We start from the raw sequence: 57252 nt of genomic DNA, 5'->3' as shown, positions 1-57252 counted from the left end.
AAAATTATAGCCATGAATATCGAATCAGTGGGTGAACACACTAGGCGATGTATTTTTTGCAATACCTTCTATGGGTAGTTCGCCGTTTTTCAGATATATTTTTATTCGTTGATTCTCTGATTTTATCTATGCTTAACTTAATACCCCTAATACCAACATGCCGGAAAATACAGCTAAAACCGCCCACCCTATGACTTTGTTGACCGTGCTTGTCGCCTGCCACAAGCCAGAAATCTTCTCGCACCTGCGATGATAACTATTGCAAATCCTATATTTAATAAAGTAATACCCTGTCGGTATCAAGGTAATCAGTATATAGGAGGCAAGTCCCGCAATAATCAGTATGAGGTAAAAACTGATTATCTGTGTAGTACGGGCATCGGTATGAAAAATATGTTCTACTAAGTGATCCAGAGTCGACTCCAGTATTTCAAATAAAATATGAAGAAGCTCAAGCGACAAATGTATAATCGTATCTATTTGGCCATAAACTATAATTACCAGGATTATCCACGCAATAGCTTTATGTGTTGTTGAAAATTTATTTTCATTGAAGACATTCCGATTCATTGGAGCTTGCCTCGCTAGCCATGATTCAGCAATTTCTGAGTTTTTTCTCCAGTAAAATCTTTAACCCAAGCCATTCTTTTAAAAACCATCACGATTACCGTAATCCAGCTGTCTCGAAACGGTTATCTGGTAGCATTTTTTATTTATTAACGCTTCGTTTTGGAATTGCTAGGGGATTTACGAAGCAATCGAATATCAAAATAGGAATAAATAATAATTAGAAGTGCCATAACAAAGATTTTAAATTTTGTTATGAGTTTTTTCTCATTAAAAAGTTTCCAATTCATTGCATATTTACTCTGTAACCATGATTTAGGGGCTTCTTTATTTAAGCTGTTTAAAATGAATCTCCGATTAATATGATCCAGCTATTGCGAAACGATCCGCAACGAACAAAGAATTATTCAAGTACATGATGGATAATGGTAATCTAAGTATTATATTTGACAAGCGAAATTTATTTACATTTAATATCGAAGAATCGAATGTTATTTTTGAAATAGAGAAAATTCAGGCGCTTATCATTTCAGTAAGCGGCGGGGAAGATTTCGGCGCCATAATTGATTCAGGATTCGGCGAGATGGTCGACAGCTTGTTTTCAAAAGAAATCTCTGGGGCAAATAGGGGATGCCCGCGATATTCCGAATCGCTTTCCGTCATTTTGGGTCCGAGAAAGACCCGGCAAGAGCCGCCCGGAGCGGCAAGCCGCAAAAACGGCGCGCGCCGGTACGACAGTCCGATTTCTTGATGTGTGTTCACAATTTTAAGGAGAAAAACGATGACAACTTCCATTTATGATTTTAAGGTAACTTCTCTGAACGGCACCGAGGCCTCTCTCGATCAATACCGCGGCAAGGTGCTGCTGATCGTCAATACGGCCAGCCGCTGCGGCTTTACGCCGCAATACCAGGGGCTGGAGGAGCTGTACCGGCGCTACCGCGACCGGGGACTGGCGGTATTGGGATTTCCCTGCAACCAGTTCGGCGCACAGGAGCCGGGCAATGCGGAAGATATCCGGTCGTTCTGCACCGTCAATTATGGGGTCAGTTTCCCGATGTTTTCGAAAATCGAGGTCAACGGCGAACAGGCCGATCCGCTGTTCAGGTATCTCAAGGCGCAGGCGAAGGGCATTCTCGGCTCGACCGCGATCAAATGGAATTTCACAAAGTTTCTGGTGAACCGGCAAGGAGACGTCGTGGGGCGTTACGGTTCTGCGACCAAACCCGAGCAACTGGCCGCTGCCATAGAAGGTTTGCTGCCGCCGGTTTGAACGGGCGCAAGATCGAGCCGGCAATACGGTTGGCGGTATTGCCGCGCCGGAGCCGGCCATCGACCTTGAAGGGTGGCTCGATCATCCCGTAACATCCGCAGGCGGATTCGCCATGACTGGCAGTCCGCGTAGTATGTTGCAGGTTAAAGAATGGGTGTTTAATTATTCATGAGATAATTTATTCAGCTTGCGCAAACGCTTCTTCTTCGCCTTTTGCTCCCGGATCACAGTCACTTCGGCCAGTTCCTGTTCCATCATCGGCGGCGTTTCGAGGGTAACTCGTCCCACTGTACCGGCGCGGAATTCTGCAAGCAGGATTTTGGCCGCCTTGTCCAGATCCATCTGCCCGCCGGCGCGCAAGCAGCCGCGTTTGCGGCTGATCGCTTCCAGCACCGCTTCGTCGGATTCCGGAATCCGCTCCAGCCGGAAACGCTCGCGCAGGTAGTCGGGATACTGTCGGTTCAGGTAGCCGGCCACGAAGGCGGCGACCGCCTCATGATGCAGCGCGGTGTCCTTGATCGCGCCGGTGGCGGCGAGCCGGAGGCCGCTGTGCCTGTTTTCGATGTTCGGCCAGAGCATGCCGGGAGTGTCGAGCAGCACGACGTTGCTGCCGATGGCGATGCGCTGCTGGGTCTTGGTCACGGCCGGCTCGTTGCCGGTCTTGGCGACCGTGCGGCCGGCCAGGATGTTGATCAGGGTCGATTTGCCGACGTTCGGGATGCCCATGATCAGCGCGTGCACGATCCGGTCGTTCTGCATCTGCCCGGCCAGCATGTTCCGGCAAAGCGCCGGAATTTTGCGTATCTTTTCGGGTTCGCGGCTGGTCAGGGCGAGCGTTTTGACGCCTTGCTCCCGTTCCAGGTAATCCTGCCAGACGGCGGTCAGTTCCGGGTCGGCCAGATCGCTCTTGCTCAGTACTTTCAGGCAAGGCTTGTCGCCGCGCAGCGAAGCGAGCAGCGGATTGGCGCTGCTGAACGGAATGCGCGCGTCGAGCACCTCGATCACGATGTCGGTTTTCGGCAGGATTTCCTTTATTTCCTTGCCGGCCTTGTGCATATGGCCGGGATACCACTGAATCTGCATGATGTGTCGGGAAGGGCAAAATGCTATATTTAACCATCAAAATTCCCATCGTCACGCCAAATTGATCGAAGACCTCATGAAAAAATTGATTTCCTTTGTCCCGTTCGCCCTGTTGACGGGATGTTCGCAGGACTGGTTTAACCGGATGTCGCGCAAGGTGGTCGAATATAGGGGCGGCAACACCGAAAAGACCCGGATCGTCAGAAACGACAAGGCGACTTCGACCGACAAGGGTTACTATTATTTCTGGGAGGAACACAGGCATTACGTGCAGACGCCGCTGGACAACACCTTTGTGGAAGAATTCTGATGGTTGATGCGGCAAAAATCTCGGTTTCGACCCCTTTCTACGCCTATCTGTCGCGGCTTCGGTGGATCAAGCGCTGGGGGCTGAAGCGCAACGCGCACGACGAAAACGTGATGGAACACAGCTGGGAAGTGGCGGTGATCGCGCATACGCTGGCGTTGATCAAGAACCGCTACTACGGCGGCAATCTCGACGCGAACGCGGTCGCGGCCGCGGCGCTCTATCACGACATTACCGAGGTGATCACCGGCGACCTGCCGACGCCGATCAAATACCATTCCGAAGCGATCAACGTCGCCTACAAGCAGATTGAAAAGCAGGCCGAGAAGGAACTCTTGAAACTCTTGCCGTCCGAGCTGCAGGCCGATTTCGAGACGCTGATCCTGCATGACGCGATGCCCGAAGAGCATGTCCGGATCATCAAGGCGGCGGACAAGATCTCCGCTTATCTGAAATGCCAGGCGGAGATGAAGGCTGGCAATACCGAATTCGAAACCGCCGCGCAGGAACTGGCCGAAACGATAGCCGGCTACCGGCAGCCGGAAGTGGTGTTTTTCATGCAGGCGTTCGCGCCGAGCTGCGGGTTGACGCTGGACGGGTTGATGAGGACGTAATCGATGGGCGCCGCCTCGATGAAGCGCAGCGAAATCGAGGAATGCCGTCTCCGATTTAGGTTCCCCCCTCGGCTTCGTTGCACTGCATCGAGGCTACGGCACTCTGGAACGGGTCTTACCGCTTCAGATTGTCGATGCTGAAATTATCCAGATACAGGATCGCGGCGCCGAGGCCGATGCAGACCAGATAGCTCAAGGTCGGCGAGCCGGGGAACAGGTAGGTGTCGAGCAATCCCCACGCGCCTCGCCATAACATCACGATCGCGAAAACGATGACGACCACATTGGCGTTCGGATGGCGGGCTTTGAACTGTTCGAGTTTGGGTGAATCTTTGACTTGTTTTAACATGGCTTGCGGCGGTCTCATGGATTCGGGGGATGGATCGGTTATTCTATATAATGTGTCCCAGCTTCATCAATATGCTTTTCTTGGAAGTCGAGCGTTCGGCTCCTGATCCGATTGCTTTTATAACTCGATTTTTTTATGGATATATTGACCCACGTTCTCGACTTCTTCTTGCACATCAATGCGCATCTGGCCGACATTTTCGCCCGATACGGCGTGCTGACCTATACGATTTTGTTCCTGATCGTGTTCTGCGAAACCGGTCTGGTCGTGATGCCCTGGCTGCCGGGCGACTCGCTGTTGTTCGCGGCCGGCGCGCTGACCGCCAGCACCGGGCAACTGGACATTTACGTGCTGATCGTGCTGTTGATCGCGGCCGCGTTGACCGGCGACAATGTGAATTACGTGGTGGGCCGGTTTCTCGGCCAAAAAATCAAGGCCAGGGAAAAAATCGGTTTCTTCAAGCGCGAGTACATCGAGCGCACCGAGGCCTACTACGAACAATACGGCGGCCGCACCGTGATCATTGCGCGCTTCGTGCCGCTGGTCCGGACTGTCGCGCCTTTCGTGGCCGGCGCAGGCAACATGTGCTATGTGCGTTATCTCGGCTTTTGCATCGGCGGCGCGATGCTCTGGGTCGGCGGCCTGACGATGCTGGGCTACCAGTTCGGCAATCTGGAAATCGTGCAGAAGAATTTCGAACTGGTGATTTTAAGCATCGTGGCGATTTCGCTGCTGCCGATCGTGCATCAGATCTGGAAGAATTTCCGTAGTAAAACCTCAGAAACCGCATCGGTTTAACGGCCATTGTCTAGGCAGGGCGGATAACGCATGCTGGCAGCGCTCGTCCGTTTTTCGATTCGTTTCCACGGCGTCGTGATTGCGATCGCCATGATGATACTCGGCTACGGCGGCTACCGCTTCGCGACCGCCGGGCTCGACATCTTTCCCGAATTTTCGCCGAAGCGGGTGATCATTCAAACCGAAGCGCCGGGCCTGTCGGCCGAGCAGGTCGAAATCCTGGTCACGCAGCCGGTCGAGATGGCGGTCAGCGGCTTGATCGGACTCGAAACGGTCCGTTCCGAGTCGATCCAGGGGCTGTCGATCGTGACGGTCAATTTCGCCGAAGAGACCGATATCTACCGCAACCGGCAACTGGTCGGGGAACGTCTGGCCGAATTGCCTTCCCGCTTGCCGCCTGGCGTGATTCCGGTTGCGGTGCCCTTGTCCTCCTCCTCGGCGACCGTGCTGACGCTGGGCCTGACGTCGGACAGCAAGGACCTGATGGCGCTGCGCAGCCTGGTCGACTGGACGATCGTGCCGCGCCTGCTCGCGGTGCCCGGCGTCGCGGACGTGAATGTGTTCGGCGGCGACGTCAAGCAATTGCAGGTTCAGGTCGACCCGGTTCGGCTGCGCAAATTCAATCTGGCGCTCCAAGACATCACGCAGGCGGCTTCCCAGGCGGGGGTGATCCAGGGCGGCGGCTTCATCGAAAACCACAACCAGCGTTTCACTCTGCAAACGGCGGGAAGTGCCGCCACGCCCGAACAGCTGGCGAAAATCATCGTCAAGCGCGACAAGGGCATGAACGTCACGCTCGGCGATGCGGCGGCGATCGCCTATGCGCCGGAGCCGCCGATCGGCGCGGCGCAGATCGGCGGCAAGGCCGGCATCGTGATGATGGTGATCGGGCAGTACGGCGCGAATACGCTGTCGGTGTCCCGCCAGGTCGAACAGGCGTTGACCGGATTCGACCGCCTGTTCGAACAGCAAGGCATTACTTTTTATCCGCACCTGTTCCGGCCTGCCGATTATATCGAACGCTCGGTGTCGAATCTGTCCGGCCATCTGTTGATCGGCGGGCTGTTCGTGGCGCTCATTTTGTACCTGTTTCTGTATAGTCTCCGCACCGCCTTCATTGCGGCGCTGGCGATTCCGGTGTCTCTGGTCGGTGCGGTGATCGTGCTGCTCGAAGCGGGCATGAGCCTGAATATCATGGTGCTCGGCGGGCTCGCGATCGTGCTCGGCGAAGTCGTCGACGACGCGATCATCGACACCGAAAACATCTTCCGCCGTCTGCGCGAAAACCGCCTGTCGCCTGTGCCGATGCCTGTGTCGGAGATCGTTTATAACGCCTCGCTGGAAGTACGCGGCTCGGTCGTGTACGCGAGCTTCATCGTGGCGCTGGTGTTCGTGCCGCTGTTGACCCTGCCGGGGGTGGCCGGCCGTCTGTTCGCGCCGCTCGGCTATGCCTACATTTTGGCGATTCTTGTCTCGCTGCTGGTCGCGCTGACGCTGACGCCGGCGCTCTGTTATCTGCTGCTGGGCCGTTCGACCTATACAGCGGACGATCCTCCGTTGATCAAACGCCTGAAGCCCCGGTATCGGGCGCTGCTCGACGCGGTTTACCACCGCTTCAACCTCGTGATCGGCGGCAGCCTGGGCATCTGTCTGGCGGGGCTCCTGGCATTTACGGCGCTGAAAAGCGAGTTTCTGCCGGAACTGCGCGAAGGCCATTTCATCGTGCATACCAGCAGTCTGCCGGGCACGTCCCTGAAGGAGTCGATTCGGATCGGCACGCAGCTGACTCGGCAAATGCTGCAAATTCCGGGCGTCGAATCGGTGTCGCAGTGGGCAGGGCGCGCCGAGCGCGGTGCCGATACCTACGGCAGCCATTACAGCGAGTATGAAGTCCGTCTGAAGCCGATGTCCGGCTCCGGGCAGGGCGCAGTGCTGGAACGCATCCGCGGCGTCCTGGACGATTTTCCGGGTATTTCGTACGAAGCGAACACCTTCCTGACCGAGCGGATCGACGAGACAATTTCCGGCTACACCGCGCCGGTCGCGGTAAACATCTACGGCAACGACCTGAACGCGCTGGACGAGAAAGCCCGGCGACTGGCCGCCTTGCTGCAGGAGATCGAAGGGGCCTCCGACGTGCAGGTGCGTTCGCCGCCCGGTGCGCCGCAGATCCGGATTGAGATGAATCCCGACCGGCTCACCTTTTGGGGCGTCACGCCGAAGACCGTGCTGGATACGTTAAGGATTGCCTACGAGACGCAGATCACCGGACGCAAGCTCGAAGGCAACCGGATTTTCAATATTGCGGTGGCGCTGTCGCCGAAACTGCGCGAACGGCCCGAAGCGCTCGCGGAACTACCGATCCGAACCCTGGACGGCAAGCTGATCATGCTGGCTCAGGTCGCGGATATCCACTATGGGCTGACCCGGTACAATATTCTGCACGAGGGCGCGCAACGGCGGCAGACGGTCACCTGCAACGTCCAGGACAGGGACCTGGATGCGTTCATGGCCGACCTGAAAGCCAGGATTGCGAAAGATCTGCCTGAAACCGGCGACAGCTATATCGAGTTCGCCGGCTCGGCAGTCGAACAGGCGAAGGCGCGCGCGGATTTGATCGTGCATTCGGCGCTGGCCGGCATGGGCGTGCTGATCTTCATCTATCTGGCGATCGGCAATCTCCGGCATGTCCTGCTGACCCTGTGCAATCTGCCGTTCGCACTGATCGGCGGCATTGCGGCCGTGCTGGTTACCGGCGCGACGCTGTCGATCGGCTCGCTGGTCGGTTTCGTGACCCTGTTCGGGATTACCGTGCGCAACAGCATCATGCTGCTTTCGCATTACCGGCATTTGATCGAGATCGAGCGAAAGGCCTGGAATTTCGACACGGCCGTGCAGGGCGCCCAGGAACGATTGCCGTCGATCCTGATGACTGCACTGGTCACCGCGCTGGCGATGTTTCCGATCGCGTTCGACAACGACAATCCCGGCCGCGAAATCATGGGGCCGATGGCGGCGATCATCATCGGCGGGCTGGTGTCTTCGACCGCGCTGAATTTGCTGTTATTGCCGGGGATGCTGCTGAGGTACGGGCGCTTCGGAAAATAATTTTTCGGATGTATTCACCGGTGTCATGCGAAACCTAGAGTGGGCTGAGACGGAAGGGATTTACTGGCTTATCGGACAAAAAAGCAGGGCGATCTGACCAAAGCCCGTCTGCCGTCCGCTGTAGGGAAGGCAGGCGCTAACCGTCGGTCACCCCTGCTTCGAAAAGAGCCGCTAAGACAGGCTGAAGCCGTCCTGATCTTCGTTGTAAGGTACGGAAGCGCGTTTGAAAGCATACAGCATCAGGAACAGCGTCGTGATTAAAAACAGGATGGGCAGCGAGGCGTTATAGCTCAATCTGAACGGGACGAGATTGGCCGACAATATCGCATCATAGAGGCCGTGAACGAGTCCGGCGAACAGCACGCTGTCCGTATGAATGAAAATACTGCCGAAGATGATCCCGGCGAAGGCGATCAGCGCCAGTTCCCGGAACTGGCCTTGGTAGAGGTATTGCAGATGCGAAAGCGTGTAGCCGTATTTCATCTGCAGGGTTTTCTGGATCATGCCCCGGTAAAACAGCTCTTCTCTCAGGCCGGCCGCAAGGCCCGAAATAAAGAAGACGAGTTGCCAGAGCGCGGTTTCATTTTCTGTATTGGTATAAACGATCGCAAATAAAAAGAATAATTGGATTGCCGCGGCGAAAGGCGGCGTTAACGTTTCCTTTTGGTCCGAATCAGTTCTCCCGGAATGGACCAGTGTCCGTAAGTTTGCGATAGGGAAAAAGAAAAGGCGAGATACAGGATTTCGGAAACCGCCGCGAATAAAATTATTTTTTCATTTTATTTCTCGTAAGTCAGGATATTGATTATGAAGGCGCCATCAATTGAATTTGCCGTGCGCATTCACGGGTCGATACAGCCGAGTTACAACAAATAACCCCGGTCAAGGAATGACCGGCGATAATTTACCCGAGCTTCCGGATAATTTCCAGCCTTAGAAAACCATATAAATTAGTAAGATAAGGAGGGTTTTGCCCGGAAATCCAGCAGGTGCCGAGCTATAGGCCGGGCGGGTAGGGCGAGAGGTGAAACATCGGTTTGCAAAGAGGCTGAGTTTTCGCCGAGGCGAATGGATGGACGTCAGGAAAAGAAGAAGCATCCATCATCCGGGCGGGCGGCAGGGTTTCAGGACTGGGCGGAGGCTACGGATTCGGTTTGTTTGTGCTCGAAGCGTGATCGGCCGCGTTGACGATTTTGCCGTCGACGATCCGTATTTTGCGCGCCGCCCGGCCGCCGATAGACGGGTCGTGCGTGATGATCACCAGTGTAACGCCTTGATGGTTGAGGCTTTCCAGGAGTTCGATGATTTCCTTGCCGGACTGGCTGTCGAGGTTGCCGGTCGGTTCGTCCGCGAGCAGGATTTCGGGGGCCATGATCATCGCGCGGGCGATCGCGACGCGCTGGAGCTGCCCGCCCGAGAGCTGGTCTGGCTTGTGGTGGGCGCGGTTTTCCAGGCCGACATTGGCGAGGGCCGTGGCTACCTTTTGTCGGCGTTTTTTGGGGGCGACGCCCGCCAGGATCAGCGGCATTTCGATGTTTTCGGCGGCGGTCAGGCGCGGGATCAAATGGAAAAACTGGAACACGAAGCCGATGTTTTCGCGGCGGACCTTGGCGAGTTCGTCGTCGCTGAGCTGGGTAACCGGGCGGCCGTTCAATAGGTAACGGCCTTCGGAAGGCTGATCGAGCAGCGCGATCACGTTTAATAAGGTCGATTTTCCCGATCCGGACGGTCCCATCACGGAGACATATTCGCCTTTGGCGATGGAAAGGCTGACACCGTCCAGCGCCTGGACGGTTTGTTCGCCGACTTGGAAGGTGCGGCGAATGTGCGCGAGCTCGATCACGGTTTTGCCTGTGCCCGCGCGCCTGCGGTCACGCCCTCCTGGCCGACCGACAGCACGACCTTGTCGCCGGGCTTGAGGCCTTCCAGCACCTCGACATAATTCCAGTTGGCGAGGCCGGGTTTGAACGTGCGTTCTACCAGCACGCCGTTTTCATTCAGCAAAAGGACTTTATGATTTTCGATCACCGCTTCGGCGGGTACGCGCAACGCCTTCGGCTTGCCGGCCAACAAGACTTCGATATCGGCGCTGTAGCCGGGCAGCAATTCCTGCAAGTCTTTCGGATCGGTCAGCTTGACCTCGACTTCGACCGTGCGCGCCTGTTTTTCCTTTTCCAGCACATAGGGGGCGATGCGCGAGACGGTGCCCAGCGAGCGCCTGCCGGGAAAGGCATCCAGCGATACATAGGCCGTCATGCCGGTCTTGATTTGCGGGGCATCGACTTCGTCGATCGGCGCGGACACGTACAGACAACTGACGTCGAGCAGATCGATGGCGGGGAGAGTGGGGATGCCGGGCGGCGAAGGCGTCACATATTCGCCGAGTTCGACGTTGATTTCAGCGACCGTGCCGTCGAACGGCGCCTCGACATAGGTCCGTTCGATGGCGGCCTTGGCCGCATCCCGGCTGGCCTGGCTGACATCGACGGCCGCTTTGGCCGAAAGGCAGGCGGCGCTTTGGGCCTTGGCGTTGGTGACTTTCGTGTCGACCTGCTCTTCCGAAACGATGTGGTTGTACTTTTGCAGGCGGGAAATGCGCTCGGCTTCCCGGATCGCGCCGCCTTTCAACTGGCAGGCCTGTTCGGCGGCGGCATGGTTCGCGCGTATTTGCGCTTCCTGCAGCGCGAGTTGCGCTTTCAGATCATGGTTCCAGACTTCCATCAATAATTCGTTTTTCCGGACTTTATCGCCTTCCTTGACATTCAGTTGGGCAACCTGGCCGCCGGCTGCCGGCGCCAGATAGGCGCGCCGGCAGGCTTTGACGGTACCGACGCGGGTATTGGAAACGGTGGACCGGACTTCGCCCTCTTCAATGCTGACGATTTTCACCTCCACCGGCTCGGGGCGTTTATAATAGACTGCCAGCGCGAAGGCGATGGCGAGGATTGCCAAAGTGGTCAGCGTTTTTTTGCGCATCGAAGCTTCAGTGGGATGACGAGACAAGAGAGAAAAGGCTGCAAGTCTGCCGGCGCGGCTATTTTACGCTATTAAGTTTACATTCTTTAGCGATCTCAACTTATAATCTTGTCCGAATACGCCGACAGGCATTTTTTATCATGATTTCATGAAATACAGCGAAGCATTTTTGAACGCCGCCGCCGATCTTTGCGAAGCGGGGCGGTTTATCGACGGCAAAGGCTGGGTTCCGGCAACCAGCGGCAATTTTTCGGTTCGGCTGCCGGACGGCACGATTGCAATCACCGTTTCGGGCAAGCACAAAGGCCGCCTGCAAATCGAGGACATCATGCTGATCGATGCGGACGCCAATCCGCTCGACGGCAAAAAACCGTCCGCGGAAACTCTGCTGCATACTTCCCTGTATAAGCGTTTTCCCGCCGTCAATTGCGTATTGCATCCGCATACGATGCATTCGGTACTGGTTTCCAGAATTTTCAAGAGCGAGATCGTGCTCGAAAATTATGAACTGCTGAAGGCTTTCAGAGGAATTGGCACTCACGAAGCCCGTCTGGTCATACCGGTCTTTGCCAATGACCAGGATATTCCGCGCCTTGCCGTGGAAGCCGAACGCTACCTGGACCGGCATCGGGACTGTTACGGCTACGTGATTGCCGGGCATGGGGTTTATACCTGGGGGGAGTCGATCGACGAAACCTTACGGCATCTTGAAGCCCTCGATTATTTGTTTGATTGTGAATTACGCCTGCACGGAGCGAACAGATCATGAGCGCATTAACCGTTTATCCCGATAATCAGCCGCAATCGGGAGCCTTGTACACCGACTATTCCGATATTGCGGCCGAGTTGAGCCGGATCGGCGTGCAGTTCGAGCGCTGGACCGCGAACCGTGTACTGGCGGACGATGCCGATCAGGAAACCGTCATCGAAGCCTACCGGGATTCGGTCGAGCGGCTGATGCTGCAGTACGGCTTCCAGTCCGCCGATGTGGTCAGCCTACAGCCCGATCATCCGCAAAAGGCGGCGTTTCGGGAAAAATTTCTGGCCGAGCATATTCATGAAGATTTCGAGGTCCGATTTTTTGTGGACGGCAAAGGGCTGTTTTATCTGCATGCCGGTGATAAGGTCTATGCAATACTTTGCGAAAAAGGCGATTTGATTAGCGTGCCGGCCAACACGACGCATTGGTTTGATATGGGGGAGAATCCCTGTTTCAAATGTATCCGGCTATTCACTACGCCGGAAGGCTGGGTGGCCACGTTTACCGGCAGCGACATTGCCCGATCGTTTCCGACTTTCGATCAATACGTTGCCGCTTTATCATGATCAAAGCGATCGTTACCGATATCGAGGGCACGACGTCGTCGCTGTCTTTCGTTAAAGACGTGCTGTTTCCCTATGCGCGGGTCCATATTGCCGAGTTTGTGCGGGATCATGCGGACGATCCCGAAGTGCGGCAATTACTGCGCGATGTTTCCTGGGAGGCAGGAAAAGAGTTGGACCTCGGGCAGACAATCGCGCAATTGATCGAATGGATCGATCAGGATAAGAAAATCACGCCGCTGAAGGCGCTGCAGGGGCTGATTTGGGAAGAAGGCTACCGGAAAGGCGCCTTCGCCGGTCATATTTATGAAGATGCCGAAAGAAATCTGAAGGCGTGGAAGGCTTGCGGGCTGGGCCTTTACATTTATTCTTCGGGTTCGGTGCATGCACAAAAACTGCTGTTCTCGCATACGGATTACGGCGATTTGACGCCCTGGTTTTCGGGCTATTTCGACACCCGGATCGGCGGCAAGCGGGAGGTCGATTCGTACCGGCGCATTGCGGACGAGCTGCGGCTGTTGCCCGAGTCTTTGCTGTTTTTGTCCGATATCAAAGAAGAGCTCGATGCGGCGAGGCAGGCCGGATTCCACACCGTCTGGCTGGTCCGCGATGGCAAACCGGATTCCGATGCGGAGCATCGCCAGGCGCAGGATTTCGATCAGATCGAGATCGTTTTTTCAAACGATCGGTGATTTTAGGGTTATTTGTTACAATGCGCCCTTTATGTTTGTATCTTTATTTAAGGTTTTAAAACTGCGATGAGCATTAAATCGGATAAATGGATTCGCCGCATGGCGGCCGAATACGGCATGATTACGCCGTTTGAAAGCGGCCAAGTCAGAGATTCCGAAAAGGGGCGGGTCATCTCGTTCGGGACGTCGAGCTACGGTTACGATGTGCGCTGTTCGGACGAGTTCAAGATATTCACCAATATCAATTCCGCGATCGTCGATCCGAAGGATTTCGATTCGAACAGTTTCGTCGACGTGAAGTCCGATGTTTGCATCATTCCGCCGAATTCGTTTGCCCTGGCGCGGACGGTGGAGTATTTCCGTATTCCGCGGGATGTGCTGACGGTTTGCCTGGGCAAATCGACTTATGCGCGTTGCGGGATTATCGTGAATGTGACGCCGCTCGAACCCGAATGGGAAGGGCATGTGACGCTGGAGTTTTCGAATACGACGAATCTGCCTGCGAAAATCTACGCGAATGAAGGTGTCGCGCAGATGCTGTTTTTCGGCAGCGACGAGGTTTGCGAAACGTCTTATAAAGACCGCGGCGGCAAATACCAGGGGCAAATCGGAGTGACTCTGCCGCGCGCGTGACAGGTGGTCATTGTAAAGTTGCGGGCTTGGTCAGCACGGGCGGCAATTGCAGGAAATAGCCCCGCTCATTTAAATTGTTGATCACCGAAACCGGATCGGCGCTTGCAAGTTTCCGTTCCGGCGTGACTTCGAGGCTGAAAACGAATTCCATTCTGCCCAGAGAGGCCTTTAAGGCTTCCGGCAGGCAGGAGAAATCGTCCTGGTTTCGGAGAAATAAATAAAGGTCTTGTTTTTGGAGGCTTTTATAAATAAAACAGTGCATGTTTAAAGTAAGGATACGAAACGTATGCAGCGAAGTTTACGGTCCGGCCGTGCGGGTTTGCAGCAAGCCATAACGGGGAGTTGTCACACTATTATTCCTTCTCTCCCTCGATGAATCAATCCACTTTCAAATCTCGGGATTTTTTTCTCAAGGCCTGCTGTTTCGAGGCCTCGCTGATCCTGGTCGCTCTCATCCTGGGTGGGATAGCGGGCATCAACCCGTTTGCAAAGCTGTTTTTCTCCGAGGCCGCGATTTTATACGGAATTATCGGCACGGCGCCGATGATCGTGTTGTTTCATCTGGCGGAACTGCGGCAGCAAGAGGCGTTTCAGAAAATCAGACGGTTATTGCTCGAAACGCTGGGTCCCAGCCTGCATCGGCGGCACTGGGCCGATTTGCTGATGCTCGCCGCGATAGCGGGATTGTCGGAGGAAATTCTTTTCCGGGGTCTGATTCAGCCGTGGCTGGAGGCTGTTTTGGGAATGCGTGCGGGTTTGGTCGGTTGCAACGTTCTGTTCGGCCTGGCGCACGCGGTTACGCCGCTTTATACCTTTCTCGCGTTTTTGATAGGGATCTATTTGAGTTTGTCGATGGATTACGGGGTGGAGCGGAATCTGCTCACGCCGGTAGTGATCCATGCGCTGTATGATTTCTGGGCTTTTTGGGCTTTGATAAAGACTTACAGGCTGAATCGGACGAAGCGGGAGTTCGGCGATAAGCCGTAAAGGAGTCTATGGGGATGGCTAGTTGAGCCGCCTTCCCTGGGGCTCAATTGACCGGCATTCGTTTCTTTTTACGCCCGGTAGCTGGACCGGCTCCGGGCGGCAGCCCATACAGCCAATTGCCGATTCAATCGGCAACCGCCGCTAAAAAACATGAATGGCTGTTCCGCTAGATCTCATCAATGCCGGAGACGCCTACCATCGTCCAGTTGTCAAAATCGAGGACGCCTTCCTGGTCGTCTCCCTTGTCATAAGTGATTCGGCAAACATATCTTTTCGTGGTCATGTTGCCGGATTCGTCAGTGATATTGATGTCGGCGTTAATCAGAAATTGGTAATTGCCCAAGCTCCAAGCTTTGACCGGCTTGTTCGTGAATGTTACGGAAATATCGGAATCGAGTTCCGACTTGATGTAATTATTGCAATCGTTGAATGCAATCGCCGTCATCTCCGTGGAGATGGGAAGCTGGCTGCCTTGGTCTTTGCTGTCGACTAAAAAGGCATCGGACTTGATAACTTCGGTTACGAGAGGCATGACCGCTTCTCTTTGAAATACAATCAATAAGCCAAGACCGCCCACGAGTAGAAGAAAAGGATGTTTTTTAAAAAAATTGTTCATGAATGAAAGCGCCAATGGTTAGTTTTATCATCACAATTGTATCAGAAATCAATACATTAATCGTACGCTAGTATACCGGCCTGTTTGAGTGCTGAGCGATTTTTTTGACGAAAATATTTTTTGTCTTGACAAGGTGCTTCGAGCTGGTAAACTGACCGCTCACCAAACTGGACTCGGTGCGGTTCCTGGCCAAAAGCCAGTGAATGTGGAAATGGAGTTGAACAAGAAACTCCCAGCCAAATAGCTGGGGATTGTTAAATTTTTAGGAGGTAGAAATGGCAGCTACAACTGAATCAGTGAAAGCTGATGCTGCGGAAGCACCGCTGTTAAATAAAAGAAATCTGTTCCTGGGCATCGCGTTGTACAACGTATTCTATGCTTGGGTTCGTTGGTACGAAGGTGTTTATGGCTGGTCCGCCGGTCTTGACTCTTTCGCACCAGAATTCGAAACCTACTGGATGAATTTCCTGTACATCGAGTTCGTACTGGAAGTATCAACCGCAGGTATTCTGTGGGGCTACATCTGGAAAACCCGTGACCGTAAAGTCATGTCTATCACTCCAAGAGAAGAACTGAGAAGACACTTTACTCACTGGATCTGGCTGTGCTGCTACGCGACTGCAATTTACTTTGGCGCTAGCTACTTCACCGAACAAGATGGCACGTGGCATCAAACGATCGTTCGTGATACTGACTTCACTCCAAGCCATATCATCGAATTCTATTTGAGCTACCCAATCTACATCATCACCGGTGGCGCTTCCTTGCTGTATGCAAAAACCAGACTGCCTACTTATGCGAATGGTTTCTCCATTCAATATATGGTATCTGTTGTCGGCCCATTCATGATTCTGCCAAATGTTGGTTTGAACGAGTGGGGTCACACTTTCTGGTTTATGGAAGAGTTGTTCGTTGCTCCTCTGCACTATGGCTTCGTATTCTTCGGATGGGCGGCTCTGGGTGCATTGGGTGTTCTGAGCATCGAAGTTCAAGCACTTGCGAAATTGCTGAAAAAAGACTTGGCTTAATTCTTTAAGCTGTAGCCTGTAAAATAACTATCTCCTGGCCGTTTCGCTCAAGTTCCAATAGGCGAAACGGCATAGAGAAAGATAGTATAAAAATAATTTTAAACCCTTTAGGAGGTAAGCTAATGAGCGCATCTCAATCAGCTGTACGTTCACGTGCCGAAGCTGTCAAAGTTTCACGCACGTTTGACTGGTTAATTTGCTTTACTTTGTTCTTCATTATTCTCGGTGGCTATCACGTTCACTTCATGTTGACGGGTGGTGACTGGGACTTCTGGACCGATTGGAAAGACCGTCGTCTGTGGGTAACCGTATTGCCAATCGTTGGTATTACTTTCCCAGCCGCTGTTCAAGCAGTTGTGTGGTATCGTTGGCGTCTGCCATTCGGCGCAATGCTGGCTGTTCTGGGCCTGCTGTTCGGCGAATGGGTTAACAGATATTTCAACTTCTGGGGATGGACTTACTTCCCAGTTAACTTCGTGTTCCCATCACAATTCGTTCCAGGCGCAATCGTTCTGGACGTAATTCTGATGCTGTCTAACAGCATGCAGTTGACTGCGGTTCTGGGCGGCTTGGCTTATGGCCTGTTGTTCTATCCTGGCAACTGGCCGGTCATCGCTCCATTGCACGTGCCAGTTGAATACAACGGCATGGTAATGACCCTGGCTGACTTGCAAGGTTACCACTATGTAAGAACCGGTACTCCAGAATATATCCGGATGGTTGAAAAAGGTACTCTGAGAACTTTCGGTAAGGACGTTGCTCCAGTATCTGCATTCTTCTCTGGTTTCGTGAGTATCATCATCTACTTCTTGTGGCACTTCTTCGGTAAATGGTTCGGCAGCACCGCATTTACCCAAGCCACCTAATTCTTATTAGGTTCTGAGGCTAGTAACACAATAAATAAATGGCTAGTGGATAAATGAACAATTTATCAACTAGATACTCAAGAATAAATAGATTCTCTATTATTAGAGGAGGATATATGAAGTTAATTAAAGACAAGGTAGCAAAGTTGTCCTTTGTCGCACTGTTGCTGACAGTTGCAGCAGCGATGTTCTATACACCAGCTGCATCCGCACACGGTGAAAAGTCTCAGGCGGCTTTCATGCGTATGCGTACTATTCACTGGTACGATCTGAACTGGTCGAAAGAAGTTGTTAAAGTCAATGATACAATGACAATTTCTGGTAAGTTCCTGGTATTCTCAGGCTGGCCAGAAACTGTGGACAAACCGGAAAGCGCTTTCTTGAACATCGGTATTCCAGGCCCAGTATTTATCCGTGCTGGATCTTGGATTGGTGGCCAATTGGTTCCTCGTTCCGTTTCTCTGGAACTGGGCGAAACCTATGAGTTTAAAGTTCTTTTGAAAGCACGCCGTCCAGGTGACTGGCACGTTCACACCATGATGAACGTAGAAGGCGGTGGCCCAATCATCGGTCCTGGCAAATGGGTAACGGTTGAAGGTTCTATGAGCCAGTTCACCAACCCAATCACCACTTTGACTGGCCAAACTGTTGATCTGGAAACTTACAACCTGAGCAACACCTACTTCTGGCATGCTTTCTGGTATGCTTTCGGTGTGGCTTGGATGGTTTACTGGATGCGTAAGCCAATGTTCATTCCACGTCAACTCGCAGTGGAAGCTGGTAAAGCTGACACTCTGATCACTGCAACTGACAGAAAAGTCGCTTTGGCTTTCGGTGCTGGCGCGATTGGTATCGTTGCTTTCACGATGGCACAAACCAACTCTGAATACCCAATCACCACTCCTCTGCAAGCAGGTTTGTTGCGTGGTATGAAGCCTCTTGATCTGCCTACACCAACTGTTAGCGTTAAAATTGACGACGCTACCTACCGTGTACCAGGTCGTTCAATGAACATGACTCTGACTGTGACCAACAATGGTGACTCTGCGGTCCGTTTGGGTGAATTCAACACCGCTGGCGTTCGTTTCTTGGATGCTAACGTAACTGAAGACACCACCGGCTATCCAGATGACTTGTTGGCTCCAGAAGGTCTGACTGTTAGCGACAACAGCCCACTGGCTCCAGGCCAAACCAGAACTATCCAAGTCACTGCGTCTGACGCAGCTTGGGAAGTATATCGTCTGGCTGACTTGATCTATGACCCAGATAGCCGTTTCGCTGGCTTGCTGTTCTTCCACGACGAAAACGGCAACAAGCAACTGGTCCAAATCGACGGTCCTCTGATCCCAACCTTCATCTAATCGAAGATTGCTGATCTAATAACAATAATAAATCATTAAAAAATTGGAACCCCCGCAATTCAAGTAGTTGCGGGGGTTTTTTTATGGGAGAGAATTCAGAATTGGGTTGTAGGAAAGGCTAAAGCATTTTCAAATCGTATAAACGGAAACTTTAATCGATTGGAAGCGTCGCCCATGTTTTGTTAAAAGAGGTCCTGATGTCGAAAGCTTATCCGATGGATTTAAGGACGCGGGTGATCGAAGCCTGCGACGAAGAGCAGGTCATTGCCCAGGCGGTCAGTGGCTCAAGGTAAGCCCTTTGTTTGTGGGTTTGTGGAGTAGTTGCAGAGCAGCAGTGGCGGTGTGGAGAGTGGCACGTTGGAAACCAAAGCTTACGCGAGAGCCAACCTTTGTTATTGCCGATGCATGACGAGACTCTGCGTGCGCTGTTGATTCAAAAAAGCGCTGGCGGCCGAGCAAGCACGTGAAGACGTGCGTCCTCGGATTTTCGAAAGGATATGTCAGCCAAGAGGACAGCAATGCGAAAGCTTAAAGAAATCCTTAGAGCATTTTCGCTTTGGGTATATGGCCTTCGAAAGGAAAGCACGTCATTCCGGTAGAGCCTGCCCCGGTCAGGGATTGCCAGACGACTGCACCCGTAGGGTACGTGTGCGTACCCTCAATGTCGAAAGGTACGCACAGCGTACCCTACGGGGCTGGACTTAACGGCTGGGCACCTTTCAGAAGGTGAGGACTTCCCTTACGCGATATGAAAATGCTCTAGACTACGAGAGGGACCAGGTCCTCACCACACTGATCTTGGTGCTGGCACTGATTTGCCGAATACTTAAATCGGTACTGTAACGCAATTGGGTTGGCGAAGCGGTAGAAGTTCATGCGCCGACGCTTGCCGGACGTTTATTTTCGTCACCAGCGCGTCGCGCGTATCATGCCCGTAAATTTTACCCCGTCGTCCCATCCATCCTTCACCCATGCCAGAGAAACATAATCGGACACCCGGGCGATTAATGAACTGGATGCAGACCTTGAGGTTCTTGGGTCAAGGCTCAATTACAGCGTCAACTGCTGCATCTGGAACAGATGTCATGCGCCACGGTACAGTCGGTCGAGCGACTCGCAAGCCGGCAATGAAGGTCAAAGTTTTCCAATGGCTCCGGTGCAGTCTATACGCAGCCGGCACCATCTAAAGCCCCTCCATAACGGCTGCGCAGGTTCGTGGTGCTCCCGATTTCATCCAGAAACACCGCTAGGACACAGCGCGTTGCGATTGCCAGGCTTCTCATTGATCCTGTTTGGCAGCCACATTCTCATACTGATGCTCACTGGCGAACCGTTTTTTTATAGTGGTAGCCCAGCTTTTGACGTAGAAATTGATCGATAGCGAGAATTGAAACGGTCAGAACCATTGGATGTGCTGAACGCAGTGAACGCATCATTCGCAACCGATGCGGCTCCTGCGTCGGCGCGTCCTACAAACCATAATTCTAAGTTTGAAGGGTGTTGCGATCCGACTTCGCGGGCCGCTTTGCCGCTTACGCGATCCGTAAACATAACGCTTCCGAATAAGGAGGATCTTGGATAATCTTTACGGCAACAAGAATTTCATTTGATTAAACCCGGATGATCATGGCAAGTGGATCGGGAAGAGGCAGTAAGCAGGATTCAAAGAGAATCTTATAACTTGCCGAGGTTGAAGGCATGTCTGCGGGATTGGTAACGATGAATGACTTTATTCACATAATTCTGCGTTTCGGGATAGGGCGGTATGCCTTTGTATTTGTCTACTGCGCCTTCCCCGGCATTATAAGCCGCAGCCACCAGTTCGATGTCGCCGTTATATCGATCGAGAAGCCAGCGTAAATAACGAACACCGCCTTTGACATTTTGACTTGCATCGAAGGCATCCCGTACACTGAAACGCGTGGCCGTTGACGGTATCAGCTGCATAAGCCCCATGGCATTGGCTTTGGAACGGGCGTTGACCTGGAAAGCCGATTCGACACTGACGATGGACAAAGCCAGCCTGGGGTCGACTTGATGCCAGGAGGCGATTTGCTTGACCATATTGATAATCCAGTGACGATCCTTTCTCAGTGAAGAGAGAACTGCATCCAAAGTAGCGTCGTTGAACCCTCGTGAATAAAGCTGACCGCGTGGCGGCTTAGTATTCGAAAGAACGCAATCGGGCAACTTGTCGGAGCTATAAAGAATGGTTTCAAGCATTTTGCCGGCTTCCGAATGCCCTTGTTGAGCGGCGGTGGCAAATAAAGAGGCGGCGACTTCCCTATTTTCAGGAACGCCTTGGCCGAAGGCAAACAGCATGCCCAGCCGGTAATAAGCTTCAAGAGAGCCGTTTCGGGCAGCTTTGCAATAAAGTACCGCCGACTCCCAGGGATTAAGAGGTTCGAGCTTTCCAGCCTTCGTCAATAATTTTTGCTGGCCCTCTTCAATGTCTGTATAGGCGTAAGATGCAGAGCAATATAAAAACGTTAAAAAAATCAAAGAAGTTAATCTGGACATGTAAGGCCCCCATTTTTAATCGTAATTAAATCATAGATGAGGAAAGTAATAAATCCAGATTTCAAAATAAAATCTTAATAAAATGTCAATTAGCCGTTATATGAAATAGCCTAATAATAAAATGCTTGTATATTAAATAATTGCGGAATAATTAAAATTTATTAATAAATAGAATATAGTAACTATATGATTATTGTGGTGCATCAATGAAAGTGCGGTATTTTGAGATAAAACCTGAGCAAATTTGTGCTGTGGTCGAGAGACGATGGCAAAACGATCCTCGATTTTTTATAAGCCCAGCATCAGCACTTGACCGTGCTGCTTAAGCCATAGCTGTGCGCAGCGATAATTTGGAAGATGTTGGGCGACGAGTGACCAAAAATGCTTCGAATGATTTTTTTCTTTGATGTGGCATAGTTCGTGGACAACGACATATTCCAGAATCTCAAGCGGAGCCAGCGCCAGAAGCCAGTTAATGGTGATATCGTTATGAATGCCGCAGCTGCCCCAGCGCGATCTTTGAGATTTGATGGTAATCGATTTCGGGAAAAGCTGATGTTTGGGACCGTGTTGAAGCACCAGCTGTTCTACGGTGATTTTGACGTTGTGCTTCATCCACCGGATAATGGCGGAGCGAATCTCCTCGCTGTTGACCGTCTCCCATTGCGTATGAGGGATGTGTGCCTTGAATACATCGGTATGCTCGATCTTGATTCTTTTCAATCTTGTCGGTGCCAAAGACAAAGGATAGGTTTTTCCCCGATAAGGAACGGGAGCGCCGTGATGATAAGTTTTGGGCGCGAGGCTTTGACTATGTACTTTACGGGCTTTTAGTCTTTGCATCGTGGCAGTAATCCAAGGCCACTTTTCCTTGACGAACTGGTGCAGTACGTCGTCCGAAACATCAGGCGGTGCGATCACTTCAATTTTTTCGGCGGTGACGACGATTCGGGTTCTAGACGCTCTCGACGTACGCTTGATTTGGTACGACAGGGGTTTCATCGGGCTAAAAAGGATTTTTAAGCATTCTGAGCTTGAGATCGTTCCACAAACTTAGCCGATCCGAATTGCCTACCTGTTTGCCGGCATTTCGGGATTTGGCAATCCATAAACCGGTACCGTTAAGGAAACTCTGAATAAGTCCTACGCCTGGGATAAAATATCCGCAGCTTGCCATTTTCGATAGGTGCCCGCCATGAAGCAACTCGGACTCAGTGCCCCGCTGTTCGTGAAGAAACCGAAACAGACTCGGCGGCAGCAATTTCTCCAAGAGATGGAGCAGGTAGTGCCTTGGAGTTTGTGGGCGAGCCGGATAGCGCCGCACTACCCGACAGCGGGCCGAGGCCGCCGCCCCTTTCCCTTGGCGACGATGTTGCGCATTCACCTGATGCAGCAGTGGTTCGGCTATTCCGATCCGGCGATGGAGGAAGTATTGCACGACATGCCGCTGCTGCGCGAGTTTGCCGGGCTCGATGCGGGCGAGGACGCCCTGCCGGATGAAACCACGATCCTCAAGTTCCGGCATCTGCTGGAACGCCATCAGTTAGCACAAACCCTATTTGATGAAACGGCGGCGCTGTTGGCCGAAAAAGGCCTGTTGCTACGGCAAGGCACGATCGTCGATGCGACATTAATCGCTGCCCCGCCGTCCACCAAGAACCGGGCGCGCAAACGGGATGCCGAGATGAGTTCGACCAAGAAAGGGAACAATTACCACTTTGGGATGAAGGCGCACATTGGGGTCGATGCCGAGTCGGGGTTGGTGCATACTGTGGAGATGACCACCGCCAAGGTGGCGGATGGGGTCATGACGGAGGCGTTGCTGCACGGCGAGGAACGGGTCGTGCTGGGCGATCGGGCCTATACCCGCAAGGACCGGAATCTAGCGGCGGATCGCCTGGAAGGCGAGCCGGTTTGGGCCTTTCCGTTCAAGCGGGGGAAGGGTGAAGAGTTGCCGGTAGAGCAAGCCCTTCACAACCACATGCTGGCGCCGTTACGCGCCATGGTCGAACATCCGTTCCGGATCGTCAAGCGCCAGTTCGGCTATACCAAAGTGCGTTACCGGGGGCTGTTCAAGAATGCCCAACAACTCTACTTGCTGTTTGCCCTGGGCAATCTTTATCACGTTCGGCAGGCGCTGCAGCCGACCTAGGGAGACCTTTGTCCTTCGCCCTGGAAAACCGAGAACACTGAGTGAAATCACCCCGATAGCGGGCGCTGCCGGGAAGGATTTGCCCATTTTCGGCGAGGTGCCACGGATGTCGCACGGTGTCGCTTATAAAAACCACTTATTCAGAGCTTCCTTAAAGCTGTAAACCGGCAATAAGTCGGTGCGCTGCGTAGCCGGTTTGATGTCGGGGATCAAGTTATCGAGCACTTCTGGAACCGCCTTGGGCGTTTTGAAATAAGTCAAGACCATATGCGCCTGATTCAATCGTAACGCTTTAACATAGGTGATGCGCATTTTATTTTCATCGACGCCCAGTTCTTTCAGTGTAAAGTATTTAGCGATCGCGAAATCCTCGCAATCGCCAGCGCCCGTTGCGAGAAATTCCAAAGGAGTCGCCCAATAATCTTCCACTTTCCAATGTATTATATCGTCAACGAATAACGAATTCAGGTTAAAAAAATCATTAACTTTGTCAAGTTTGTCTTTTTCGGGCAGATTTTTAGCGGAACGGAGCAGGTTTTGCCATTCGATCAGGCGGCGTTCGGCTCGGTCACCATACTTAGCTTTTACCTGAAGCAGTATTTCGCTGGTCAGTTCAATCCAGCCTAATGCATTGCACGCTATCGCAAGGCTGAGGAAAAAAATGGCCAGCTTGACGGGAAGAGGACGTAAAAGGCTCGGCATGGCGTTTGTTTATTGAGGCCTCTTCTGTAGCGCATCATCAGCGGCTTGCGCCGTCGAGCCCGATACTCTTGACGATATCGAAATCGACATCCGCGCGGACGTTTTCGGCAAGGATGGAAATGTCCAGCAATTCGCCGATTTCTTTGACGGTCTGTAAGAACGAGATTTTTTCCTCATTGCCTTGTAAGCCGTTGCTCAACTCCTGGCTGAGGCGGACGAAATCCGGCTTTAACATTTTGAGCTGATTGAGCGACAGCGAATGGCTGTCGAAGCGTTTAAGGATGACGCGTACGCCGGAAGCATGTAAAAAATCAATGAATTCATGATAGGCTTCGAAATTCTTGGCTACCGCATAGGCAGAAGAGCAAATGATCAATCGGGCGGCGGCAGAAGTATTCTGTTTCAGGAGATTTGAGAACCATGTCCTGAAACCGCTGTTTTTGATCGTTCGTGTCGAAATATTGATGGCGATATGCTGCGCGGAAGAGGTATTGTTTAAATGCGCGACGACTTTCTCGATCATGCCGCAATCCAGGGCGACGATCTTTTCATATTTTTCGGCAATCGAAACGAATACCCCGACCGGCAGAGGGACGCCTTGCTTGTCGAAGACCTGAATAAAAGCTTCCTCCATTAAAATCCGGTTATCGGCGATATGAATTATCGGGCCGATAAACTGAATTTTATAGAAATTCCGATCGACGATGTCGAATACCAGCGCTTTCCATTCGGTGACATCCTTTGCCTGTTCGCCGCCTGTTCTGATGTAATAGCTGTTAGGGCCGATCACGACAGCCTGTTCATAGGCCTCGTGGGCGGCGGGCAATATTGTTTCGGGAGAGCTTAACGGGTCGACAGCCACTACGCCGATATGGCCGATGTCGTTTTTCTGATGGACGCGGCCTAATTCGGTCAAGGCAAGGCTCAAGGATTTTGCCAGTTTTTCGGCTTCAGGCCACTGGAGATTGCGAGCCAGTACAGCGAATTCCGCGCCATAGAAATGATAGACGGTGGCTTCGGCCGAAAAGATTTCCGAGGTTTGCTTCAATTGCGAAGCGCAGCTTTGCAGAAAAGCATCGATCGCTTCGCTGTCGCGTTCTTTGACAAGGCTTGCCAAGCTGTCGGTTTTGACCAGAAAAAGAAAACCGTCGGTATTTTCCAGATAAAGCTGTTTCAGGTCGGAATCGAAAGTACTTTTATTGTAAAGGCCGGTCAAGCTGTCGAGCTGCAGTTTACGGCCCAGAGAAGACAGTTTGTCGTTCAGGTTCGCCATCACGCCGCTTAATTTGCGCGACATGAGATTCATCGAGTTTGCGACATTGTTAACTTCGATGGTCCAGGGTAAGCGAGTGATGGTTTCGAACTGGCCTTCGGCAATTTTCAAAGCAAGATCGTTGATGTGCTTGAGCGGTTTCAGCGTGAAGCGCAGCGCGAAAATCAACAGGCACACCGATAACAGGAACGAAACCAAAGAATAACAGAACGCACTTTGGGCTTGCTGATAAAGCTTCAAATAGGCGTAGCCGGGGTTGACCGTGACATAAACGGTGCCGCCGGGCGTCCACCCCGCGCTGATTTCGCTTTCCGCGGTTGCAGGTTCCATCGGCAGCAAATTCACGAACCAGTGCGGCACTTCATCGAAAACCTGGTTATTGCTTAATTTGACTAACGTTTTGTTTTCAGCATTATCCAGCTTGATCTCTTTGTAATAGCCCATGTCAAATATGGCGCTGATCATTGTTTTCAGGATCGGGTCGGATTCGTTGACAATATGGGGACTTAAGGAGAGCCCCAGCGAGGTCGCGGTATCCTGCGCATGGACTTGCGATTCTACTTGCAGATAACTCCTGATATTGTGGATGCTGATGACATAATTGACGATGAATATCGCTAAAAACAGCGCTGAAATCAGGAGTAACAGTTGCTTGGATAATGTCATGAAATGAGTCTGCCAACGATGAACAAGATAAAAGGCTCGAAACAGAAATCTTTATTCAACCAAGTTTAGACTATAGATTTCAAAACCGGAAAACCGGAAAACCGGAAAACCGGAAAACCGGCAAGCGGCAAGCGGCAAGCGGCAAGCGGAAAAACTCTGCCGGCAAAATCCGCTGTATCGCTTGTTTGGCAGAGACGATAAAGAAAAAAGCCCCGGCTGAATTCACATTCAGCCGGGGCTCTGGATTTAAAGCGAAAAGGCTTTATTCATGCAGGGCAACTACATCATGCCGCCCATACCGCCCATGCCGCCCATTCCACCCATGCCGCCCATATCCGGCATGCCGCCGGCTTTATTGTCGGCTGGCGCATCGGCGATCATCACTTCGGTGGTCAGCATCAGGCCGGCAACCGAAGCCGCGTTTTGCAGCGCGGTGCGGGTAACTTTCGCAGGGTCCAAAATACCCATTTCGATCATGTCGCCGTATTGGCCGGTTGCTGCATTGTAGCCGAAGCTGCCGGAGCCTTTCTTGACTTCGTTGAAAATGACAGAAGGTTCGTCGCCGGCGTTCGCAACGATCTGCCGCAGAGGCTCTTCGATTGCGCGGCGCAGAATGTTGATGCCGACCGTTTGGTCATGGTTCGCACCTTCCAGATTTTCCAGGGCGGAAATCGTACGGACCAGCGCAGTGCCGCCGCCGGCAACGACACCTTCTTCAACCGCCGCGCGGGTGGAATGCAGCGCGTCTTCGACGCGGGCTTTCTTTTCCTTCATTTCGATTTCAGTCGCCGCGCCGACCTTGATCACCGCAACGCCGCCTGCCAGTTTGGCCAGACGCTCCTGCAGTTTTTCCTTGTCATAGTCGGAAGTCGCTTCCTCGGCTTGCGCACGGATTTGCGCAACGCGGCCCTTGATTTTTTCTTCGGAGCCGGCGCCGTCGATGATGGTGGTGTTCTCTTTGGAAACCTGAACTTTCTTCGCCGTACCCAGCATCGACAGTTCGGCTTTTTCGAGTGACAGGCCGACTTCTTCTGCGATTACGGTGCCGCCGGTCAGTACCGCGATGTCTTCCAGCATCGCTTTACGGCGATCGCCGAAACCGGGCGCCTTAACCGCCGCGACCTTGACGATGCCACGGATCGTGTTCACGACCAGCGTCGCCAGCGCTTCGCCTTCCACGTCTTCGGCGATGATCAGCAGCGGACGGCCTTGCTTGGCCACCGCTTCCAGGATCGGCAGCATTTCGCGGATATTGGAGATCTTCTTTTCGTAGATCAGGATCAGCGGATCGTCCAGCTCGACGCTCATGCTGTCTTGCTTGTTGATGAAGTAAGGGGACAGATAGCCGCGGTCGAACTGCATGCCTTCGACGACATCCAGCTGGTTGTCGAGGCCGGAACCTTCTTCGACGGTAATCACGCCTTCCTTGCCGACTTTTTCCATCGCTTCGGCGATGATGTTGCCGACCGACTCGTCCGAGTTGGCGGAGATCGTGCCGACCTGCGCGATCGCCTTGTTGTCGGTGCATGGGGTTGCAGAAGCCACGATCGCATCGACCGCTTTGGTGACGGCCAGATCGATGCCGCGCTTCAGGTCCATCGGGTTCATGCCGGCCGCAACCGCTTTCAAACCTTCGTTGACGATCGCCTGCGCCAGCACGGTCGCGGTGGTGGTGCCGTCTCCGGCCACGTCGGAGGTGTGGGAGGCCACTTCCTTGACCATTTGCGCGCCCATGTTTTCGAATTTGTCTTTCAATTCGATTTCTTTTGCAACGGATACGCCGTCTTTAGTGATGGTCGGTGCGCCGAAACTTTTGTCCAGAATCGCGTTGCGGCCTTTGGGACCCAGGGTAACCTTGACGGCGTTTGCCAGGATATTGACGCCTTTCGCCATCCGGCTGCGTGCGTCATCGCCAAAATATACGTCTTTTGCTGCCATTTTAATTCCTAATCCAATGTGTTGATGGTTGTGATTGCGTGAGGGGGAGGCTTAGCCCAACACACCCATGATGTCGTCTTCGCGCATCACGATAAGTTCTTCGCCGTCGATCTTGACTTCATTGCCGGAATATTTGCCGAACAAGACTTTGTCGCCGACCTTGACTTCCAGCGGACGCATTTCACCATTGTCGAGCACTTTGCCGGTGCCGACCGCCAGGATGACGCCCTGGCTTGGTTTTTCGGCGGCAGAACCCGGCAGCACGATACCGCCTGCGGTTTTGGTTTCTTCTTCAACGCGTTTGACTATCACTCTGTCGTGTAACGGACGTATTTTCATCAATCTCTCCTGAAAAAATTAAAGGTAAAAAATTATTAGCACTCGCGTTTAATGAGTGCTAATAATAAACGGGTTTTGCAGTCTGTCAAGTTCTTTGGCATCATCCTCGCCACTTTAGCCAATTCAAATGACTCATGAATGACAACCAACTTTTGCGTTACAGCCGCCAAATCATGCTGCCTCAGATCGATGTCGAAGGTCAGCAGAAACTGCTTGCCGCCAAGGTGCTGATCGTCGGCGCCGGCGGGCTCGGCTCGCCCGCTGCGATTTATCTGGCGGCGGCGGGTGTCGGTCATCTGGCGATTTTCGATCACGACGATGTCGACTTGTCCAATCTGCAAAGGCAAATTGCGCATTACACCGACGATATAGGGACCGCGAAAGTCATTTCAACCCGGCAGACTTTGAGCCGCCTGAATCCCGATGTGGATGTCCGGGTGGTCAAGCGGCGGATCGCCGGTGAGGAACTGGCCGCAGAAGTCGAAGCGGCCGATGTGGTGCTCGACTGCAGCGACAATTTCGCGACGCGCTTTGCGATCAATCGGGCATGCGTCGAACACCGAACGCCGCTGGTGTCGGGAGCCGCAATCCGTTTTGAGGGGCAGGTCGCGGTATTTACGCCGGGCAAAGGAGACAGCCCCTGTTATAACTGCCTCTATCGGATGGACGGCGACGAACCGCTCAATTGCGCGACGAACGGCGTCATAGCGCCGGTGACGGGAATCATCGGCGCCATCCAGGCGATGGAGGCGATGAAGTTGATCACAGGCATTGGCGAAACATTGACCGGGCGGCTGCTCTTGCTGGACGGGCTGACGATGGAGTTCGACACGATGCGGTTCAGGAAAAATCCGAAATGTCCCGCATGCGGCAGAGTCGCTTCGAGTTGATATTTTTTTGAACGATGCGGACAGGTTTCGTGGGGGCGAGACTAACGCGGAAAGACCGGAGATGTTCGAATTCGCTGGTCGAACGAGGGGGAGGGAAACCGTGCGTTTACCGGCTTTTTTCGGCGCTGCAAAAAAGACGGCTTGACACGGTATTGAGCATGAGATACTAATAGAACTAGCGACTTGATTGACTCTACGCCGAAAAGAGGCGGCGGGGCAGCGCCGGGGAAATTTGGACGCGCCTTCATTGTCCGTGATGATTTTTAAAGCAAAGACGCTCGGTAAAAGGCCGGGATAAAAGAAAAATGTTTAAACGGAGTCGCCCGCATTCCGGCGACAGACAAGACGGAATTCTCGTGGCAGTTCCGAGCCTCTGCTCCGCGATTGAAGATATTTCCGGATGAATGTAAGGCGTTAAGGCGAAGTTTTTGCCGGCCGCTCTCATACGCTTGTAAATACCAGGGTTCCGGTATGATCTCATCTGGATGATTATTTTTGAAAATCGGCGGCAGGTCTGCCTGACGCCTCTGTTTCGATGATAGAGTTTCCTCATCGCTTTCGTTTGGTTTTCCCGATTCATGCCGGGCATTCGCCCACCGGGGGCGCATATGATTGTAGAAGGTACTGGGAGTCCGTTGTCAGGATTCGGTTTGCGGAGCCGGTGCTCATGATTAAGGCCGGGGACGTAGAGCCTTCGAGTCGACGAAGCCCCAAGGCGGTGCAGGAACCGGATTTTCGAGTGCTCTTCGAATCCCTGCCGGGCTTGTATCTTGTGCTGAATTACGATTTCAATATCGTTGCGGTCAGTGATGACTATGCGCGCGCCACCATGACCCGCCGGGAAGAAATTATCGGCTGCGGCATTTTCGACGTTTTTCCCGATAATCCTAACGATCCGTCCGCCGATGGCGTGCGCAATCTTCAGGCTTCCTTGCTATCCGTGCGGCATACCGGAAAAGCCCATGCGATGGCCATTCAAAAATACGACATTCGCAAGCCGGAAGCGGAAGGCGGCGAGTTCGAGGAACGTTACTGGAGTCCGCTGAACTCTCCCGTTTTCGATGCCGATGGCACGCTTGCCTATATCATTCACCGGGTCGAAGATGTGACCGAGTTTGTCCGGCTGAAGCAGCAAGGCATTGAACAAAGCGAGCTCACCGAAGAGCTGCGCGAGCGGATGAAAAAGATGGAGGCTGAAGTCTACCTGCGTGCGCAGGAGACGGCCAGGGCGAACGAAAGCCTGCGCATCAGCGAGGAAAACCTCTTGGTTACCTTGAACTCGATCGGCGACGCCGTATTGACGACCGATGCGGCGGGGCGGGTGACGCGTCTGAATCCGAGAGCCGAACGGCTGACGGGCTGGCAGCGCAGGGAAGCCATAGGCCGTCCGGTTGCCGAGATCTTTCATATCGTCAATCAGGAAACGCGCCAGCGGATGGCGATTCCGGTCATCGAAGTCCTGGCGAGAAGGGCGGTTCGGGGGCTGGCGAATCATACGGTGCTGATTGCCCGTGACGGTACCGAGCGTTCGATTGCCGACAATTGTGCGCCGATCCGCAGCCGGGACGGCGAGGTCATCGGTGCCGTGCTGGTTTTCCGCGACATCACTGAAGAATATGCTACGCAGAAGGCCTTGCGCGACAGCGCTATCCATATTCAGACTATTCTCAACAATATGGCCGACGGCATCATTACGATCGATGAAAAGGGCATCCTCGAAACGGCAAATCCCGCCGTCGAGCGTATCTTCGGATATGCGCGTGACGAACTCATCGGACGAAACATCAAAATGTTGATGTCGCCGTCCTACCATGACGAATACGACAGCTATGTGCAGCGTTATCTCGCTACCGGCGATGCGCGTATCATCGAGCGAGTCCGCGAGATCCAAGGGCGCCGTAAAAATGGCGACATCTTTCCGCTCGACCTGAAAGTCAGCGAAATGTGGCTGGATGTCGGGCGCCGGCTCATCGGCATCGTGCGCGACATTACCCAACGCAAAGAAACCGAAGCGTTGCTGCAGCAGGCAAAGGAAAAGGCCGAATTCGCCAATCGCGCGAAAGATTCGTTCCTGGCAACCATGAGCCATGAGATCCGTACCCCCCTCAGTGGCCTGTTGGGCATGCTGGAGCTGCTCGCCCTCACGCCTCTCGACAAGGAGCAGAAAAAAACCTTGCAGTCGGCCCGCGATTCCGGGTACAGCCTGCTGCGGATTTTGAGCGACATTCTCGACTGGTCGAAAATCGAAGCCGGCAAGCTCGGACTCTCGGTACAGGCGACTTCAATCGCTCAGCTCGTGCAGGATGTGGTGAATACCTATGCGCATGTCGCCAGCGCGAAGAAACTGATCCTGCAGCATGACGTCGATGAGCTGATCGGCCAGGCACATCTTGTCGATTCCCTCAGGCTTTCGCAGATCCTGAACAATCTCGTCAGTAATGCGATCAAGTTCACTCCGGCGGGCTCGGTTCAAATACGCGCCGAATTGCTCGAACCATTCGACGGCGCTCAAAAAATACGCTTTTCGGTCAGGGATACTGGCATCGGCCTCGATCAGGCGCAAAAAGCTTGCCTGTTCCAGCTTTATGCGCAGGCTGCCGAGAATACGGCCCGGATGTACGGCGGCACCGGACTGGGGCTGGCGATCTGTAAGCGCCTCGCCGAAATGATGAACGCCCGTCTCGATCTGGAAAGCGAGCCGGGACAAGGCTCGACTTTCAGCCTGACGCTGATCCTGCCTTTGACCGAGAATCTGCCGGTGCAGCAACTCGCCCGGGATGCCGGGCGAGTTGTTGTCGAACCACTGGCTGCGGATGCCGCCAGTGCCCCGGTCGTGCTGGCCGTCGATGATCATCCCGTCAATCTTGCGCTCCTGGTGCGGCAGATCGAAATTTTGGGATTGCGCGCCGAAGCGGCTCAAGATGGAGAAGCGGCTTTGGCGATTTGGCGGAGCCGGCGGATCGACGCTATCGTCACCGATTGCCATATGCCGAACATGGACGGCTATGAACTTGCCCGTGCCGTCCGTAAGGCCGAGTTTCGGGAGGCGCGCCCGCCAATACCGATCGTAGCCTGTACGGCAAACGCCCTTGGCGAGGAGAACGAACGCTGCCGTGCCGCCGGCATGGATGAAGTCATGGTCAAGCCGACCAATCTGCGTGTGTTACGGGAGATGCTCTTGCGGAGGCTTCAATGGCATGGCATGGACGAGGCGGCGGCTTCTTTTGAAGACGCCCCGCGAGAGGACGATGCGCCTGTCGATTTTTCCGCGCTTGCCGATACCGTCCCGGATAAGGCGGGGCAGATTGCGCTGCTGCGCAAATTCCAGCTTCATCAGCGCCATGACCGCGAACAATTGCAGAAGCGCTTCGAGGAACGGGATATGGCCGGCGTGGCGCTCATGGCGCACCGTATCAAAGGCGCCAGTAAAATGGTGGGCGCGCGCGAACTCGCGAATGCCTGTGCAGCCATCGAGCAAGCCGCGAAGCGGAACGATTTCGATGCCGCAGGTCTCGGCATTCAAATCCTGGCCGATGCGGCGCGCAAGTTTGAAAGTTATGTCTCTGGATTGTCCGATGCCGAATGAACATATTTTGAGGAAAGCCGATGAGGCCGGAGAATTGCATTTTCTCGTCGTTGAGGATGATGACTTTCAACGCGAAACGCTGGCCGACATGCTGTTGTCCATGGGGGCGAAGTCGGTGCGGCAGGCGGGAGACGGTAAACAGGCGCTGGAGATATTGCAGGCGCAATCCGCGCCTGCGGTCGACATTGTGCTCAGCGACCTGGAAATGCCGGAAATGGATGGGATGGAATATTTCCGGCACATGGGGAGTTATTACGCCGATATTTCACTGATCATCATGAGTGCTCTGGATGCTGCCTTAATCGCTTCGGTGGAAGCAATGGCGCGGGCCTACGGAATCCGATTGCTGGGCGCGATCGAAAAACCCGTAACCCGGTCCCGCCTGCAAACGCTGATAGCCCGGCATGAAGCCGTCTGGCCGAAGCAGGAGAGGATAGCCTCTTTGCCGGCAAACTTTTCTCTGGAAGAAATTCTGGCCGGTTTGGAGAAAGATCAGTTCGAGCCGTTTTTCCAGCCGAAAGTGGACGTCGTTTACGGGCAAATCAAAGGTGTGGAAGCATTGGCCCGATGGATCCATCCGGAGCATGGCGTGATCGGGCCCCATGCGTTTATCGAAGTACTCGAACGTAACGGCAAGCTCGATGGCTTGACCTTCACCATCCTGAAAAAAGCCGCGTTCGCCTGCCGGCGGCTGCATGAAAGCGGCCGGAAGCTGAGCATGGCGGTCAATATTTCCCTGACTTCGCTGACCGATACGACGCTGGCGAACCGGATTACGCAGGTCATGCACGATGCGGCTGTCGATCCCCGTTACTTTATTCTGGAGGTGACCGAAACCGCGGCCATGACCGACGTGGCCCACGCGCTGGAAAATCTGGCGCGGCTGCGCATGCGCGGGTTCGGGCTGTCGATAGACGATTACGGCACCGGTTATTCGAGCATGCAGCAGATTTCGCGCATCGCTTTCAGCGAGCTGAAAATCGACCAAACCTTCGTGAAGGGCTTTTCCGATAATGAGTCGCTGCGCATCATGGTGCAGTCGAGCATCGATCTGGCGCACAAGCTCCGCATCAAATGTACCGCCGAAGGCGTCGAGGCCGAGCAGGACTGGCGCGCGCTCAAAGCGGTGAGGTGCGATCTGGCGCAAGGCTATTTTATCGCCAAGCCGATGAGCCTGGAGTCCTTGCTCGAGTTCTGCGAAAGCTTCGCGATTTCCTGAGTTGGAATGACGAGGGGCCCTGCCGGGCGCTTCGCTCCGGCCTGCTCGATGGAATTTGCCGGGGAATGCGGGAAAACGCCGCCGGGTAGCGAAACCCGGCGGGTCTGGTTCGCAAGCAGGTTGTTGCGTCTTGTTGAAAATGCCGGTGGGCGATGGCGGCTGTTATTTGCCGCTGACAAGGCCTTTGATCAGGCCGATGATCTTTTCGGCAAAATCGTTGATCACCGACGGGCTATCGCCATGCGGTTCGGTTTCGCCGAAAGGTTTCGCCTGGGTTTGCGAAAATTTATAGATAAAATAGCCGAGCGGCGCAAACGCGCCCGCCGCGAGTACCAGCATGACCAGAAAAAGTTCGGTAACTTCACCCATATCGCCTCCTCATGAATTTTTTTAGTTATATTCGAAAATCAGGTGAAAAAAGATCATACCCTTTTCCGTATTAAAAAAACACCCGTAAGTCCACTCTTTCTGTGCGGTTTTGGCGCCTTCATTTTCCAAGGCGCAACTCGGCGGCGGGCAAAAAACCGAAGGAACTTAGTCGCCTTTTCGCGCGTCTTCTCAAGAGCTTGACAAAATGGCCGGGAAAATCGAGCGAAAGACTTGAAACGATCGGCGTCCGGGACCGGGCAATAAGGTTGCGTTGATCTGGAGATTCGTCGTATACTTCGGCTTGGCTTACTTGATCAAGCTGGCATAAACACAAATAACTTCTGGAGGTTACTGCTATGAAATGGGAAACACCAAGCTATACCGATCTGCGTTTCGGTTTTGAAGTCACCATGTATATCTACAACCGTTAATCGGCTGTTAGAACTGGTCAAAAAAGGGGATCGCAAGGTCCCCTTTTTTTTGCCTGACGATCGGGATTCCCTTATAGTATGAGCATTTTCACGCAAGAGCAGGATCATCTTACCTCATGAAAATCAGAGTTCTCGGCGCCGGAGCCGGCGGCGGTTTTCCGCAATGGAATTGCAACTGCAACAATTGCCGGAGGATCCGGCGCGGCGAAATGAACGGCAAGGCCCGCACCCAGTCCTCGATTGCAGTCGGTACCGACAACCGTAACTGGCTGCTGATCAATGCCTCGCCGGATATTCGCGCGCAACTCGAAGCGTTTCCGGCGATTCAGCCGCAACAAGGCGTCCGCGATACGGGCATCAAGGCGATTCTGCTGATCGACAGCCAGATCGACCATACCACGGGCCTTCTGATGCTGCGCGAAGGCAAGCCGCTGGACATCTATTGCACCGAGATGGTCCGTCAGGACCTGACCACCGGTTTTCCGGTGTTCAACATGCTTTCGCATTATTGCACGGTCAATCACCATCCGGTGCCGACCGACGGCGGCAGCTTCACGATTCCAGGCATCGACGATCTGCGCTTTTACACGCAGGCTTTGAAAAGCAAGGCGCCGCCTTATTCGCCGCACCGTTACGACCCGCACGAGGGCGACAACATCGGCCTGATCGTCGAGCAAATTTCGACCGGCAAAAAACTGTTTTATTCGCCGGGCCTCGGCGAAATCGAACCGCATGTACTGGAAGCGATGCAGGCGGCCGCCTGCGTGATGGTCGACGGCACCTTCTGGACCGACGACGAGATGTGCGCGCAGCGGATCAGCCACAAAAGGGCGCGGGAGATCGGCCACTTGCCGCAGTCCGGCGAAGGCGGCATGATCGAAGTGCTGAACGGCATCGGCGAGGCCCGCAAGATTTTGATCCATATCAACAATACCAATCCGATTCTGGACGAGGATTCGGAACAGCGCAAAATTCTCGATGCGAACGGCATCGAGGTCGCGTATGACGGGTTGGAAATCGATCTATAACGGAGACGACATGAGCCAGAACGACAAGCAGCCCTGGAGCCGGCAGGCATTCGAAGCCGAATTGCGCGGCATGGAAAAGTACTACCACATCCATCACCCGTACCATGTCCTGATGAACGAAGGCAAGCTGACCCGCGAGCAGATCCAGGGCTGGGTCGCGAACCGCTATTATTACCAGGTCTCTATTCCGCTGAAGGACGCGAACATTCTGGCTAACTGTCCGGACCGCGAAACGCGCGCCAAATGGATTCAGCGCATTCTCGACCACGACGGCCACCCGGGCGACCCGGGAGGCATCGAAGCCTGGATCCAGCTCGGCCTTGCGGTCGGCCTGACGCGCGAGGACATCGTTTCGGAAAAGTATGTGCTGCCCGGCGTGCGTTTTGCGGTCGATGCCTATGTCAATTTTGCGCGCCATGCGGAATGGCACGAAGCGGCCAGTTCCTCGCTGACCGAACTGTTCGCGCCGAAGATTCATCAGCAGCGCCTCGACAACTGGCCGGAGCATTATCCCTGGGTCGAAAAGGAAGGCTACATCTACTTCCGCAAGCGCCTGACCGAAGCCCGCCGCGATGTCGAACACGGCCTCGAAATTACGCTGGACTGGTACAAAACCCGCGAACAGCAGGAGCGGATGATCAAGATTCTGCAATTCAAATTGGACGTGTTGTGGACGATGGCCGATTCGATGTATATGGCTTACATCCACAAAATGCCGCCGTATTTCAATATCCAGCCCTAATATCGTTCGCCGTCCTTAATTCGAGGACGGATCGATTTTTGCAGGCGGCGGCAATTTTACAGCCAGCCGATGCTTTTGAGGCGGCGGTACAGCCAGATGCAGCCGATCACCACGACGCCGAGCGTGGCGGGATAGGCAAACTCCCAGCCGAGTTCGGGCATGTGCCTGAAATTCATCCCGTACAGGCTGAACACCATCGTCGGCACCGCCAGAATCGCACCCCAGCCGGCCAGCCGTTTGACCACTTCGTTCTGGCGCACCGTCGCCATCGTCAGATAGACCTGCATCGCATCGTTCAGCATTTCGCGCATGCCGTCGGCGGCGTGCTGAATACGCAGTGCGTGGTCGCGAATATCGCGAAAATAAAAGCGCGTATCTTTCGGGATAATATGGGTGTGAAAACGCATCAATTCGCTGCAGATATCCAGCCAGGGCAAGGTCGCGGAACGGAGCAGCAGCAGGTCGCGTTTGAGATCGAAAAGCTGTGAACAGGTTTCGTCGCGGTAAGCCTTGTTGAAAATGCCCACTTCCAGTTGCTCCAGTCTTTCTTCCAGGCCTTCCATCACCGGCAGGTAATGGTCGACGATGAAGTCCATCAGCGCATACAGCGCAAAACCCGGTCCTTTGGCCAGTTTTTCGGGCAGATTTTCGCAGCGTTCTCGTACTTTCGCATAACTCAGGGTAGAAGAGTGGCGCACCGAAACCAGGAAACGCGTCCCGATAAAGAAATGGGTTTCTCCCAACGCCAACCGACCCTCCTCGTTGAGTTGAGCGGTCTGTACGACCAGGAACAGGGAATCGCCGTATTCTTCCAGCTTCGGGCGCTGGTGCGCGGTACAGGCATCCTCGATGGCCAGTTCGTGCAGCCCGAATTCTTCCTGGATCTTCAGCAGCAAGGCTTTGTCCGGTTCGCGAAGTCCCGCCCAGACGAAAGTTCCTTCTTCGGCCAGGACATTGCTGATCTCTTCGAGGCTGATCGTGCCGATCCGCGCACCGTATTTATAGGCGACACAGTTCATGATCATCGACGCATCTTCATATTCGGAATATGCCGGAGTTATAGGCGGGTTTGGCATAGCATCAGTACCTGTTAATGAATGATTCGCATGATGATAACGTGGTTGGGCCAACATTAGAATTCCGCGTCTGCGTCGGCAGGTCATGCCGAACGATTCTCGACGGTGGAAGTGTTCCGGCCGAAGCCGTCAAACTTCCAGTCCGTGCCATCCATGCCGGCCCAGCCATTTACGCGCTTCGTCAAGCGCCAAAATGATGAAGGGGGCCGGCGCGATCCATAGCCAATAGGCAAGGGCGATCGGTGCGGTATTGAAAAAGAGCTGCGCCTCGGGCAAATAGACAATCGCCAGGATAAACGCCAATTCGAAGAGGATGCCGCAGATGATCCAGGGATTGAGGCGCGTCAGGGAGCCGAGAGCACTTTGGCGGCTGGTGCGGCAAGCCATGACGTTGCCGATCTGGCAGAAGATGATCGTGGTCAGAAATGCGCCGGAGGCCTGCAAATACAGCGGGTCGTTTTCCGCGATCACCTTGCCGAAACTCCATCCGCCGTCGAACAGGAGAGTGAAAAATACCACGAACGCCAGCAGGGCCTGGGCGGATCCGATGATGGCATAGCTGCGGATGAAGGTCCTCAGGCTGACCAGCGGTTCGTTGCCGCGTCTGGGCGGCTGATGCATGATGTCGCTTTCCGGGGGCTCGTTGCCGAGGCCGATCGCCGGCAGCATGTCGGTGATCAGGTCGATGCTGAGGATCTGGATCACCGTAATCGGGAGCGGAATCGGAAACAACACGTAAGCGATGTACGGCACGACTTCCGGAATGTTGCTCGCCAGGATATAGGTGATGAATTTCTTGATGTTTTCATACACGGTACGCCCTTCCTCGACGGCCTTGACGATGGTTGCGAAGTTATCGTCGAGCAGAATGATATCCGAGGCTTCCTTGGCGACATCGGTGCCCTTTTTGCCCATGGCGACCCCGATATCGGCACGTTTCAGCGCCGGAGAATCGTTTACGCCGTCCCCGGTCATCGCCACGACTTCTCCCATGGCTTTCAGCGCGTCGACAATGGCGAGTTTTTGTTCCGGCGCGGTGCGCGCAAACACCACTTGTTCGTTCCGCAGCGCCTCCAGCAAATCATCCGGGGACATTCCGGCGAGCCGGTTCCCCGTAATGATGCTCGGGTTGTCGACGATGCCCAGACGTTTGGCGATATAGGCTACCGTTTCGCCCGAATCGCCGCTGATCACGATGATCCGGATGCCGGCGGTGCGGCAGGCGGCAACCGCATTCGGCACTTCCGGGCGGGGCGGATCGACCAGCCCGGCCAACCCGACGAACACCAGATTTTCGGGGACGTCTTCGGGGTGTTCGACAACCGCGTAAGCGAACGCCAATACGCGCAGCCCGAGTCCGGCATATTCGTCCGCTTTCGCCGTTAATCCGCGTTTGGCCTCGGCGCGCAGCGGGTGGACGAGTCCCTCGCTGTAGATCTGCGTACAGCGTTCGAGAATGACTTCCGGAGCGCCTTTGGCGGTGAGCAGCAACGCTTTCCGCGAGGTCGAATACGTGGCCGTCATGAATTTCAGGGCCGCATCGAAAGGCCGGCTGTGCCGGAGACGGTAGCGGCCGCGAATCGCGCCGTAGCCGTGTTGGCGGTCGACGAAACTCGCCAGCGCAATTTCGGTCGGATCGCCGGTGAACGTCGGCTTGCCCTCTTCGTCGAGCGTTATGACGGTCTCGTTGCATAGCGCCATGATTTCCTGCATCGTCCACGCCGTGCGGTAGCGCAGCCGGCCGTTTACCGTATCGGCATCGTAATCTTCGAAATCCATATACAGTTTTTCGACGTGCAGGCGGTTCTGCGTCAGCGTGCCGGTCTTGTCGGTGCAGATGACCGACGTGCTGCCCAGCGTTTCGACCGACAGGATGTCTTTGACGACCGCGTTGCGTTTCGCCATTCGCAGCGAGGCTTGCGTCAAGGCCAGCGTGACGGTCGGCAGCAGTCCCTCCGGGACGTTCGCCACGATAATGCCGATCGCGAAAACCAGGTTGGTCCAGAAGCTGTCTCCGATCAGGAAACCGATACCGAAAAATACGCCGCCGAAGGTGATTGCCAAATAGGTGATCTTACGCACAAAATTGCGTAATTCCTTTTGCATGGGCGTCAGATCGGCCTGTACGCGTTGAGACAATTCGGAAATGCCGCCGATTCGGGTGTTGCGACCGGTATTCACAACCAGAATGCGGGCATGGCCTTTGATGACCGTGGCTCCGGACCAGGCGCAATGTTCGGCTTCGATCCTGTCTTCACCGGCCTGTTTTTCGACGCTGAGCGATTCGCCGCTGAGAAGCGACTCATCGACCCGCAGTTGGGCCGATTCCAGGATCGCGCCGTCAGCGGAAATTTTGTCGCCTTCCTGAACCAGCAGGATATCGCCGGGCACCAGTTCTTTTGCATCCCGCAGCACGGATTTGCCGTCGCGCAGAACGTTGACCGATTTGGGAATGTAATCGAGAAATGACAGCATCAGTTTCTCGACCTTGTAATTTTGCAGGAACGACATGACCGCATTGAGCAGTACGACGCCGCTCAGGGCCCAGCCGATCAGGTTATAGCCTTCCCCGGGATTTAAGCCGTCGGCCCAGAACGCCAGCAGCGCCGCAGTCAGCAGCAAGAGCGGGAACAGCGCTTTGAATTCATTGAAGAATAACAGCCAGGGCGAGCGGGTGCGGTGGAAGACGATTTGATTTTCGCCGTAACGGCTTAGCCTTGACCGGGCCTTTTCGGAGGTCAGTCCTTGCGGAGAGGTTTTGAGGGTTTCCAGGAGTTTCGGCAATCGTTCCCCTTGAAAACAGAAGGCTTTGGGAGGATTTTTCGGGGAGTGGGACATGGATGGCCGTTTTTCAAGTGTCTTTAATTCATTTCATGACGCTATTTTAACGGTTCCCGAGGCGGGTTTATGTGATTTCGCCGTTCATCGGCATGAACCTCCCGCGCCTTACTGCTTTGGAAACGTGACAGTGAAGCAGGTTCCTTTATGAGGTTCGGAATCGACGGATATCTTGCCCCGCAACGCCATCGTGACCATATTCTTCACGATCGCAAGCCCCAGACCGGTACCGCCCCGCCCGCGTCCTGTCGTAAAGAAAGGATCGAATATTTTGGTAAGATGTCCGCTGTCGATGCCGGTACCGAAATCGCGCACGCTCAGCGTGAAGACCGGTGTACGCCGTTCTTCGTCCATGCCGTCCTTCACGGTAATCTCCACCCTGCCTCCGCCTCCGTCCGGATAAGCGTAGCGTTCGATATTCTGTAGAAAATTCAGCAGGATTTGTCTGAGATAGCCCGGATAACCGCGCCATTCCGGCGCCTGACGGATTCCGGAAACATCGAGCGAAATTTCGAGCTTGGCTTCCCGCGCACTGAGTTTGAAAAGGTCGACCGCATCCTGTACCGTTTCCGGCAGATTGACCGTTTCCTGCTGTTCGACCATCTGATCGACCGCGATTTTTTTGAAGTTTTCGATCAGCCGGTGCGTGTGGTCGACATGTTTGCCCATCAGGGCGGCCGCCTCCAGGATGTCTTCCAGCGATTCGGCGTGTTCCGTGCCGATCGAGGCGGCAATGGCCGGCTGCGACAGGCGGTTCTGGATCACGCTGAGCGCGGTCCGTACGATTCCGAGCGGCGTATTGATTTCGTGCGCGATGCCGGCCACCGCCTGGGTCAGGGCCCGGTGGCGGTCCAGGGCGGCCTCCGCCAGCATGGCTTGGCTCAGAAGATGCATTTCCTGATCGCGCAGCCGTTTCTTTTCGAGGCTTGCGCCGATGCGGGCATGCAGCAAGGTCGAATTGAACGGTTTGGGCAGATAGTCCTCCGCGCCCAGTTCGATGCCCCGGATTACCTGGTTCATTTCGGTACAGGCCGAAATCAGGATGACCGGAAGGGTGGCCAGCGTTTTATCCGCCTTGAGTCTGGCCAGGACGGTGATGCCGTCCATTTCAGGCATGATCACGTCGAGCAGGATCAGGTCGAAGCTTTCATCGGCCAGGCGCGCCAGCGCGTTGGCGCCGTTGTCGGCGGTTGCGATCCGGTAACCCCGGGAATGCAGGAGCCGTGACAGATGGGCGCGGTTATCGGGGTCGTCGTCGACCACCAGAATCCGGCTGCCTTCGGTCTTGCCGGCGTCGGCAGGCACGTGATTCCTGCTGGTTGCGCATATGGGCAAAAAGTCTTCCTCGCAACCGGCATCGGCGGCAAGCCGGCCGGAAAAGGCGCCTTTTAGATGTTGGGCCACGCCTTGCGCCGCGCAGCGGATGACGGCGAGATCGTCGCATTGCTTCTGCCGGCTTTCGGCGGCCGCTTCTTCGATCAGCATCTCGGCATAGCCGATGATCCGGTTCAGGGCATTGAGCAGCTCATGGCGGAGCTTGGGGTCGATCATCGTCGTCTTCTTCCGTTAGCCTGCAAACCGGCCGATTTTGGCGAGCAGCCGCACGAGGTCGATCGGTTTGGTATCGTAGTCGTCGCAGCCGGCCGCCAGGGCCTTTTGCCGGTCGTCGTCCATCGCGTGCGCGGTCAGCGCGATGACCGGGATATGCCGGGTCAGGGGATCGGCCTTGATCAGCGAGGTTGCTTTCCAGCCGTCCATCACCGGCAGACTCATGTCCATCAGGATCAGGTCGGGCTCGCAGGCTTTGGCGATTGCCACACTGTCCTCGCCGTTGACCGCAATCAGGATTTCGAAACCGTGCTTGCCGAGCCGCCTTGAGAGCATGTCGCGGTTCAGTTCGTTGTCCTCGACGAGCAGGATTTTGGCCATTTTTCCCCTCAGCGGCCGATGGCCAGCGGCAGTTTGACGACAAACAGCGAGCCCGCTCCCGGTTTGCTGTCGACGCTGATCGTGCCGCCCATCATTTCGCAGAATTTTTTCGTGATCGTGAGGCCCAGGCCGGTGCCGCCGTACTGGCGCGTGGTCGAATTGTCGGCCTGGGTGAAAGGGGCGAAAACCTTGTCGACCTGGTCCCGGCTCATGCCGATGCCGGTGTCCCGCACCGCAAAAACGATCCAGTCTTTCTCCGGTTCGGCGCTGTCCACCGCCACGCTGAAGTCGATTTTGCCCGCATGGGTGAATTTCCCCGCATTGCTGAGCAGATTCAGCAGGATCTGCCGCAATTTGATCAAATCGGTCTGCAGGGGCGCCATGTTATCGGGGCAGCGGATGCTCAGCGTGTTAGTGTTTTTGTCGATGATCGGGCGCACGGTGCTCGCGACTTCGTCGAGCACCGAAGGCAGATGGATTTCTTCGAGGCAGAGCTCCATCTTGCCGGCTTCGATCTTGGACAGGTCGAGGATTTCGTTGATGATGGCCAGCAAATGCACTGCCGAAGCATGGATTTTCAACAGGTCGCCGGCAAACAGCTCATGCCCGGCTTCTTCGAGCAGCATCTCGCTGTAGCCGATGATCGCGTTCATCGGCGTCCTGAGCTCGTGCGACATGTTGGCCAGAAAGGCGCTTTTGGCGTTGTTGGCTTCTTCGGCGACCGCGCGCGCCTTTTGCGCTTCCTCGATCGCTCTGGACAATTCGATCTCGGTCTGCTTCAGTTCGGTGATGTCCGTGCGTATGGCGACCGTGCCGGTATTCCAGACCCGCCGCTCGCTGACCCGCATCCAGCGGTCGCCCCTGAAATGCTCGACGAAGTTCTCGCGCGGCGTGCGGTGCCGCGCCATCCGTTCGGCCAGCCATGACGCCTCCTCCCCTTCGGCGACTACAATCAGGCCGGCCCGGACCGCGCCGCGCATGATCGCCTCGAATGTCATGCCCGGCGCAATCGGTACTCCGAAATTCATGATTTCGCGGTAGCGCTGGTTGCATTCGACCAGGCGGTCTTCCGTGTCGAACAGGCAAAATCCGTCCGGTATGCTTTCGATCGCCTCCCGCATCCGGAAGCGGCTGACCGCTTCCTCGAACGTCGCCTGCTGGATCCGGCGGTCGACGATCGTGATGAAGATCGCCAGCGACGCGATCAGCACCGAGGTGAACGACACCCAGAATACCAGGGCGGGCGTGTTCAAGGCGCTCGCCGTTCCGGCCGGCGCGCCGTCGCCGGCGAAAAAGTAAGTCGCCGCCATGCCCGAATAATGCATCCCGGAAACGGCGAAGCCCAGTACCAGCGCGGCGCCGATCTTGGCCCCCAGGGTATGCCGTCCTTTGGGATTACGCTCCACGATAAAATCGATCGACAGCGCCACGCCGGACAGCACCACGGCCGTCAGCACCGAAAGCGCGGCCAGCCGGGGTTCGAACAGCATGACCAATCGGCGGGAAATCCCCTGCATCGCGGCCATGCCGATGTAATGCATCGCGCCGATGCCCAGCCCCATCAACAGGCTGGCCAGCAGGATCAATTTGCTGATTTTCGGACGGCTGATCACTTCCAGCATCACTCCGCTGGAAAGCACCACCGGCGCGGTGGACAGGATCGTGATCTTTACGTCGTAGCTGATCGCCATCGGCAGCTTCAGCGCCAGCATCGCGATGAAGTGCATCGCCCAGACGCCGCCGCCCATGGTCAGCGAGCCGGCCAGCAGCCAGATGCGGTGTTTGTGGCGGGAATCGGCGGCGCGGATGCGGCCGGCGACGCTCAACGCCGCATAGGAGGCCAAGCCGGCGATCGCGATCGACAAGACGACCAGACCGTAGTCGTAATGGCTCTCCAGCGCCCCGTGCAGATCCCTGCCGTCGTAGAAATAATGCGGCATCACGGCCGGCCCGGACGGTCAGTACGCCAGGACGTCGGCCCGGCTTTGCCGCCAGAGCACCGCGAGCTGTTTCACGAAACCGTGCATCAGGCTTACGATCAGTTCGGGCGGCGCAAACCGGCTTCTGAACAAAAACGCGACCTGCGCCTGCCGGGCGCCGCCGCGGACTTCGATCAGCCAGTAGCCCTGGTCGTCCCGGACATAGCGGTCGCCGGCCGGATTCAGCGGCATGCCTTCGGCGCCGCCGAGCCGCGCCAGCAGTTGCAGGCCGCGGTCCGCGTCGATCTCGTCGGCGAACAGCACTTCGCCGTCGATGATCAGCCAGCGCGGCGTTTCGGCCTGTTCCGGACTCAGGCCGCCGATCGGCGAGAGCGCGTAGAGCAGTTTCCGGCGCGAGCCGGCCGCTTCGGTCAAATTATTCGCCAGCTCGATGGTGGCCAGCGCCATGCCGTAAGCGAGATACTGGCGAATGCTGCTTTTGATCAGCGAGTAAAGTTTGTCTTCGGTGGCTTCGACCTTGGTGAAATAACCGTTGATTTCGTAACGGTCGATCACCTCGCGTTCCGGCGCGATGCCCGGCTGGCCGGTGCGGATATAGATTTGCGTCAGCTTATTGCCGAGGCTGTTGCGGATGTAATCGCACAGCTCGAGCCCGGCGCGTTCGGTTTCCATCACCACGTCGAGCAGGGCGACGGCTAGCGAGCAGCCGACTTCGACGTCGTCGTTGATCAGCCAAAGCGCTTCCTGTTTGCTGCGCGCGGTATAGATTTTCAGCGGCAGGCCGTAGACCTCGAAATTTTTCATCGCGAGGCGCGAAATCGCCAGCACGTCGGGCTCGTCGTCCACCAACAGTACCGGCCAGTGTTTGAAAAACATGGCGCCCTCCTCAATAAGCCAGGGGTTGTCTCAATTCGCTGAGTTTGGCCGCATCGAGCCGCATGTGCTTGGCCAGATAGGCGGCCGTCTCCTTCGGCCTCACCTTGTGCACGAAGTTGTACCGCGCTTCGTGATAATTGACTTCGCCGCCGTAAAACTTGCCGGAAAAGTTGATTTTCATTTTTTGCAGTTCGGCGGCGCGGTAGGCGCTGAGCGGCTTGACGCGCTCGTCTTTCTGGCGAAGCTCGCGTTTTTCTTCGAGCAGGCGCGAAAAGAGCGGCTCCTTCGCCAGGGCTTCCGCTTTTTGCCGCACCTGCTCCCAATATTCGTCGTAATGGTCGGACAGAATCTCGTCGATAAAGCCGATCGCCTTGGCCTTTTTGGTGCCGATCGGCAGCGGCGTTTCGGTCAGTTCCAGCGCCTTGACCGGGCCTACCCGCTTCGGCAGCGAATAGGTCCAGTATTCGGAGCCGTACAGGCCCATCGTCTTGTAATGCGGATTGAAGATCACGCCTTCGCGCGCCCAGACCTTGTCGGCGGCCAGGATCGCCATCGCCCCGCCTGCGCCGCAGCCGCCCCAGACCGCGGACACGGTCAGCTTGCCGTCCGTGGTCAGGACTTCGTGGACGAAATCGTTGATCGCGTTGATGTTGCGCCAGGATTCGTTGGCAGGGTTCTCGGCCGCCTCGATCACGTTCAGATGGATGCCGTTCGACCAGAAATCGCTGCCGCCGGCCAAAACCAGGACCCGGGTCGGCCGCGCGACCGCCAGCCGGTAAGATTCGAGCAGGCGCCGGCATTGCAGGGTACTCATCGCGCCGTTATGGAAGTCGAAATGGAGATAGCCGACCTGATGCTTTTCCTCGTACCAGATTTCCTTGAAGGTCGGCTCGGTGCCGACGAATAGGGGATCGATCGGCGATTCGGGCGTATCGTTCAGCGCACTGCCCAACACTTTCGCCGCGGACAGCTTGAAATCGAAATGCCTGTCGTGCGGCAAAAAGCGCTTGTAGAAAGGCACTTTGACGATGTGCTTGCGTTTCAGGTGCGTAATCCAGACTGCGCCGTCGATCGCGGCCCGGCAGATCGCGCCATGGCGCTGGGCGATGATCGCGCCCGGCTGCCAGCCCTGCAGCAGGCTTTCCTCGTGCGCGCCGAACAGGTAGTATTCCTTGCCGTCGATCACGTCGAGTACGCCGGGGGCGCTGTCGGCGGCGTTGATTTTTTTGATGATCGTCGCAACCGTATCGTGTTCCCAGTCGATTCGGCGTTCCTGCTGTTTCACCGGGGGGCGCAATTGGCCGCGTATGTCCGGCTTCGAATAATCGAGCGGTTCGGGCCGGTAGCTGCCGGATTCGATGCGCCGGACGGCCAGCAGCATGGCCTTGACGGCGGCCCGGGTGACTTCGCGCCGGTAAATCCCCGCCTTGCTGGCTTGGCGCATCTGGAACGTTTCGGTGGCCCAGATATCGCCGGCGTCCATTTCCTCGACCGCCTGCAGCACGGTGACGCCCCATTCCGCTTCCCCGTTCATGATCGCCCAATCCAGCGACGAAGGGCCGCGGTCGCCCTGGATGCCCGGATGGATGATCAGGCACAGGTGTTTGCTCCAGACGTCTTCCGGGATTTTTTCCTTCAGGAACGGGCAGATGATCAGGTCGGGCTGGAAAAAGGTCACCCCTTTGCGGATGTCGTCGGGGCTCAGCGCCAGCGTGATCGAGAGATCGTGGCCCAGCGCCTCCAGCTCTACATGCGCGCGCTGGCACAAGCCGTTGTAGGATGACGAAATCAGTAAAATTCGCATGATGGCTCCTCCTTCTTATTGTTTTTGTGCATGTGCCGGGCTGGCCTCGGCAGGTCTGACCCGGTCTATTTGAAATTCGCCCGATACTCCTGCGGAGAAATATTCAAAAACCGTTGGAAGGTGCGGCGCATTTGTTCGGCGTTATTGAAACCGCATTTGCCGGCGATGCTTTCCATCGGCAGGTCGGAGCGGAGTATCAGGTTGCGCGCTGCTTCGAGGCGGGTCCGTTCGACGAATTTTGCCGGCGTGACGCCGATTTCCTGGCAAAAGACCCGCGAGAAATTCCGGGGGCTCATCGCCATGCGGTCGGCGAGTGCTTCGACGCTCAGATCTGCGTCGGGATGGCTGACGATCCAGGCCTGCAATTCGCGAAAATCCTTGCGGGTTTTCGCTTCGTTGAAGACATAGCTGCTGAATTGCGACTGCCCGCCCGGGCGGCGCATGAAAATCAGCATGGCGCGCGCGACGTCCGCCGCGACTTCCCAACCCCAGTCGTCTTCGACCAGGCTCAAAGCCAGGTCGATGCCGGCGGTGACGCCGCCGGAGGTGTAGATACTGCCGTCGCGGACGAAGATCTTGTCGGGCAGAATCTGCACGTTCCGGTACCGGTTCGCCAGCTCCTCGCAGAACAGCCAGTGCGTGGTGGCCTTGCGGTTATTCAGCAGCCCGCTCTCGGCCAGCAAAAACGCACCGGTACAGATCGACACCATGCGTCTGACCTTCGGCAGCATGGCCGGCAGCCAGCGGGTCAGTTTCTGGTCGGTCCAGGCATCGACCGTGAACGGCGCGCCGGTCACCATCAGCGTATCGATATCGCCGGGCACTTCGTCATAGCTGAAATCGGCAAAAATTTTCATGCCGGACGCGGTTTTGACCGGTCCGGCCCGTTCCGCGATCAGCGACAGCGAATAGACCGGCTCGTCCTCGGCAATCTGCCCGGCCAGACGCAATGCGTAATTCGCGTAACAAAACACGTCCATCGGCCCCGTCACATCCACGATTTCGCAGTTCGGATACACTACCATCGCGACGCGGCGATGGTGGAAAACGATCGAGGGTCTGGCGTGGGTCATAGAAGCGATCCTCCGTGGCTTTGAGACTCGGCATTAGCATGCACTTTTTTGTTGCGGGATAAAAGACAAAAATCCCGCAATTTCGGACAATCTGGGTACGGAATTAAGGCGGCGATGCGGGCCGCGGCGGATTGAGGATTTTGAGCGGGCAGTGATATTCGGGGAGAGGGAAGACCGATAGGCGCGGACGGACACGATTCTTCGGCGGAGCCGCAAGCGGTGCGTTCAGGACTGCGGCGCCCAAAAATCGTTCAAATTCAGACTGATCGCATCGAACGGCGGTGCCTGGACGATGTCGTCGTTTTGCCAGGTATGTTCCAGCAGCCACTGCCGTTCGAACAAGCGGTAAACTTCGAAAGTCCGAATGTCGGGGTCGATCAGCCATAGCCATTGCACCCCTTCCTGCGCGTAGATCGGCATTTTGACCGCGCGGTCGGTGCGCGCGGTGCCGGGCGAGAGGATTTCGCAGGCCCAGTCCGGCGCGAGCGTGAAAAAAGCGGTGTCCGGAAAAACCGGCATCCGCTCGCGCCGCCAGCCGGCCAGGTCCGGCACCAGGATGTTCGGTCCCAAATGCAATTCGGGCTCGAACCATATCCACCAGCCGCCCGGACCACCGCGTCCTTGGTCGAAAGGTCCGATGATTTCCCCGTTTAAGATCGATGCGGAACGCGCATGCTTCGGCCCCGGACGCGGCTGGGTAATCAACTGTCCGTGCAGGATTTCGCCGATCATGTATTCGGGCAGATCGAACAGGTCTTCGTAGGTGGCAAAACGGGAGGCCGGTTGGCTCATGGTTTGATCCCGCGCTGAAATGGAAGAAGGTCGAAATCCGGGAGCATCGCCGGAAAGCCGGCAAGAACCGTTTTCCGGCGATGCATTTGGTTGATTCGGAACTTAACCGACTTGCGGCAAAAAATCAATCGTAAACGAATACATTGGTGGCGCCGGTTTCGGCGGACGAGGCGTTCAGCCGAAAACCCGCGAACAGTTCGCGGCCCATGCCGTGGTGATGGTCTTTCGCGCTGTTTACCGCCGGTTTGCGGGCATTGAACTCGTCCTTGTCGACCAGCACGTTCACTTCGCCGGTTTCGGTGTTCAGATGGATCATGTCGCCGTTGCGGACTTTCGCGAGCGGGCCGCCGTCCGCGCATTCGGGACACATGTGGATCGCCGACGGCACCTTGCCGGACGCGCCGGACATGCGTCCGTCGGTGATCAGCGCAACCTTGTAGCCTTTGTCCTGCAACAGGCCCAGCGGCGGAGTCAGTTTGTGCAGCTCGGGCATGCCGTTCGATTTGGGGCCCTGAAAACGGATCACTGCGATGAAGTCGCGGTCCAGCTCGCCGCGCTTGAATGCGGCCATCATGTCGTCCTGGTCGTCGAAGACCACAGCGGGAGCCAGCACTTCGCGGTGGTCCTTGCTGACCGCGGAGACTTTCGAGACGCCGCGGCCCAGGTTGCCGTGCATCACGTGCAGGCCGCCCGAGGCATCGAACGGGTCGGCGACGGAACGCAGCACCTCGGTGTCGAGCGAAGCGGCCGGGCAGGGCTCCCAGGTCAGTTTTCCGTCCGCCAGTCTGGGTTCCTGGGTGTAATGCTTCATGCCCTTGTCGTTCGCGATGGTCGGGATGTCTTCGTGCAGCAGGCCGTTGGCTAAAAGCTCCGCGATCAAGACGCCCATGCCGCCGGCGGCATGGAAGTGGTTCACGTCCGCCGGTCCGTTCGGATAGATCCGGGTCAACAATGGCACGACCTTGGAGAGCGCATCGAAATCGTCCCAGTTGATGATGATGCCGGCCGCGCGCGCGATCGCGATCAGGTGCATCGTATGGTTGGTCGAGCCGCCGGTGGCGAGCAGGCCGATGATCGCGTTCAGGATCGCCTTCTCGTTGATCACATGGCCGATCGGGCGGAAATCGTTGCCTAATGCGGTGAGTTTCAACACTTGGCGGGCCGCGGCCTTGGTCAGCTCGTCGCGCAGCGGCGTATAAGGATTGACGAACGAAGAGCCGGGCAGATGCAGGCCCATGATTTCCACCATCATCTGGTTGCTGTTGGCGGTGCCGTAGAAGGTGCAGGTGCCGGGCCCGTGATAGGACTTCGATTCGGATTCGAGCAGTTCCTGCCGGGTGATCTTGCCTTCGGCGAACTTTTGCCGCGCGCGCGATTTTTCCTTGTTGGTGATGCCGCTGGTCATCGGGCCCGCCGGTACGAATACGGCCGGCAAGTGGCCGAAGCTCAACGCGCCGATCAACAGGCCCGGCACGATCTTGTCGCAGACACCGAGATACAGGGCGCCGTCGAACATGTTGTGGCTGAGCCCGACCGCGGTCGCCATCGCGATCACGTCGCGGCTGAACAGGGACAATTCCATGCCTGCCTGGCCCTGGGTGATGCCGTCGCACATCGCCGGCACGCCGCCGGCGAACTGCGCCACGCCGCCCGCTTCGTGGATCGCTTCCTTGATCAGCGTCGGCGCGTCTTTGTACGGTTCGTGCGCGGACAGCATGTCGTTGTACGACGAGATGATCGCGATATCCGCTTTTTGCGGACCGGCCAGATCGGCTTTTTCGGTCGCGGAGCAGGCCGCGAACCCATGCGCGAGGTTGCCGCAGCCGAGCGTCAGGCGGCGCGGGCCCTGTTCGACCGCCGAGTCGACGCGGGCAAGATAAATGGCGCGGCTTTCGCGGCTGCGCTTGACCACATCGCGGGTGACTTTTTCGATGACTGGATGCATAGTGAATACCTGCTGAGTGGCGACTTCGAAAAGTGCGCCAATAATGAATAAATCTGTGAGCGAGTAGGCTGGGTTGAGGAACGAAACCCAGCGTTACTTAAAACCCATGCTGGGTTTCCGCAAAGTGCGTAGGTCGGGCAGCGCTTTTTTGCCCGACATTTTGACCATCGGACATCTCGAAACGTCGGGCACAAAAAGCGTGCCCGACCTACAGCTTCGGCGTCTTGAAGTCGGTTAAACCATCCGATCCCGTTTTTCATAACGCTTGACTCGGATAACAGTATTTACGCCTCTTCCTCAGCCTTCCCACGCCCGGCCGTCGCGGTCGAGCAATAAGTCGGAGGCGATCGGTCCCCAGGTGCCGGCCTGGTACGGCTTCGGTTTTTCGGGGGACTTCGCCCAGGCGTTCTGGATCGAATCGATCCAGGTCCAGGCCTGTTCGATTTCCTCGCGGCTCAGGAACAGGGTCGGATTGCCGCGCATCGCTTCGAGCACCAGCTTTTCGTAGCCGCCGAAAATCCGGCTCTTCTTGAAGGTTTCCGAAAAACTCAAATCGAGCTTGGTCTTCTGGATCTTCAGGTTTTCGTCGATGCCGGGCACTTTGTTCAGCATCTCGATTTCGACGCCTTCGTTCGGCTGTAAATGAATGACCAATTTGTTCGGCGGCAGGCGCAGGTAACTGTCCTTGAAGATGTTGTGCGGCACGCGCTTGAAATAGACTACGATTTCGGTGCGCTTGCTGTGCATGCGCTTGCCGGTTCGCAGATAGAACGGCACGTCGGCCCAGCGCCAGTTGTCGATGTCGGCCCGGAGTGCGACGAAGGTTTCGGTCGTGCTGTCGGTGTTGGCGCCTTCTTCCTCCAGATAGCCGGGGACCGGCTTCCGGTTCACGTAACCTGCGCTGTATTGGCCGCGCACGGTTTTTTCGTCTACGTTTTTGGCCGTAATCGGGCGCAACGCTTTCAGTACCTTGATTTTTTCGTTGTGGATGCTTTCGGCTTCCAAGTTGGCCGGCGGTTCCATCGCGATGAAGGTCAAAATCTGCAGTAAGTGATTTTGCAGCATGTCGCGCAGCTGCCCGGTCTTGTCGAAATACTCCCAGCGGCCTTCGATGCCGATGTCTTCGCCGACGGTGATCTGGATATGGTCGATCGTGTTGTGGTTCCAGTTGGTCGTGAAGATCGAATTGGCGAACCGCAAGGCGAGCAGATTCAGCACCGTTTCCTTGCCCAGATAATGGTCGATCCGGTAAACCTGGTTTTCGCCGAAGACTTTGGCGACTTCGTCGTTGATTTCGATCGACGATTTCAGATTATGGCCGATCGGTTTTTCCATTACCATCCGTGATTTGGACGTCAGGATGCCCGACTGGTCGAGGCCCTGGCAAATGTTTTTGAATAAAAACGGCGCAACCGCGAAATAATTGACCATCACCCGCTGCTGCTGATCGATCACCTCGTGCAGCCGTTGGTATTGTTCCATCCGGGTCAAATCGATCTGCAGATAATTCAGCCGGCTCGAAAAGCGCTTCCAGACTTCCTCGTCCAGTCTCTCGTTCAGGAACTGCTGCAGGCTTTTATGCGCCACATCGATGTAAAAAGCGCTGTCGCCCGGATGCCGGTCCACGCCGACGATTCGCGTGTCGGGTTCGAGCAGGCCCGCGTTTTCGAGGCGGTACAACGAAATGAGCAGTTTGCGCCGGGTTAGATCGCCGAGAGCGCCATAGATGACCAGATCGCAGGGTTTGAATTTTTTGTCCTTCATTTGGAGATGGTTTCAGGTTTTTTATCGAGTCGGAAAGGGGAATGAGCGTCGGGTTTTGGGCTGGTCTGGGGTTGAATAAACCTCCTATTATCGCAGAAAACGGGCTTCACCGCCGTACTCATTGCAACGCTGGAGGTGCCGGAATGAAATCGGCGGAGTTTCGATCCGGTTCCCCCCGCCTTTACCTCGGGCTTTGCGGGGGGAAATCGCGATTTGCTATGATTTCGAATCGAAATTTTATTGACAGAGGTTGCGACTGCCACTATAGTATCGATTCACTACTATTGGAAAGGCGATAATTTTCGTTGCCCGCCGTAACGGCGGAATTACCGAATGCAGACGATTGAAACGCTTGTTCCGGCGGGGAAGATCGATTCTGGAAGAATCCTGGTCCGGTGAATCCGATAGATAGTGAGGCCCGAACGGCGTCAATGACGGGGCGCGATGAAAGCAAGTGCGGGATGACGCAGTCGAGCGTGGCGCGGATTTGTTGCGGCCGGCTCTGAGGCACTGCCGGTTTGGACTGCGGCTAAAGCGTAAGGAATGCCGAGACGGCTGGATGTGCAAATGGTTGCCAAACGCGGGTCGCAAGGACACGGTCCGGCCTTCATCCAGCCGTATCGGTAAGGGAAAGACGCTGTAAACGGATTAAAAAAACGATAAAAAAATATTGAGTGGCTATTTTTTTCGAGGTGGACAATATGAATGAAGAAGTAAAAGTTAAAGACCGCTTCTGGATGTACGTCGGCTGCGCGGTATTCGTGATCGTGACCGGCATTCTGATGGTCAAGCAAAGCGAGAACGAAAAATACGCGCCGATCAAACAGTTGGCGGATGATGAAAAAGCATCGATGAACATCCGGGTACTGAGTTAATTTCCGGCATATGGCCGTTGTGCTTGCGGAAAATACGCCGGTCCCCGGCTCCGTAATGACCGGAGGGATCGGCGTTTTGGCAGGGACGGCGCCTTTGGCAGTTGCGCGTTTTATTGATCGGCTTCACGTTCGGTCAAGAGGGAGCGCAGTTCAGCTCTTAAACATTCCGAACAGGAGGAACAACTATGAAACGTAATTTTACCTGGCTGGCCGTCGCCTTGGTCGTATTTTCCGGCGGCGCTTCGGCATCCGAATACATTTTCAGGGATTTGATGGCCAATACCCTGCCGTCGCCCGGCTGTGCAGCCGAGGCGGAAGCGATTGCCAAAGCGACCAAACCTTATAATATCAACAACTACAGCAAGCGGTTCTGTCAAACCCAGGGGTACGGCTGGTACGTGTCGGAGGTCAAGGACAACGGTAAAGCGGTCTGCGAAGATTGCACCGGCGCGGATGCCGGCAAAAAGCAATGTCATGTCGAAGACGTCGTGGTGACCTGTAAGCGCCTGAAACCCGGCACGGCGGGTTTGATTCCGGGAAAGAGCTGAAATTGCTTGCTCCATCGGTCGATTTTTTCTTGCTCAGACGGTTGGCGTGTTTTATTAGGGCCTTCCCCCTAGGCCGATAAATCACGCCGGCCGTTCAAAATCTGCCGTTTTTTTACCGGTCGTCAATTCCATGGCTTGCGCTTCGATTGGAATGCGCGGTCTCGGCCGGTACCTTTTTTCCTTGTCATCATCCGCTTCGCCAAATTTCTTGAAATTGAGTGGATCGGTGTAGCCCGGTGCCCCTTTTCTTTAGGTGGCCGGGGCGTCCCTTCATCCTGCTTTGCACCCATTCGATCCCCCTATTTACCGCTGCATGCCGCTCACGTTCAAGGCCTCGGAATGGCGCGCGGCAATATGGGATTTTTACAAAAAAATCAATATCGAATCTCTGTCAATCCGCATTTCTATGCTACTCTATGCGTCTTTTTTTATCGGGGGATGAAAATCGATGAAAGCGACAGTCAAATGGGTTGACGGCGTGATGTTTGTCGGTGAATCCGGCAGCGGCCACGCGGTCGTGATGGACGGTCCGCCCGACCACGGCGGCCGGAACATGGGGGTTCGGCCGATGGAGATGCTGTTGCTTGGCGTAGGCGGTTGTTCGTCGTTTGATGTGGTGCAGATTCTGAAGAAGGGTAAGAACGACATCGTGGATTGTATAGCCGAATTGACCGCCGAGCGCGTCGATGCGGTGCCGGCCGTGTTCAGCAAAATCCATTTGCATTTTATCGTCAAGGGCCGCAATTTGAAGGAATCGGCGGTCGAGAGGGCGGTCAAGCTGTCGGCGGAAAAATATTGTTCCGCTGCGATTATGTTGGGTGAGGCGGGGGTGGAAATCACCCATGATTTTGAAGTGATCGAGGTTTAATGAGTTGAAAAATAAATTGCAATTGCACGGCTTTAACAATCTGACGAAGTCGCTGAGTTTCAACATCTATGACGTTTGTTATGCACCGGCCGAACAGCAGCAGGCCTATATCGAATATATCGACGAAGCCTACAACGCCGACCGTCTGACGCAAATTCTGAAGGATGTCGCCGACATTATCGGCGCACAGATCCTGAATATCGCGCATCAGGATTATGATCCACAGGGCGCCAGCGTGACAATGCTGATTTCGGAAGGCGATGTGATGCCGCCTGCGAGCATGAACAGCCAGACGCCCGGTCCCCTGCCCGATACCGTGCTGGCGCACCTCGATAAAAGCCACATTACGGTGCATACCTATCCCGAAAGCCATCCCGACAACGGCATCAGCACGTTTCGGGCGGACATCGACGTGTCGACCTGCGGCCGCATTTCCCCGCTGAAGGCGCTGAATTACCTGATCCACAGCTTCGAGTCGGACATCGTGATCATGGATTACCGCGTTCGCGGCTTTACTCGCGACATCACCGGTAAAAAACATTACATCGACCACAACATTACCTCGATCCAGAACTATATCGCGAAGGATACGCAGGAGCTGTATCAGATGATCGACGTGAACGTGTATCAGGAGAACATTTTTCACACCAAGATGATGCTGAAGGAGTTCGAGCTCGAAAATTATCTTTTCGAAAAGGAAAGCAACTTGAACGACCTGCAAAAGGCGGAGATCGAAAAGAAACTGCAGACCGAAGTCACCGAGATTTTTTACGGACACAATTACCGCCGTAAAAAGATCAAAGTGGCCGACTGACAATTTCCACGTCTCGTTGAGCGGAGCAGGGCGGGTAAGCGAAGGTCTTACCCGCCCTGTTTTTTTGATGGTGGCCGCCTTTTACGCGAAGGCTGGCGCTCTTTAACCGCTCAAGCAGCGTCCCGGTGCGCGAGCGCGGCGGCGATGCTCAGATATTCCGAGGGTCTGGGCCGGTATAAAACGAATCCGAGCGCGGCCAGGCCGGTAAAAATGTACAGCGTATTCACTCCGTCGCCGAGCAGGAAGAGAACGATGCCCAGCATCCCGATAGCTTCAACCGATACCATCGATACGATCACGGCCGTCAGGTAGCGGCGCTTGGCCGGTCTGCCGCCGGGCATCGTCTGGCAGAGGCGGACTTGAATGTAACGGATCAGGTTCGTCAACGGAAAAGTGATGATCGCGATCGCATAAAACACGGTGCGGTATGTGATCAGCCGGTCTTGGGGCCAATGCTGCTGCCATTGTTCGCCTTCCCGGATACAAAGCGCGGCGACGACGGCGAGGCTTGCCGCCATGACGATCATGACGGCGCGGGGAATCATCAGATCGGCGTTGATTCGGGCATTATCGAATTGAGAATCCATCGTTTTCCTGAATATTGATAGCGGACATATGATACCAGACCTTCGGCCTTTGCCGGCGGATGCCGGCGTTTTCGGTGCAAGAATCTATTATCCTCCAGGAGTGGATCGAGTTTTGATAAAGTGATAAAGTTGGCCATTTTGGCGGAATGGCTCGCCGGAACGCCGGGATTGCGCAACGGCAGGCCGGACGCCCTGGTTACAATAATAACGAAACTACGACGGTCTTCCTTATGAAACACTCAAGACACAAAATGAATGCCTGGCTGGCCGCCTGCGCCGGTCTGGTCTTTGCCTTTATGGTGACGGCTTGCTCCGACGGCGAAGATGCCCAGCAACCGCCCAGTAAAGCCGAAGCCAGGAAAATGCAGACGGCGGGAGATGTGCACAATCCGTTCGACCATACGCACGACAAGCCGGTCACCGATATCCGAAAGCACAAATTCGAGCACGATTTCGCGGCTCAATGCGTCGAGAGGGAGTTGAAAAACTCCACGGACAAAGAAGCGGACAAAGCCCGCTGGGAGAAACCCTGCATGTGCATCGCGACCTTCATGATGAAAAACCTGACCGCCGACGAAGCCGGAAAATTTCTCGACGAGCATAAAAATACCCAGTCGCTCGTGATCAAGTACGAGAATGCCGCCTTCCATTGCCTGCAGGCGAAGCAACAGCCTAAAGAGCCGCAGTTATTCGGCAGACAATAACGTTTTTTCGATTCGGCCGCTTGGCCGGCGGAGACAATCCATTCCCTCCGGCCCAAAGCGGCGTTCAGGGTTCCAGAAATTCCTCAAGCCGCTGCAGCACGAAAGGCTGCGCCTCGGCAAGCGCTTTGTCCTCGGGCGTGTTGTAACCCCACAGCGCGAAGATCAGTTTGATGCCGTCCAGCTCCGGATGTTTGCGGACGTTCAGCAGGGTCGGTAGGCGGTCTTCGGCAAAATACAGCGTTTGTTCCGAATGCGCTTTTAGCAAGCCTTTCAGTACCTCAGGCTTGCTCATATTGCGGTCCAGCCCGAAAATGCGCTCGTCCGCCAGCTCGATCGCGTGGGCGGCGAGGATTTCTTTGGCGAAGCGCTCCTGTTTGGTCGTC

General features: G+C 55.2%; 54 protein-coding genes (2 of these 54 cut by a window edge). 26 read left to right on the top strand and 28 right to left on the bottom strand.

The window, feature by feature from the left end:
* On the bottom strand, nt 1-14 hold the 5' end (the start) of the coding sequence (locus CC94_RS0105005) for an MFS transporter (RefSeq protein ID WP_005374512.1). 1582 nt of this gene lie to the left of the window's left edge; the window shows 14 of its 1596 coding nt (coding positions 1-14); its start codon is at nt 12-14; its stop codon lies beyond the left edge, outside the window.
* Nucleotides 15-985: 971 nt separating this feature from the next.
* Here CC94_RS0105005 and CC94_RS0104995 point away from each other — a divergent pair.
* Both CC94_RS0104995 and CC94_RS0104990 read left to right on the top strand, forming a co-directional pair.
* Nucleotides 986-1318 (top strand): hypothetical protein, encoded by a 333-nt coding sequence (locus CC94_RS0104995; protein ID WP_157203373.1) that lies wholly within the window; start codon nt 986-988, stop codon nt 1316-1318.
* A gap of 30 nt (nt 1319-1348) precedes the next feature.
* Complete coding sequence (locus CC94_RS0104990; RefSeq protein WP_005374510.1) at nt 1349-1840, top strand: glutathione peroxidase; 492 nt, start codon at nt 1349-1351, stop codon at nt 1838-1840.
* Between the two features lie 162 nt (nt 1841-2002).
* Here CC94_RS0104990 and ylqF read toward each other — a convergent pair whose 3' ends face one another.
* Nucleotides 2003-2923: a ribosome biogenesis GTPase YlqF gene (gene ylqF / locus CC94_RS0104985; RefSeq protein WP_005374499.1), complete on the bottom strand. Its 921-nt coding sequence runs from the start codon at nt 2921-2923 to the stop codon at nt 2003-2005.
* Between the two features lie 76 nt (nt 2924-2999).
* On the opposite strand from ylqF, the gene CC94_RS0104980 reads away from it, so the two are divergent.
* Together CC94_RS0104980 and yfbR are read left to right on the top strand one after the other, a co-directional pair.
* Complete coding sequence (locus CC94_RS0104980) at nt 3000-3233, top strand: hypothetical protein (RefSeq protein WP_005374498.1); 234 nt, start codon at nt 3000-3002, stop codon at nt 3231-3233.
* Entirely contained in the window at nt 3233-3844 is a 612-nt protein-coding gene (yfbR, locus tag CC94_RS0104975; protein ID WP_005374496.1) for a 5'-deoxynucleotidase, read from the top strand. The genes CC94_RS0104980 and yfbR overlap by 1 nt, the downstream gene beginning before the upstream one ends.
* A gap of 115 nt (nt 3845-3959) precedes the next feature.
* On the opposite strand, the gene CC94_RS0104970 is transcribed toward yfbR, so the two are convergent.
* Nucleotides 3960-4193 (bottom strand): hypothetical protein, encoded by a 234-nt coding sequence (locus tag CC94_RS0104970; RefSeq protein ID WP_036303741.1) that lies wholly within the window; start codon nt 4191-4193, stop codon nt 3960-3962.
* A gap of 135 nt (nt 4194-4328) precedes the next feature.
* On the opposite strand from CC94_RS0104970, the gene CC94_RS0104965 reads away from it, so the two are divergent.
* Both CC94_RS0104965 and CC94_RS0104960 read left to right on the top strand, forming a co-directional pair.
* On the top strand, nt 4329-4991 hold the full coding sequence (locus CC94_RS0104965; RefSeq protein ID WP_005374494.1) for a DedA family protein: 663 nt from the start codon (nt 4329-4331) through the stop codon (nt 4989-4991).
* A gap of 30 nt (nt 4992-5021) precedes the next feature.
* Nucleotides 5022-8099: an efflux RND transporter permease subunit gene (locus tag CC94_RS0104960; protein WP_005374491.1), complete on the top strand. Its 3078-nt coding sequence runs from the start codon at nt 5022-5024 to the stop codon at nt 8097-8099.
* A 171-nt stretch (nt 8100-8270) separates the two neighbouring features.
* On the opposite strand, the gene CC94_RS24555 is transcribed toward CC94_RS0104960, so the two are convergent.
* The 3 genes from CC94_RS24555 to CC94_RS0104945 form a co-directional block, all read right to left on the bottom strand.
* Nucleotides 8271-8651 carry a CPBP family intramembrane glutamic endopeptidase gene (locus CC94_RS24555; protein WP_281174033.1) on the bottom strand — a complete coding sequence of 127 codons (381 nt, stop codon included), beginning with the start codon at nt 8649-8651 and terminating at the stop codon, nt 8271-8273.
* 589 nt (nt 8652-9240) lie between these two features.
* Complete coding sequence (locus CC94_RS0104950; RefSeq protein WP_005374488.1) at nt 9241-9942, bottom strand: ABC transporter ATP-binding protein; 702 nt, start codon at nt 9940-9942, stop codon at nt 9241-9243.
* A complete protein-coding gene (locus CC94_RS0104945) occupies nt 9939-11075 on the bottom strand; it encodes an efflux RND transporter periplasmic adaptor subunit (RefSeq protein ID WP_005374487.1) in 1137 nt (378 codons plus the stop codon). The genes CC94_RS0104950 and CC94_RS0104945 overlap by 4 nt, the downstream gene beginning before the upstream one ends.
* A 148-nt stretch (nt 11076-11223) precedes the next feature.
* On the opposite strand from CC94_RS0104945, the gene CC94_RS0104940 reads away from it, so the two are divergent.
* The 4 genes from CC94_RS0104940 to dcd all read left to right on the top strand — a co-directional run bounded on the left by CC94_RS0104940 (nt 11224) and on the right by dcd (nt 13723).
* Nucleotides 11224-11844 carry a methylthioribulose 1-phosphate dehydratase gene (locus tag CC94_RS0104940; protein WP_005374485.1) on the top strand — a complete coding sequence of 207 codons (621 nt, stop codon included), beginning with the start codon at nt 11224-11226 and terminating at the stop codon, nt 11842-11844.
* Nucleotides 11841-12401 carry a 1,2-dihydroxy-3-keto-5-methylthiopentene dioxygenase gene (locus tag CC94_RS0104935; protein WP_005374483.1) on the top strand — a complete coding sequence of 187 codons (561 nt, stop codon included), beginning with the start codon at nt 11841-11843 and terminating at the stop codon, nt 12399-12401. The genes CC94_RS0104940 and CC94_RS0104935 overlap by 4 nt, the downstream gene beginning before the upstream one ends.
* Nucleotides 12398-13090 (top strand): acireductone synthase, encoded by a 693-nt coding sequence (gene mtnC / locus CC94_RS0104930; protein ID WP_005374478.1) that lies wholly within the window; start codon nt 12398-12400, stop codon nt 13088-13090. The genes CC94_RS0104935 and mtnC overlap by 4 nt, the downstream gene beginning before the upstream one ends.
* A gap of 66 nt (nt 13091-13156) precedes the next feature.
* Complete coding sequence (dcd, locus tag CC94_RS0104925) at nt 13157-13723, top strand: dCTP deaminase (protein ID WP_005374477.1); 567 nt, start codon at nt 13157-13159, stop codon at nt 13721-13723.
* A 7-nt stretch (nt 13724-13730) separates the two neighbouring features.
* Here the strand turns inward: dcd and CC94_RS0104920 are convergent, their stop codons facing one another.
* A complete protein-coding gene (locus CC94_RS0104920) occupies nt 13731-13985 on the bottom strand; it encodes a YcgL domain-containing protein (RefSeq protein ID WP_005374472.1) in 255 nt (84 codons plus the stop codon).
* A 110-nt stretch (nt 13986-14095) separates the two neighbouring features.
* On the opposite strand from CC94_RS0104920, the gene CC94_RS0104915 reads away from it, so the two are divergent.
* The gene (locus CC94_RS0104915; protein ID WP_005374470.1) at nt 14096-14710 is read left to right on the top strand and encodes a CPBP family intramembrane glutamic endopeptidase; all 615 of its coding nucleotides are present in this window, start codon (nt 14096-14098) and stop codon (nt 14708-14710) included.
* 166 nt (nt 14711-14876) lie between these two features.
* On the opposite strand, the gene CC94_RS0104910 is transcribed toward CC94_RS0104915, so the two are convergent.
* The gene (locus CC94_RS0104910) at nt 14877-15326 is read right to left on the bottom strand and encodes a hypothetical protein (protein WP_031430018.1); all 450 of its coding nucleotides are present in this window, start codon (nt 15324-15326) and stop codon (nt 14877-14879) included.
* Nucleotides 15327-15601: 275 nt separating this feature from the next.
* Here CC94_RS0104910 and amoC point away from each other — a divergent pair, with 275 nt between their 5' ends.
* From amoC to amoB, 3 genes are all read left to right on the top strand, one after another.
* The gene (amoC, locus tag CC94_RS0104900) at nt 15602-16354 is read left to right on the top strand and encodes a bacterial ammonia monooxygenase, subunit AmoC (protein WP_005374468.1); all 753 of its coding nucleotides are present in this window, start codon (nt 15602-15604) and stop codon (nt 16352-16354) included.
* 122 nt (nt 16355-16476) lie between these two features.
* Nucleotides 16477-17220 carry a bacterial ammonia monooxygenase, subunit AmoA gene (gene amoA, locus CC94_RS0104895; RefSeq protein WP_005374467.1) on the top strand — a complete coding sequence of 248 codons (744 nt, stop codon included), beginning with the start codon at nt 16477-16479 and terminating at the stop codon, nt 17218-17220.
* A gap of 116 nt (nt 17221-17336) precedes the next feature.
* The gene (gene amoB, locus CC94_RS0104890; RefSeq protein WP_005374465.1) at nt 17337-18581 is read left to right on the top strand and encodes a bacterial ammonia monooxygenase, subunit AmoB; all 1245 of its coding nucleotides are present in this window, start codon (nt 17337-17339) and stop codon (nt 18579-18581) included.
* Nucleotides 18582-20255: 1674 nt separating this feature from the next.
* On the opposite strand, the gene CC94_RS0104880 is transcribed toward amoB, so the two are convergent.
* Nucleotides 20256-21101 carry a transglycosylase SLT domain-containing protein gene (locus CC94_RS0104880; RefSeq protein ID WP_005374463.1) on the bottom strand — a complete coding sequence of 282 codons (846 nt, stop codon included), beginning with the start codon at nt 21099-21101 and terminating at the stop codon, nt 20256-20258.
* 288 nt (nt 21102-21389) lie between these two features.
* Nucleotides 21390-22103, bottom strand: coding sequence for a M48 family metallopeptidase (locus CC94_RS0104875; protein WP_005374462.1), 714 nt, complete (start codon nt 22101-22103; stop codon nt 21390-21392).
* Nucleotides 22104-22296: 193 nt separating this feature from the next.
* On the opposite strand from CC94_RS0104875, the gene CC94_RS0104870 reads away from it, so the two are divergent.
* Nucleotides 22297-23253 (top strand): IS5 family transposase, encoded by a 957-nt coding sequence (locus CC94_RS0104870; RefSeq protein ID WP_005369880.1) that lies wholly within the window; start codon nt 22297-22299, stop codon nt 23251-23253.
* 123 nt (nt 23254-23376) lie between these two features.
* Here CC94_RS0104870 and CC94_RS0104865 read toward each other — a convergent pair whose 3' ends face one another.
* From CC94_RS0104865 to groES, 4 genes are all read right to left on the bottom strand, one after another.
* Entirely contained in the window at nt 23377-23955 is a 579-nt protein-coding gene (locus CC94_RS0104865) for a transglutaminase-like cysteine peptidase (protein ID WP_084675296.1), read from the bottom strand.
* Between the two features lie 37 nt (nt 23956-23992).
* Nucleotides 23993-25894: a bifunctional diguanylate cyclase/phosphodiesterase gene (locus tag CC94_RS0104860; protein ID WP_005374460.1), complete on the bottom strand. Its 1902-nt coding sequence runs from the start codon at nt 25892-25894 to the stop codon at nt 23993-23995.
* A gap of 279 nt (nt 25895-26173) precedes the next feature.
* A complete protein-coding gene (groL, locus tag CC94_RS0104850) occupies nt 26174-27832 on the bottom strand; it encodes a chaperonin GroEL (RefSeq protein ID WP_005374459.1) in 1659 nt (552 codons plus the stop codon).
* 51 nt (nt 27833-27883) lie between these two features.
* The gene (gene groES / locus CC94_RS0104845) at nt 27884-28171 is read right to left on the bottom strand and encodes a co-chaperone GroES (RefSeq protein WP_005374457.1); all 288 of its coding nucleotides are present in this window, start codon (nt 28169-28171) and stop codon (nt 27884-27886) included.
* Between the two features lie 134 nt (nt 28172-28305).
* Between groES and CC94_RS0104840 the strand changes: the two genes are divergently transcribed.
* The 3 genes from CC94_RS0104840 (at nt 28306) to CC94_RS0104825 (ending at nt 33866) form a co-directional block, all read left to right on the top strand.
* Nucleotides 28306-29061: a HesA/MoeB/ThiF family protein gene (locus tag CC94_RS0104840; protein ID WP_005374456.1), complete on the top strand. Its 756-nt coding sequence runs from the start codon at nt 28306-28308 to the stop codon at nt 29059-29061.
* 739 nt (nt 29062-29800) lie between these two features.
* Entirely contained in the window at nt 29801-32647 is a 2847-nt protein-coding gene (locus tag CC94_RS0104830) for a PAS domain-containing hybrid sensor histidine kinase/response regulator (protein WP_051040416.1), read from the top strand.
* Nucleotides 32637-33866 (top strand): EAL domain-containing response regulator, encoded by a 1230-nt coding sequence (locus CC94_RS0104825; protein ID WP_005374452.1) that lies wholly within the window; start codon nt 32637-32639, stop codon nt 33864-33866. The genes CC94_RS0104830 and CC94_RS0104825 overlap by 11 nt, the downstream gene beginning before the upstream one ends.
* A 162-nt stretch (nt 33867-34028) precedes the next feature.
* Here the strand turns inward: CC94_RS0104825 and CC94_RS0104820 are convergent, their stop codons facing one another.
* Entirely contained in the window at nt 34029-34235 is a 207-nt protein-coding gene (locus tag CC94_RS0104820) for a hypothetical protein (RefSeq protein WP_005374450.1), read from the bottom strand.
* A 356-nt stretch (nt 34236-34591) separates the two neighbouring features.
* On the opposite strand from CC94_RS0104820, the gene pqqA reads away from it, so the two are divergent.
* The 3 genes from pqqA to pqqC all read left to right on the top strand — a co-directional run bounded on the left by pqqA (nt 34592) and on the right by pqqC (nt 36436).
* A complete protein-coding gene (pqqA, locus tag CC94_RS22825; RefSeq protein WP_006892363.1) occupies nt 34592-34666 on the top strand; it encodes a pyrroloquinoline quinone precursor peptide PqqA in 75 nt (24 codons plus the stop codon).
* 116 nt (nt 34667-34782) lie between these two features.
* Nucleotides 34783-35694 carry a pyrroloquinoline quinone biosynthesis protein PqqB gene (pqqB, locus tag CC94_RS0104810; protein WP_005374449.1) on the top strand — a complete coding sequence of 304 codons (912 nt, stop codon included), beginning with the start codon at nt 34783-34785 and terminating at the stop codon, nt 35692-35694.
* A 10-nt stretch (nt 35695-35704) separates the two neighbouring features.
* Nucleotides 35705-36436: a pyrroloquinoline-quinone synthase PqqC gene (pqqC, locus tag CC94_RS0104805; protein WP_031430012.1), complete on the top strand. Its 732-nt coding sequence runs from the start codon at nt 35705-35707 to the stop codon at nt 36434-36436.
* A gap of 56 nt (nt 36437-36492) precedes the next feature.
* Here pqqC and corA read toward each other — a convergent pair whose 3' ends face one another.
* The 11 genes from corA to zwf all read right to left on the bottom strand — a co-directional run bounded on the left by corA (nt 36493) and on the right by zwf (nt 52473).
* Nucleotides 36493-37461 (bottom strand): magnesium/cobalt transporter CorA, encoded by a 969-nt coding sequence (corA, locus tag CC94_RS0104800; protein ID WP_031430010.1) that lies wholly within the window; start codon nt 37459-37461, stop codon nt 36493-36495.
* A gap of 180 nt (nt 37462-37641) precedes the next feature.
* Complete coding sequence (locus tag CC94_RS0104795) at nt 37642-40296, bottom strand: cation-translocating P-type ATPase (protein ID WP_031430008.1); 2655 nt, start codon at nt 40294-40296, stop codon at nt 37642-37644.
* A 162-nt stretch (nt 40297-40458) separates the two neighbouring features.
* Nucleotides 40459-41901, bottom strand: coding sequence for a hybrid sensor histidine kinase/response regulator (locus CC94_RS0104790; RefSeq protein WP_005374432.1), 1443 nt, complete (start codon nt 41899-41901; stop codon nt 40459-40461).
* A 15-nt stretch (nt 41902-41916) separates the two neighbouring features.
* On the bottom strand, nt 41917-42279 hold the full coding sequence (locus CC94_RS0104785; protein WP_005374430.1) for a response regulator: 363 nt from the start codon (nt 42277-42279) through the stop codon (nt 41917-41919).
* An 8-nt stretch (nt 42280-42287) separates the two neighbouring features.
* Entirely contained in the window at nt 42288-44219 is a 1932-nt protein-coding gene (locus CC94_RS0104780; RefSeq protein ID WP_005374428.1) for a sensor histidine kinase, read from the bottom strand.
* 18 nt (nt 44220-44237) lie between these two features.
* The gene (locus tag CC94_RS0104775; protein ID WP_005374426.1) at nt 44238-45095 is read right to left on the bottom strand and encodes a response regulator; all 858 of its coding nucleotides are present in this window, start codon (nt 45093-45095) and stop codon (nt 44238-44240) included.
* Nucleotides 45096-45105: 10 nt separating this feature from the next.
* Nucleotides 45106-46899 carry a hydrogenase maturation protein gene (locus CC94_RS0104770; RefSeq protein ID WP_031430007.1) on the bottom strand — a complete coding sequence of 598 codons (1794 nt, stop codon included), beginning with the start codon at nt 46897-46899 and terminating at the stop codon, nt 45106-45108.
* Nucleotides 46900-46964: 65 nt separating this feature from the next.
* Nucleotides 46965-47972, bottom strand: a complete 1008-nt coding sequence (locus CC94_RS0104765; RefSeq protein ID WP_051911376.1) for a GlxA family transcriptional regulator — start codon at nt 47970-47972, stop codon at nt 46965-46967.
* A 225-nt stretch (nt 47973-48197) separates the two neighbouring features.
* The gene (locus CC94_RS0104760; protein ID WP_005374421.1) at nt 48198-48764 is read right to left on the bottom strand and encodes a Uma2 family endonuclease; all 567 of its coding nucleotides are present in this window, start codon (nt 48762-48764) and stop codon (nt 48198-48200) included.
* 124 nt (nt 48765-48888) lie between these two features.
* Nucleotides 48889-50709 (bottom strand): phosphogluconate dehydratase, encoded by a 1821-nt coding sequence (gene edd, locus CC94_RS0104750; RefSeq protein ID WP_031430005.1) that lies wholly within the window; start codon nt 50707-50709, stop codon nt 48889-48891.
* Nucleotides 50710-51006: 297 nt separating this feature from the next.
* A complete protein-coding gene (gene zwf / locus CC94_RS0104745) occupies nt 51007-52473 on the bottom strand; it encodes a glucose-6-phosphate dehydrogenase (protein ID WP_005374417.1) in 1467 nt (488 codons plus the stop codon).
* 701 nt (nt 52474-53174) lie between these two features.
* Between zwf and CC94_RS24040 the strand changes: the two genes are divergently transcribed.
* From CC94_RS24040 to speD, 4 genes are all read left to right on the top strand, one after another.
* On the top strand, nt 53175-53348 hold the full coding sequence (locus CC94_RS24040) for a hypothetical protein (RefSeq protein ID WP_005374415.1): 174 nt from the start codon (nt 53175-53177) through the stop codon (nt 53346-53348).
* A 185-nt stretch (nt 53349-53533) separates the two neighbouring features.
* Nucleotides 53534-53896 (top strand): hypothetical protein, encoded by a 363-nt coding sequence (locus CC94_RS0104735; RefSeq protein WP_005374413.1) that lies wholly within the window; start codon nt 53534-53536, stop codon nt 53894-53896.
* Nucleotides 53897-54344: 448 nt separating this feature from the next.
* The gene (locus tag CC94_RS0104725; RefSeq protein ID WP_005374412.1) at nt 54345-54764 is read left to right on the top strand and encodes an OsmC family protein; all 420 of its coding nucleotides are present in this window, start codon (nt 54345-54347) and stop codon (nt 54762-54764) included.
* A 4-nt stretch (nt 54765-54768) separates the two neighbouring features.
* Complete coding sequence (speD, locus tag CC94_RS0104720; RefSeq protein ID WP_005374410.1) at nt 54769-55578, top strand: adenosylmethionine decarboxylase; 810 nt, start codon at nt 54769-54771, stop codon at nt 55576-55578.
* Between the two features lie 110 nt (nt 55579-55688).
* On the opposite strand, the gene CC94_RS0104715 is transcribed toward speD, so the two are convergent.
* Nucleotides 55689-56165 carry a hypothetical protein gene (locus CC94_RS0104715; protein WP_031430004.1) on the bottom strand — a complete coding sequence of 159 codons (477 nt, stop codon included), beginning with the start codon at nt 56163-56165 and terminating at the stop codon, nt 55689-55691.
* Between the two features lie 230 nt (nt 56166-56395).
* Between CC94_RS0104715 and CC94_RS0104710 the strand changes: the two genes are divergently transcribed.
* Nucleotides 56396-56869 (top strand): hypothetical protein, encoded by a 474-nt coding sequence (locus CC94_RS0104710; RefSeq protein ID WP_031430002.1) that lies wholly within the window; start codon nt 56396-56398, stop codon nt 56867-56869.
* 64 nt (nt 56870-56933) lie between these two features.
* Here CC94_RS0104710 and CC94_RS0104705 read toward each other — a convergent pair whose 3' ends face one another.
* Nucleotides 56934-57252: the 3' portion of an HAD family hydrolase gene (locus tag CC94_RS0104705; protein ID WP_031430000.1), read on the bottom strand. Its footprint extends 434 nt past the window's final position; 319 of the gene's 753 nt are visible here — the last part of the coding sequence; its start codon lies off the right edge, out of view — the gene reads right to left on this strand; the stop codon is at nt 56934-56936.

It is taken from the genome of Methylomicrobium agile (assembly GCF_000733855.1).
GTDB classification, from domain to species: Bacteria; Pseudomonadota; Gammaproteobacteria; order Methylococcales; family Methylomonadaceae; genus Methylomicrobium; species Methylomicrobium agile.
This window is presented reverse-complemented; position numbering and strand designations above follow the sequence as displayed.

Bases quoted from the DNA above. Each gene is read 5' to 3' on its own strand.
- corA (WP_031430010.1), bottom strand. From the start codon at position 37,461: ATGATCATGAACTGTGTCGCCTATAAATACGGTGCGCGGATCGGCACG.
- CC94_RS0104970 (WP_036303741.1), bottom strand. From the start codon at position 4,193: ATGTTAAAACAAGTCAAAGATTCACCCAAACTCGAACAGTTCAAAGCC.
- CC94_RS0104860 (WP_005374460.1), bottom strand. From the start codon at position 25,894: ATGACATTATCCAAGCAACTGTTACTCCTGATTTCAGCGCTGTTTTTA.
- groES (WP_005374457.1), bottom strand. From the start codon at position 28,171: ATGAAAATACGTCCGTTACACGACAGAGTGATAGTCAAACGCGTTGAA.
- mtnC (WP_005374478.1), top strand. From the start codon at position 12,398: ATGATCAAAGCGATCGTTACCGATATCGAGGGCACGACGTCGTCGCTG.
- CC94_RS0104765 (WP_051911376.1), bottom strand. From the start codon at position 47,972: ATGACCCACGCCAGACCCTCGATCGTTTTCCACCATCGCCGCGTCGCG.
- CC94_RS0104880 (WP_005374463.1), bottom strand. From the start codon at position 21,101: ATGTCCAGATTAACTTCTTTGATTTTTTTAACGTTTTTATATTGCTCT.
- dcd (WP_005374477.1), top strand. From the start codon at position 13,157: ATGAGCATTAAATCGGATAAATGGATTCGCCGCATGGCGGCCGAATAC.
- CC94_RS0104825 (WP_005374452.1), top strand. From the start codon at position 32,637: ATGCCGAATGAACATATTTTGAGGAAAGCCGATGAGGCCGGAGAATTG.
- CC94_RS0104870 (WP_005369880.1), top strand. From the start codon at position 22,297: ATGAAGCAACTCGGACTCAGTGCCCCGCTGTTCGTGAAGAAACCGAAA.
- CC94_RS0104865 (WP_084675296.1), bottom strand. From the start codon at position 23,955: ATGCCGAGCCTTTTACGTCCTCTTCCCGTCAAGCTGGCCATTTTTTTC.
- CC94_RS0104980 (WP_005374498.1), top strand. From the start codon at position 3,000: ATGAAAAAATTGATTTCCTTTGTCCCGTTCGCCCTGTTGACGGGATGT.
- CC94_RS0104770 (WP_031430007.1), bottom strand. From the start codon at position 46,899: ATGCGAATTTTACTGATTTCGTCATCCTACAACGGCTTGTGCCAGCGC.
- ylqF (WP_005374499.1), bottom strand. From the start codon at position 2,923: ATGCAGATTCAGTGGTATCCCGGCCATATGCACAAGGCCGGCAAGGAA.
- CC94_RS0104875 (WP_005374462.1), bottom strand. From the start codon at position 22,103: ATGAAACCCCTGTCGTACCAAATCAAGCGTACGTCGAGAGCGTCTAGA.
- edd (WP_031430005.1), bottom strand. From the start codon at position 50,709: ATGCATCCAGTCATCGAAAAAGTCACCCGCGATGTGGTCAAGCGCAGC.
- CC94_RS0104780 (WP_005374428.1), bottom strand. From the start codon at position 44,219: ATGCCGCATTATTTCTACGACGGCAGGGATCTGCACGGGGCGCTGGAG.
- CC94_RS0104965 (WP_005374494.1), top strand. From the start codon at position 4,329: ATGGATATATTGACCCACGTTCTCGACTTCTTCTTGCACATCAATGCG.
- CC94_RS0104785 (WP_005374430.1), bottom strand. From the start codon at position 42,279: ATGGCCAAAATCCTGCTCGTCGAGGACAACGAACTGAACCGCGACATG.
- CC94_RS0104910 (WP_031430018.1), bottom strand. From the start codon at position 15,326: ATGAACAATTTTTTTAAAAAACATCCTTTTCTTCTACTCGTGGGCGGT.
- CC94_RS0104840 (WP_005374456.1), top strand. From the start codon at position 28,306: ATGAATGACAACCAACTTTTGCGTTACAGCCGCCAAATCATGCTGCCT.
- CC94_RS0104760 (WP_005374421.1), bottom strand. From the start codon at position 48,764: ATGAGCCAACCGGCCTCCCGTTTTGCCACCTACGAAGACCTGTTCGAT.
- pqqC (WP_031430012.1), top strand. From the start codon at position 35,705: ATGAGCCAGAACGACAAGCAGCCCTGGAGCCGGCAGGCATTCGAAGCC.
- CC94_RS0104920 (WP_005374472.1), bottom strand. From the start codon at position 13,985: ATGCACTGTTTTATTTATAAAAGCCTCCAAAAACAAGACCTTTATTTA.
- pqqB (WP_005374449.1), top strand. From the start codon at position 34,783: ATGAAAATCAGAGTTCTCGGCGCCGGAGCCGGCGGCGGTTTTCCGCAA.
- CC94_RS0104990 (WP_005374510.1), top strand. From the start codon at position 1,349: ATGACAACTTCCATTTATGATTTTAAGGTAACTTCTCTGAACGGCACC.
- amoB (WP_005374465.1), top strand. From the start codon at position 17,337: ATGAAGTTAATTAAAGACAAGGTAGCAAAGTTGTCCTTTGTCGCACTG.
- CC94_RS0104735 (WP_005374413.1), top strand. From the start codon at position 53,534: ATGAAACGTAATTTTACCTGGCTGGCCGTCGCCTTGGTCGTATTTTCC.
- CC94_RS0104960 (WP_005374491.1), top strand. From the start codon at position 5,022: ATGCTGGCAGCGCTCGTCCGTTTTTCGATTCGTTTCCACGGCGTCGTG.
- groL (WP_005374459.1), bottom strand. From the start codon at position 27,832: ATGGCAGCAAAAGACGTATATTTTGGCGATGACGCACGCAGCCGGATG.
- CC94_RS0104915 (WP_005374470.1), top strand. From the start codon at position 14,096: ATGAATCAATCCACTTTCAAATCTCGGGATTTTTTTCTCAAGGCCTGC.
- CC94_RS0104820 (WP_005374450.1), bottom strand. From the start codon at position 34,235: ATGGGTGAAGTTACCGAACTTTTTCTGGTCATGCTGGTACTCGCGGCG.
- CC94_RS0104725 (WP_005374412.1), top strand. From the start codon at position 54,345: ATGAAAGCGACAGTCAAATGGGTTGACGGCGTGATGTTTGTCGGTGAA.
- yfbR (WP_005374496.1), top strand. From the start codon at position 3,233: ATGGTTGATGCGGCAAAAATCTCGGTTTCGACCCCTTTCTACGCCTAT.
- CC94_RS0104935 (WP_005374483.1), top strand. From the start codon at position 11,841: ATGAGCGCATTAACCGTTTATCCCGATAATCAGCCGCAATCGGGAGCC.
- amoC (WP_005374468.1), top strand. From the start codon at position 15,602: ATGGCAGCTACAACTGAATCAGTGAAAGCTGATGCTGCGGAAGCACCG.
- CC94_RS0104715 (WP_031430004.1), bottom strand. From the start codon at position 56,165: ATGGATTCTCAATTCGATAATGCCCGAATCAACGCCGATCTGATGATT.
- zwf (WP_005374417.1), bottom strand. From the start codon at position 52,473: ATGAAGGACAAAAAATTCAAACCCTGCGATCTGGTCATCTATGGCGCT.
- CC94_RS24040 (WP_005374415.1), top strand. From the start codon at position 53,175: ATGAATGAAGAAGTAAAAGTTAAAGACCGCTTCTGGATGTACGTCGGC.
- CC94_RS0104790 (WP_005374432.1), bottom strand. From the start codon at position 41,901: ATGATCGACCCCAAGCTCCGCCATGAGCTGCTCAATGCCCTGAACCGG.
- CC94_RS0104775 (WP_005374426.1), bottom strand. From the start codon at position 45,095: ATGTTTTTCAAACACTGGCCGGTACTGTTGGTGGACGACGAGCCCGAC.
- CC94_RS0104940 (WP_005374485.1), top strand. From the start codon at position 11,224: ATGAAATACAGCGAAGCATTTTTGAACGCCGCCGCCGATCTTTGCGAA.
- CC94_RS0104710 (WP_031430002.1), top strand. From the start codon at position 56,396: ATGAAACACTCAAGACACAAAATGAATGCCTGGCTGGCCGCCTGCGCC.
- amoA (WP_005374467.1), top strand. From the start codon at position 16,477: ATGAGCGCATCTCAATCAGCTGTACGTTCACGTGCCGAAGCTGTCAAA.
- CC94_RS0104945 (WP_005374487.1), bottom strand. From the start codon at position 11,075: ATGCGCAAAAAAACGCTGACCACTTTGGCAATCCTCGCCATCGCCTTC.
- CC94_RS0104995 (WP_157203373.1), top strand. From the start codon at position 986: ATGGATAATGGTAATCTAAGTATTATATTTGACAAGCGAAATTTATTT.